General features: G+C 63.5%; 55 protein-coding genes, 1 tRNA gene and 1 other RNA gene (2 of these 57 only partly in view). 23 read left to right on the top strand and 34 right to left on the bottom strand.

Annotated features, from left to right (window positions below; genetic code table 11):
• The 14 genes from ACWGS8_RS23765 to ACWGS8_RS23700 all read right to left on the bottom strand — a co-directional run.
• Positions 1–289 carry the 5' portion of a VOC family protein gene (locus tag ACWGS8_RS23765; RefSeq protein WP_454583198.1) on the bottom strand. The gene continues 182 nt to the left of window position 1, outside the view, so the window shows 289 of its 471 coding nt (coding positions 1–289); its start codon is at positions 287–289; the stop codon falls past the left edge of the window.
• A gap of 16 nt (positions 290–305) precedes the next feature.
• Positions 306–1,382, bottom strand: a complete 1,077-nt coding sequence (locus ACWGS8_RS23760) for a hemolysin family protein (protein ID WP_454583197.1) — start codon at positions 1,380–1,382, stop codon at positions 306–308.
• Between the two features lie 27 nt (positions 1,383–1,409).
• Positions 1,410–1,910, bottom strand: coding sequence for an rRNA maturation RNase YbeY (ybeY, locus tag ACWGS8_RS23755; protein WP_454583196.1), 501 nt, complete (start codon positions 1,908–1,910; stop codon positions 1,410–1,412).
• 18 nt (positions 1,911–1,928) lie between these two features.
• Positions 1,929–2,921 (bottom strand): PhoH family protein, encoded by a 993-nt coding sequence (locus ACWGS8_RS23750; RefSeq protein ID WP_019863063.1) that lies wholly within the window; start codon positions 2,919–2,921, stop codon positions 1,929–1,931.
• A gap of 83 nt (positions 2,922–3,004) precedes the next feature.
• Entirely contained in the window at positions 3,005–4,414 is a 1,410-nt protein-coding gene (miaB, locus tag ACWGS8_RS23745) for a tRNA (N6-isopentenyl adenosine(37)-C2)-methylthiotransferase MiaB (RefSeq protein ID WP_454583195.1), read from the bottom strand.
• A 76-nt stretch (positions 4,415–4,490) separates the two neighbouring features.
• The gene (locus tag ACWGS8_RS23740) at positions 4,491–5,291 is read right to left on the bottom strand and encodes a lysophospholipid acyltransferase family protein (protein WP_454583194.1); all 801 of its coding nucleotides are present in this window, start codon (positions 5,289–5,291) and stop codon (positions 4,491–4,493) included.
• A gap of 130 nt (positions 5,292–5,421) precedes the next feature.
• Positions 5,422–5,916 (bottom strand): ribosomal protein S18-alanine N-acetyltransferase, encoded by a 495-nt coding sequence (gene rimI / locus ACWGS8_RS23735; RefSeq protein ID WP_096453298.1) that lies wholly within the window; start codon positions 5,914–5,916, stop codon positions 5,422–5,424.
• A complete protein-coding gene (gene tsaB, locus ACWGS8_RS23730; RefSeq protein ID WP_454583193.1) occupies positions 5,916–6,593 on the bottom strand; it encodes a tRNA (adenosine(37)-N6)-threonylcarbamoyltransferase complex dimerization subunit type 1 TsaB in 678 nt (225 codons plus the stop codon). The genes rimI and tsaB overlap by 1 nt, the downstream gene beginning before the upstream one ends.
• A gap of 97 nt (positions 6,594–6,690) precedes the next feature.
• On the bottom strand, positions 6,691–7,794 hold the full coding sequence (locus ACWGS8_RS23725; RefSeq protein WP_454583192.1) for a DUF1513 domain-containing protein: 1,104 nt from the start codon (positions 7,792–7,794) through the stop codon (positions 6,691–6,693).
• A gap of 3 nt (positions 7,795–7,797) precedes the next feature.
• Positions 7,798–8,877 carry an imelysin family protein gene (locus ACWGS8_RS23720; protein WP_454583191.1) on the bottom strand — a complete coding sequence of 360 codons (1,080 nt, stop codon included), beginning with the start codon at positions 8,875–8,877 and terminating at the stop codon, positions 7,798–7,800.
• Positions 8,877–10,475: a di-heme oxidoreductase family protein gene (locus ACWGS8_RS23715; protein WP_454583190.1), complete on the bottom strand. Its 1,599-nt coding sequence runs from the start codon at positions 10,473–10,475 to the stop codon at positions 8,877–8,879. Before ACWGS8_RS23715 ends, ACWGS8_RS23720 begins: the two co-directional genes overlap by 1 nt.
• A 12-nt stretch (positions 10,476–10,487) precedes the next feature.
• On the bottom strand, positions 10,488–10,973 hold the full coding sequence (gene bfr / locus ACWGS8_RS23710; protein ID WP_454583189.1) for a bacterioferritin: 486 nt from the start codon (positions 10,971–10,973) through the stop codon (positions 10,488–10,490).
• Complete coding sequence (locus ACWGS8_RS23705) at positions 10,939–11,250, bottom strand: (2Fe-2S)-binding protein (protein ID WP_454583188.1); 312 nt, start codon at positions 11,248–11,250, stop codon at positions 10,939–10,941. Before ACWGS8_RS23705 ends, bfr begins: the two co-directional genes overlap by 35 nt.
• Before the next feature lie 111 nt (positions 11,251–11,361).
• Positions 11,362–12,651, bottom strand: coding sequence for an imelysin family protein (locus ACWGS8_RS23700; protein ID WP_454583187.1), 1,290 nt, complete (start codon positions 12,649–12,651; stop codon positions 11,362–11,364).
• 434 nt (positions 12,652–13,085) lie between these two features.
• On the opposite strand from ACWGS8_RS23700, the gene ACWGS8_RS23695 reads away from it, so the two are divergent.
• Genes ACWGS8_RS23695 through ACWGS8_RS23685 form a run of 3 tightly spaced genes read left to right on the top strand, consistent with a single transcriptional unit; the run spans position 13,086 to position 14,939 of the window.
• On the top strand, positions 13,086–14,339 hold the full coding sequence (locus tag ACWGS8_RS23695) for an NAD(P)/FAD-dependent oxidoreductase (protein ID WP_454583186.1): 1,254 nt from the start codon (positions 13,086–13,088) through the stop codon (positions 14,337–14,339).
• Positions 14,340–14,376: 37 nt separating this feature from the next.
• Positions 14,377–14,607: a type II toxin-antitoxin system ParD family antitoxin gene (locus ACWGS8_RS23690; RefSeq protein ID WP_027061046.1), complete on the top strand. Its 231-nt coding sequence runs from the start codon at positions 14,377–14,379 to the stop codon at positions 14,605–14,607.
• 5 nt (positions 14,608–14,612) lie between these two features.
• On the top strand, positions 14,613–14,939 hold the full coding sequence (locus tag ACWGS8_RS23685) for a type II toxin-antitoxin system RelE/ParE family toxin (protein ID WP_454583185.1): 327 nt from the start codon (positions 14,613–14,615) through the stop codon (positions 14,937–14,939).
• Positions 14,940–15,005: 66 nt separating this feature from the next.
• On the opposite strand, the gene ACWGS8_RS23680 is transcribed toward ACWGS8_RS23685, so the two are convergent.
• Positions 15,006–16,283 (bottom strand): 4-aminobutyrate--2-oxoglutarate transaminase, encoded by a 1,278-nt coding sequence (locus ACWGS8_RS23680; RefSeq protein WP_454583184.1) that lies wholly within the window; start codon positions 16,281–16,283, stop codon positions 15,006–15,008.
• Between the two features lie 238 nt (positions 16,284–16,521).
• On the opposite strand from ACWGS8_RS23680, the gene ACWGS8_RS23675 reads away from it, so the two are divergent.
• The 3 genes from ACWGS8_RS23675 to ACWGS8_RS23665 are packed head-to-tail and all read left to right on the top strand — an operon-like array spanning position 16,522 to position 21,805.
• The gene (locus ACWGS8_RS23675; protein WP_454583183.1) at positions 16,522–17,661 is read left to right on the top strand and encodes an efflux RND transporter periplasmic adaptor subunit; all 1,140 of its coding nucleotides are present in this window, start codon (positions 16,522–16,524) and stop codon (positions 17,659–17,661) included.
• Positions 17,658–18,728 carry an efflux RND transporter periplasmic adaptor subunit gene (locus tag ACWGS8_RS23670; protein ID WP_454583182.1) on the top strand — a complete coding sequence of 357 codons (1,071 nt, stop codon included), beginning with the start codon at positions 17,658–17,660 and terminating at the stop codon, positions 18,726–18,728. The genes ACWGS8_RS23675 and ACWGS8_RS23670 overlap by 4 nt, the downstream gene beginning before the upstream one ends.
• The gene (locus ACWGS8_RS23665) at positions 18,728–21,805 is read left to right on the top strand and encodes an efflux RND transporter permease subunit (protein WP_454583181.1); all 3,078 of its coding nucleotides are present in this window, start codon (positions 18,728–18,730) and stop codon (positions 21,803–21,805) included. Before ACWGS8_RS23670 ends, ACWGS8_RS23665 begins: the two co-directional genes overlap by 1 nt.
• A 38-nt stretch (positions 21,806–21,843) precedes the next feature.
• Here ACWGS8_RS23665 and ACWGS8_RS23660 read toward each other — a convergent pair whose 3' ends face one another.
• From ACWGS8_RS23660 to ffs, 12 genes are all read right to left on the bottom strand, one after another.
• Complete coding sequence (locus ACWGS8_RS23660; RefSeq protein WP_454583180.1) at positions 21,844–22,590, bottom strand: ABC transporter ATP-binding protein; 747 nt, start codon at positions 22,588–22,590, stop codon at positions 21,844–21,846.
• Positions 22,587–23,423 carry an ABC transporter ATP-binding protein gene (locus ACWGS8_RS23655; RefSeq protein WP_454583179.1) on the bottom strand — a complete coding sequence of 279 codons (837 nt, stop codon included), beginning with the start codon at positions 23,421–23,423 and terminating at the stop codon, positions 22,587–22,589. The genes ACWGS8_RS23660 and ACWGS8_RS23655 overlap by 4 nt, the downstream gene beginning before the upstream one ends.
• Positions 23,420–24,346 carry a nickel transporter permease gene (nikC, locus tag ACWGS8_RS23650; protein ID WP_454583178.1) on the bottom strand — a complete coding sequence of 309 codons (927 nt, stop codon included), beginning with the start codon at positions 24,344–24,346 and terminating at the stop codon, positions 23,420–23,422. The genes ACWGS8_RS23655 and nikC overlap by 4 nt, the downstream gene beginning before the upstream one ends.
• Positions 24,347–24,542: 196 nt before the next feature.
• On the bottom strand, positions 24,543–25,604 hold the full coding sequence (locus ACWGS8_RS23645) for an ABC transporter permease (protein ID WP_454583177.1): 1,062 nt from the start codon (positions 25,602–25,604) through the stop codon (positions 24,543–24,545).
• A gap of 18 nt (positions 25,605–25,622) precedes the next feature.
• On the bottom strand, positions 25,623–27,266 hold the full coding sequence (locus ACWGS8_RS23640; protein WP_454583176.1) for an ABC transporter substrate-binding protein: 1,644 nt from the start codon (positions 27,264–27,266) through the stop codon (positions 25,623–25,625).
• Between the two features lie 261 nt (positions 27,267–27,527).
• Entirely contained in the window at positions 27,528–28,775 is a 1,248-nt protein-coding gene (locus tag ACWGS8_RS23635; protein ID WP_454583175.1) for a lytic murein transglycosylase, read from the bottom strand.
• A 20-nt stretch (positions 28,776–28,795) separates the two neighbouring features.
• Positions 28,796–29,401 (bottom strand): recombination mediator RecR, encoded by a 606-nt coding sequence (recR, locus tag ACWGS8_RS23630; protein ID WP_454583174.1) that lies wholly within the window; start codon positions 29,399–29,401, stop codon positions 28,796–28,798.
• A gap of 85 nt (positions 29,402–29,486) precedes the next feature.
• Complete coding sequence (locus ACWGS8_RS23625; RefSeq protein WP_454583173.1) at positions 29,487–30,473, bottom strand: cell wall hydrolase; 987 nt, start codon at positions 30,471–30,473, stop codon at positions 29,487–29,489.
• Positions 30,474–30,702: 229 nt separating this feature from the next.
• Complete coding sequence (locus ACWGS8_RS23620) at positions 30,703–31,110, bottom strand: hypothetical protein (protein WP_454583172.1); 408 nt, start codon at positions 31,108–31,110, stop codon at positions 30,703–30,705.
• A gap of 75 nt (positions 31,111–31,185) precedes the next feature.
• A complete protein-coding gene (locus ACWGS8_RS23615) occupies positions 31,186–31,509 on the bottom strand; it encodes a YbaB/EbfC family nucleoid-associated protein (protein WP_454583171.1) in 324 nt (107 codons plus the stop codon).
• Positions 31,510–31,532: 23 nt separating this feature from the next.
• On the bottom strand, positions 31,533–33,350 hold the full coding sequence (locus tag ACWGS8_RS23610) for a DNA polymerase III subunit gamma/tau (protein WP_454583170.1): 1,818 nt from the start codon (positions 33,348–33,350) through the stop codon (positions 31,533–31,535).
• Positions 33,351–33,453: 103 nt separating this feature from the next.
• Positions 33,454–33,550: signal recognition particle sRNA small type (gene ffs / locus ACWGS8_RS23605), an RNA gene on the bottom strand.
• Positions 33,551–33,695: 145 nt separating this feature from the next.
• Between ffs and ACWGS8_RS23600 the strand changes: the two genes are divergently transcribed.
• The 5 genes from ACWGS8_RS23600 (at position 33,696) to ACWGS8_RS23580 (ending at position 36,305) form a co-directional block, all read left to right on the top strand.
• Positions 33,696–34,115 carry an HIT domain-containing protein gene (locus tag ACWGS8_RS23600; protein ID WP_454583169.1) on the top strand — a complete coding sequence of 140 codons (420 nt, stop codon included), beginning with the start codon at positions 33,696–33,698 and terminating at the stop codon, positions 34,113–34,115.
• Between the two features lie 69 nt (positions 34,116–34,184).
• Entirely contained in the window at positions 34,185–35,129 is a 945-nt protein-coding gene (gene nudC / locus ACWGS8_RS23595; protein ID WP_454583168.1) for an NAD(+) diphosphatase, read from the top strand.
• Between the two features lie 31 nt (positions 35,130–35,160).
• Positions 35,161–35,466, top strand: coding sequence for a Dabb family protein (locus ACWGS8_RS23590; RefSeq protein ID WP_454583167.1), 306 nt, complete (start codon positions 35,161–35,163; stop codon positions 35,464–35,466).
• A 162-nt stretch (positions 35,467–35,628) separates the two neighbouring features.
• Positions 35,629–35,880, top strand: coding sequence for a type II toxin-antitoxin system Phd/YefM family antitoxin (locus ACWGS8_RS23585; RefSeq protein ID WP_454583166.1), 252 nt, complete (start codon positions 35,629–35,631; stop codon positions 35,878–35,880).
• On the top strand, positions 35,880–36,305 hold the full coding sequence (locus tag ACWGS8_RS23580) for a PIN domain-containing protein (protein WP_454583165.1): 426 nt from the start codon (positions 35,880–35,882) through the stop codon (positions 36,303–36,305). Before ACWGS8_RS23585 ends, ACWGS8_RS23580 begins: the two co-directional genes overlap by 1 nt.
• 52 nt (positions 36,306–36,357) lie before the next feature.
• Here the strand turns inward: ACWGS8_RS23580 and ACWGS8_RS23575 are convergent, their stop codons facing one another.
• Together ACWGS8_RS23575 and ACWGS8_RS23570 are read right to left on the bottom strand one after the other, a co-directional pair.
• Positions 36,358–37,221 carry a prephenate dehydratase gene (locus ACWGS8_RS23575; protein ID WP_064984594.1) on the bottom strand — a complete coding sequence of 288 codons (864 nt, stop codon included), beginning with the start codon at positions 37,219–37,221 and terminating at the stop codon, positions 36,358–36,360.
• A 39-nt stretch (positions 37,222–37,260) separates the two neighbouring features.
• A complete protein-coding gene (locus tag ACWGS8_RS23570) occupies positions 37,261–37,989 on the bottom strand; it encodes a 3-deoxy-manno-octulosonate cytidylyltransferase (protein WP_454583164.1) in 729 nt (242 codons plus the stop codon).
• A 193-nt stretch (positions 37,990–38,182) separates the two neighbouring features.
• On the opposite strand from ACWGS8_RS23570, the gene ACWGS8_RS23565 reads away from it, so the two are divergent.
• The 7 genes from ACWGS8_RS23565 (at position 38,183) to ACWGS8_RS23535 (ending at position 47,623) form a co-directional block, all read left to right on the top strand.
• Positions 38,183–38,839, top strand: coding sequence for a c-type cytochrome (locus ACWGS8_RS23565; protein ID WP_454583163.1), 657 nt, complete (start codon positions 38,183–38,185; stop codon positions 38,837–38,839).
• A gap of 171 nt (positions 38,840–39,010) precedes the next feature.
• Positions 39,011–40,888: an extracellular solute-binding protein gene (locus ACWGS8_RS23560; protein WP_454583162.1), complete on the top strand. Its 1,878-nt coding sequence runs from the start codon at positions 39,011–39,013 to the stop codon at positions 40,886–40,888.
• Entirely contained in the window at positions 40,885–42,753 is a 1,869-nt protein-coding gene (locus ACWGS8_RS23555; protein ID WP_454583161.1) for an extracellular solute-binding protein, read from the top strand. Before ACWGS8_RS23560 ends, ACWGS8_RS23555 begins: the two co-directional genes overlap by 4 nt.
• A 30-nt stretch (positions 42,754–42,783) precedes the next feature.
• Positions 42,784–43,878 carry a microcin C ABC transporter permease YejB gene (locus ACWGS8_RS23550; RefSeq protein ID WP_032932863.1) on the top strand — a complete coding sequence of 365 codons (1,095 nt, stop codon included), beginning with the start codon at positions 42,784–42,786 and terminating at the stop codon, positions 43,876–43,878.
• Positions 43,878–45,023: an ABC transporter permease gene (locus ACWGS8_RS23545; RefSeq protein ID WP_454583160.1), complete on the top strand. Its 1,146-nt coding sequence runs from the start codon at positions 43,878–43,880 to the stop codon at positions 45,021–45,023. Before ACWGS8_RS23550 ends, ACWGS8_RS23545 begins: the two co-directional genes overlap by 1 nt.
• A complete protein-coding gene (locus ACWGS8_RS23540; protein WP_454583159.1) occupies positions 45,020–46,651 on the top strand; it encodes an ABC transporter ATP-binding protein in 1,632 nt (543 codons plus the stop codon). Before ACWGS8_RS23545 ends, ACWGS8_RS23540 begins: the two co-directional genes overlap by 4 nt.
• A gap of 30 nt (positions 46,652–46,681) precedes the next feature.
• Positions 46,682–47,623, top strand: a complete 942-nt coding sequence (locus ACWGS8_RS23535; RefSeq protein ID WP_454583158.1) for a 2-hydroxyacid dehydrogenase — start codon at positions 46,682–46,684, stop codon at positions 47,621–47,623.
• 9 nt (positions 47,624–47,632) lie between these two features.
• Here the strand turns inward: ACWGS8_RS23535 and ACWGS8_RS23530 are convergent, their stop codons facing one another.
• The 3 genes from ACWGS8_RS23530 to ACWGS8_RS23520 all read right to left on the bottom strand — a co-directional run bounded on the left by ACWGS8_RS23530 (position 47,633) and on the right by ACWGS8_RS23520 (position 49,620).
• Positions 47,633–48,160 (bottom strand): AAA family ATPase, encoded by a 528-nt coding sequence (locus tag ACWGS8_RS23530; protein WP_454583157.1) that lies wholly within the window; start codon positions 48,158–48,160, stop codon positions 47,633–47,635.
• Between the two features lie 71 nt (positions 48,161–48,231).
• Positions 48,232–48,594 (bottom strand): hypothetical protein, encoded by a 363-nt coding sequence (locus ACWGS8_RS23525; protein ID WP_454583156.1) that lies wholly within the window; start codon positions 48,592–48,594, stop codon positions 48,232–48,234.
• Positions 48,595–48,702: 108 nt separating this feature from the next.
• Positions 48,703–49,620: a methyltransferase domain-containing protein gene (locus tag ACWGS8_RS23520; protein ID WP_454583334.1), complete on the bottom strand. Its 918-nt coding sequence runs from the start codon at positions 49,618–49,620 to the stop codon at positions 48,703–48,705.
• 155 nt (positions 49,621–49,775) lie between these two features.
• Between ACWGS8_RS23520 and ACWGS8_RS23515 the strand changes: the two genes are divergently transcribed.
• Entirely contained in the window at positions 49,776–50,783 is a 1,008-nt protein-coding gene (locus tag ACWGS8_RS23515; RefSeq protein WP_454583155.1) for a ligase-associated DNA damage response exonuclease, read from the top strand.
• A 76-nt stretch (positions 50,784–50,859) separates the two neighbouring features.
• Positions 50,860–52,461 (top strand): cisplatin damage response ATP-dependent DNA ligase, encoded by a 1,602-nt coding sequence (locus ACWGS8_RS23510; RefSeq protein ID WP_454583154.1) that lies wholly within the window; start codon positions 50,860–50,862, stop codon positions 52,459–52,461.
• Positions 52,462–52,477: 16 nt separating this feature from the next.
• Here the strand turns inward: ACWGS8_RS23510 and ACWGS8_RS23505 are convergent, their stop codons facing one another.
• Complete coding sequence (locus tag ACWGS8_RS23505; protein ID WP_454583153.1) at positions 52,478–53,623, bottom strand: hypothetical protein; 1,146 nt, start codon at positions 53,621–53,623, stop codon at positions 52,478–52,480.
• Between the two features lie 289 nt (positions 53,624–53,912).
• Here ACWGS8_RS23505 and ACWGS8_RS23500 point away from each other — a divergent pair.
• From ACWGS8_RS23500 to ACWGS8_RS23490, 3 genes are all read left to right on the top strand, one after another.
• Positions 53,913–53,988 (top strand) — tRNA-Thr (locus tag ACWGS8_RS23500).
• Between the two features lie 84 nt (positions 53,989–54,072).
• A complete protein-coding gene (locus tag ACWGS8_RS23495) occupies positions 54,073–54,672 on the top strand; it encodes a hypothetical protein (protein ID WP_454583152.1) in 600 nt (199 codons plus the stop codon).
• 68 nt (positions 54,673–54,740) lie between these two features.
• A complete protein-coding gene (locus ACWGS8_RS23490) occupies positions 54,741–54,986 on the top strand; it encodes a DNA-binding protein (protein WP_454583151.1) in 246 nt (81 codons plus the stop codon).
• On the opposite strand, the gene ACWGS8_RS23485 is transcribed toward ACWGS8_RS23490, so the two are convergent.
• A protein-coding gene (locus ACWGS8_RS23485; RefSeq protein ID WP_454583150.1) for a DUF2280 domain-containing protein crosses the window boundary here: on the bottom strand, positions 54,983–55,033 show its final stretch. The gene runs 378 nt beyond the window's last position; 51 of the gene's 429 nt are visible here — the last part of the coding sequence; the start codon falls outside the window, past its right edge; it ends in the stop codon at positions 54,983–54,985. The two genes, ACWGS8_RS23490 and ACWGS8_RS23485, sit on opposite strands and share 4 nt — an antisense overlap.

Below are 55,033 nucleotides of genomic sequence, written 5' to 3'. Positions count from 1 at the left end.
GCTCGCAATGCGCATTCAGGCCACCCTTCAGCCTGACATAGACCGACTGCGTGTTCTTGCCCGAGACCGAAGCCGGGCTCGCGACATAGTCGCTCCATTCGGAATCGACGATGATATAGCAATCGCCGAACCGCATTTCGGCGTGGACGAGGTTGCCGTCGGCGTCGCTAAGCAGCATGCTGCGCTCAAAGCCGAAAGCCGCTTCGAGCCACGCCAGCGCGGCGCGCGGATCCCTGTAGAAGACACCGGACCCCAGACTTGAATGCTTGAACGGGTCGTCGATCGTCATCGGGCGAGCGGAAAACTCAGGCCTGTTCGGTGCGCGCGGTGGCGCGCCGGCGGCGTTCGCCCTTCTGGCTTTGCACGATGCGCACGCGCTTGACGCGGCGCGGATCGGCATCGAGGACATGGAACTCGAAGCCTGGGATGGCCTGCACCACCTCGCCCCGCGCCGGCACGCGGCCGAGCGTGTTGAAGATCATGCCGCCGATCGTGTCGACATATTCGCCATGTTCGCCGGCGGCGAAATCCTCGCCGATCATCTTGGCGACCTCGTCGATCTCGGCCTTGCCGTCGACGATGAAGACCCCGTCGCCGGCCTGGGTGATCATCGGCTCGTCGTCGTCATGCTCGTCCTCGATGTCGCCGACGACCATTTCGACAATGTCCTCGAGCGAGACAAGCCCATCGGTGCCGCCATACTCGTCGATGACCAGCGCCATCTGCGTGCGCGTCGTCTGCATGCGGCCCATCAGGTCGGAAGCAAGCATCGAGGGCGGCACGAACAGAACCTGGCGGATCAGATTGAGCTCGCCAATGGTGCGCGCGAGGTCGACCTGGGCAAGATCGAGCTGCGTGGCGACAGGCGTCTTCCTGGTCGTGCGGCCCTTCTTGACGCGCGCGAGCTTGGTGATGTGGGCCAGCACGTCGCGGATATGGACCATGCCGCGCGGGTCATCGAGCGTCTCGGAATAGACCGGCATGCGGGAATGGCCGGATTGTTCGAAGGTGCCCAGGAGGTCGCCGAGCGTCGTGGTGATCTCGACCGCCTCGATATCGGCGCGCGGCACCATGACATCCTCGACGCGCACTTCGCGCAGGCGCAGGATGTTGTTGAGCATGGCGCGTTCGCCAGGCGAGAAGGCGCCGGCATCGCTCGCAGTCTCGGCCAGCGCGCCGGCGATTTCCTCGCGCAGGCTGGTGCCGTTGCGTTGCCTGAAAAGGCCCAAAACACGATCGAACAGGGAGGGTCCGGCAGGCGAAGGCTCGCTGGCTGCGCTGCCGGTACCAGTACTCGGACTTGATCCCTCTTCCGACGTATCGGAAGCCTTGGGCGCACTGCCGGCGTCGGGGGGGGCGGCAGTCTCTGGTTTGTCGTTCATCGTCGTCCGGTCAATTGTCAGATGTAGTTACGCGTAGGGATCGGGAATGGCAAGCCTTGCGAGCGCTGCGCGTTCGATGGCCTCCATCTCCTCGGCCTCCGCGTCGGTCTCGTGATCATGGCCCAGCAAATGCAGCAGGCCGTGGATGACGAGATGGGTGATATGGTTCTGCACGGGCTTGTCTTCCAGTGCCGCCTCGCGGGAAACCGTCTCGGCGGCGAGCACGATATCGCCCAGCATCGGCGGCAGTGGACCGCCTTGTACAAACGGAAAAGCCGGGAAAGACAAGACGTTGGTGGGTTTGTCCTTGCCGCGCCATTCGGCATTGAGGGTCCGGATATGGGCGTCGTCGGAAAAAACGACACTGAGTTCGGAACGGCCCGTCACGCCGGTCTCGGCGAAAGCAGCGCCAACCGCGCGAAGGACCAGCCGCGTCAGGCTTGCCTCATCGGGCCAATCGCCCGCTTCGACCGATATATCGATGTCGACGGGGAGGCCCCCGTCGCCGGATAAATTGTCCTCAGGCATGAAGCCGCATCGTCAAGATCAATTCTCGGCGCCGAGGCCGCGCGCCAATTTGGCGTCGCGGTCATAGGCCCTGACGATTTCCGCCACCAGCGGATGGCGGACGACGTCGACATCGTTGAAGCGCACGGTGACCGCGCCTGCCACGCCGTCGAGGACACGCAAGGCTTCGACCAGGCCCGATTTGGTGCTCGGGGGAAGGTCGATCTGCGTCGGATCGCCGGTGACGATCATGCGCGAATTCTCGCCAAGACGCGTCAGGAACATCTTCATCTGCATCGGCGTGGTGTTCTGCGCCTCGTCGAGGATGACCGCGGCATGCGCCAGCGTGCGGCCACGCATGAAGGCGAGCGGTGCGATTTCAATGACTTCGGCGGCAATGGCGCGCTCGACCTTGTCGGCCGGCATCATGTCGTAGAGCGCGTCATAGAGCGGCCGCAGATAGGGATCGACCTTTTCCTTCATGTCGCCGGGCAGGAAGCCCAGCCGCTCGCCGGCTTCGACGGCCGGCCGCGACAGGATGATGCGCTCGACCATGCCGCGCTCGAGCAGCATCGCCGCATGCGCCACCGCCAGATAGGTCTTGCCGGTGCCGGCCGGACCGATGCCGAACACCAGCTCCGACCGCTCCAGCGCCCGCATATAGGCGTCCTGGTTCAGCGAACGGGCATAGATGGTCTTCTTGCGGGTGGCGATCTGGGCGGCGGAGACCTTGCCCTTGCGCTCCAGTGTCGGGAGCGTCAGCTGGTCGTCGGCGGCGACCGCCATGCGTACGGCGCCATCGACGTCGGACTGGCCGATATCGACGCCCTTCTGCAGGATGCCGTAGAGGTTGTCCAAGGCGCGGCGCGCCTGTTCGGCGGCCGAAGCCGACCCCTTTATGGTCAACTGGTTGCCGCGCGAGCGGATGTCGACGCCGAGCTTCTGCTCGAGCCGGGCGAGGTTTTCGTCGAACTGACCGTAAAGGGCGCTGGCAAGCTTGTTGTTGTCGAAAGTCAGAACGATGTGCGCCATGTCAGAAGCCCCAGATGCCGGTACCGGGGGCAGGTTCTTCAGCTCTGCTGCGCTCAACCGTCTCTCCTCATCTGCCGAGACCATCAGGCCAATTCGGCGAACAGGCTATTGTAGCCCGTCTTCGTGATTCGCACCTGGATAATGTCACCGATTTCGCCGGCCTTTTCATCAACAATAACCGGCTGCAGCCAAGGTGAGCGGCCGACCTTCTGGCCGGCCTGCCGGCCGGGCTTCTCGATCAGCGTGTCGATGGTGCTCCCGACCAGGCTCGAACCGAAGTCCTGCTGCTGCTTCAACAGCAGCGCCTGCAGCCGTTGCAAGCGCTCGTCCTTGACCGTTTCCGGCACATGGTCGGCCATTTCAGCGCCCGGCGTGCCGGGGCGTGGCGAATATTTGAACGAAAAGGCCGAAGCGTAGTTCACCTGGCGCACCAGTTCCATGGTCGCCTCGAAATCGGCCTCCGTCTCGCCGGGGAAGCCAACGATGAAGTCACCGGACAAAGCGATATCGGGCCGCGCAGCGCGGATGCGGTCAAGCAGGGCCAGATAATCCCTGGCGGTATGCCTGCGGTTCATCGCCTTCAAGATGCGGTCGGACCCCGATTGCACCGGCAGATGCAGATAGGGCATCAGCGACCGCAGGTCGCGGTGGGCCGATATCAGTTCGTCGTCCATGTCGCGCGGGTGGCTGGTGGTGTAGCGCAGCCGCGCCAGGCCGGGGATTTCGGCCAGCCGGAACAGCAGGCGGCCAAGGCCCCATTCCTCGCCATTGTCACCCTGGCCATGCCAGGCATTGACGTTCTGGCCAAGCAGCGTCACCTCGCGCACGCCGGCTTCGGCCAGACGTTCGGCCTCGGCGACGATCTGCGCCACCGGCCGCGACACTTCCGAGCCTCTTGTATAGGGCACCACGCAGAAGGTGCAGAACTTGTCGCAGCCTTCCTGCACGGTGAGGAAGGCGGTGACGCCGCGCTTGACGACCTCGGCGCGCTTTGGCTGCGGCAGATGGTCGAACTTGTCTTCGATGGCGTAGTCGGTCTCGACGATCTTCTCGCCGCCGCGCACCCTCGCCAGCACGTCGGGCAGACGGTGATAGGTCTGCGGCCCGATGACCAGATCGACGGCCGGCGAACGGCGAATGATCTCAGCGCCCTCGGCCTGCGCCACGCAGCCGGCGACGCCGATCAGCAGTTCGCGGCCGGCAATGGCGCGCTCCGCCTTCATGTCGCGGATGCGGCCGAGCTCGGAATAGACCTTTTCGGCCGCCTTCTCCCTGATATGGCAGGTGTTGAGCAGCACCAGATCTGCCTCGTCGATGGCCTCGGTCGCGGTGTAGCCGTCGGCGGCCAGCGCATCGCCCATGCGCTGTGAATCATAGACGTTCATCTGACAGCCATAGGTCTTGATGAAGACCTTTTTCGCTGCCGTGCCGCGCACTGCCGGCTCTCCGGCCACGCTGCCGATGTCGTCGCTTTCGATCGTGTTCAAGTCCATCCGGCGGCTTCTAGCGCCTTTCCGTGACAAAAAACAGACGATTCTCGGCGTGTGCCCATAGGCGAACGGCCCGGCTCTAGCGGCTCGGGCGCGGATCGGCGAGTGCCGCCTGCATCATCTCGCGCACCTGGTTTTCCATCAGCCTGGCCGTTTCCTTGCGGTTCGAGCCCTTGGCAAAGGCGATCGGCGCGCCGAAATGCACCTCGACGTCGAGCGCGCCTTCCGCCATCAGCACCTTGAGATGCGGCATCAGGTCCTCGTCGCCGATCCAGGCCGACATCGGCCGGTGGCGGCGGCCGAGCGGCACGCCGTGCAGGCGTGTATAGGCGATCGCCACCGGCTGGATGAATACCTGCTCGGCCGCGCCCTCCGAAATCGCCATCGAGGCGGCGCCGAAGAGCGTGCTCTTGAAGGGCAGGACGGCATTGCCGTCACCGGTCGACCCCTCGGCAAACAGCACCATGGCATCGCCCTTGGCCATGCGATTGGCGATCTCGCTTGCCTGGTCGCCCGCGGAGCGCTTGCGTTCGCGCTCGATGAAGACGGTGCGCTGCAGTTTCGACAGCATGCCGATCAGCGGCCAGCCTTCCATATCGGCCCTGGCGATGAACTTCACATCGGCAAAAGAGCCCAGCACCATGATATCGGTCCAGGAGATGTGATTCGAAGCCACCAGCAAGGGGCGTTTGTCGGACAGCGTTCCCTTGACATGGACGCGCATGCCGAGCGCCCTGAGGATCAGCCTGTGCCAGATCTTGAGAATGACGGTTTCCGGCCACCAGCCGGTCTTCATCGACAGTATCTGCAGTGGCACCAGGACCAGCGAACCGGCGACGACGAGGCCCAGGGCCAGGAAAATCCTGATTTTTCCGATCATGCTGTCCTGGCCCTGCCATTACAGCGCCGCGCGTCCTCTTGGACGCACAAAGGACGCTGTAACACTCTAATTGTGGCGCATGATCCTTTCCGAAAATCGGAACCGATTTTCGGGGTCATGCGGCGCCTGGCTAGCGAAGATCGCGGCGCATGACAAGCGCGCCGGTCGGCCCGCGATCGGGCGACTTGTAGTAATCCGGGCGCTTGCCAACCTCGCGGAACCCCAGCCGGCGGTAGAGGGCGATCGCGGCGACATTGGTCTCGTCGACCTCCAGGAACAGCGCTTCAGCGCGCTGCGCGTGCAGTTCGCGCAGCACCGCATCCATCAGCTGCCAGCCCAGTCCTTGGCGGCGGTGCGAGCGTGCCACCGCGACCGTCAGGATCTCGCCCTCGCCGGCGGCCAGACGGGCCAGCACGAAGCCGACAGGCGGCTTGGCGCCCTGCCCGGTCTCGCGCGCGGCGTAACCGAACACGGTGTCCTGTTCGAGCAGGGCGGCGAACTCGCCATCGGTCCACGGGCGGACAAAATCCTCACGGTGCAGCAACGACACAGCCGGGCTGTCGGTGATCCTGAGCGGCTCGAGAGCATAGTCCCGGCGGCGCGGCTGGAGAAAAGGTATGCGCATTAATTTTGTTGCCTCGAAAGAATAAATCCGGCTTGCGGCTTTGCATCCGCGCCGCGCAGATAAAGCGGTTTCGGCCTTTCGCCCTCGCCTTTGGCGACCCCCAGACGTGCATATGTGGCAATGTCGGCTGTGGCCGTGCGAGGGCCGATGTCGAAGGTGCGCGCGGCCGAGGCCGCGATCTGTGCGGCTGCTGTACCGGCCAGCACCAAAGACTGTTCCGTCGCCATGGCCACGGCGTCTGCAAGTATGGTCACCGCCGGACCGTAAGTTAAAACTAACGCTTTGTCGTATAACGCTGCGTGGATCTCCTCGCGACCGGCATCGAGCGCCACCAGCACGTCGCGGCCGGGAAATGCCACTGCGGCCTCGGCCGCCAGCGCTTCGAGCGTCGTCACGCCGACCGCCGGAATCTTCAGCGCCAGCGCCAGGCCACGCGCCGTGGACACACCGACCCGCAGGCCGGTGAAGGAACCCGGGCCGACGGAAACGGCAATGGCGGCAAGGCCGGAATAGTCGGTTGCGGCGGCGTTCAGCGCCTCGGCGATGACGGCCATCAGGTGCTCGGCATGACCCTTGCCGAGATCGAGCACCGAGCGGCCAAGCTCCCGCCCGGCCGCCGCGTCGTAGACGCAGGCGGCGCAGAGGCTGGCGGCACAGTCGATGGCAAGCACTTTCATGAAACGACCGGTTCCGAAAAACAACTTCCCTGTGCCCGCCAGGGCGCGCCACCGCAAGCATAATTTGTTAAGCGGCTTCGGTTCCGCCGCCGCGCTTTCAGACCTGCTCGATGCGCAGCATGTGGTTGTCCCAGACATAGTCCGGTTCTGACCGCGTCGCACCGCCGCCCTCAATAATCTCCCCGGCGCCCGTGGTGGCCATGAAGCCCGATCCGTCCGGCGCCAGGCCACAGACCTCGACCAGTGCGCTGGACGAGACGATCCGGCCGCTGGCCGCATCGATCACCACAAGCGAATTGCCTTCCGGCGACGAGACGGCGACGGTGGCGGCTGTCGCATTGGCGGCAACCGAGCCGATATAGTTGCGGAAGCCGGACAGCACGTCCTGCGGCATGTCGAGAAGCTGCAACTCCTTGCCGCGCAGGGCGCGGCCGACCAGCAGCGGACGGTCGGTGCCCGGTCCCCGGTACTGGCAGCCAAACCAGACGGTGCCGGACGGGTCGGTATCCATGTGACGGATCGACAGCTGGTGCAGGGAAGCAGGCAATTCATGCTTTTCGATCAGGTCACCGGTGACGCGGTCGATGAGCACATAGGACGGCTTCATGGTGGCGATGTTGAGCTCGGCCCGGCCATAGTCCGGATGGGTCTCGATGCCGCCATTGGCGACCGCGATCGTCCGGCCGTCGCCCATGAGCAGGAGTTCGTGTGGGCCTACGCCATAGGTCGGGAATTCGCCGAGGCGACTGAATTTCGCCCGCGCATCGTAGACGCCGACGACGCCGGCCGCATTGTCGAAATCGTTCTCGGTGGCATAGAGCAGTGCGCCGTCGGGCGAGAACACGCCGTGGCCGAAGAAATGCCGGCCGGTGATGCTGGCGATGGTTTGCGGCGCGTCGCGGCCCGAATGATCGAAAACGACGGCGAAGGTGCCCGGCTGGCGGGCGAAGACCACCGAGCGCTTCGACAGGGGATCGAAAGTGACGTCATGGCCGCGGTCGGGCAGGTCGATCGCATGCAGCACCTTGCCGGCCTCGGAGAGGATGGCGGCACCAAAACCGCCGTCGCGCTTGACGAAAGCGGTGGCGAAGACTGCGTCGGCGGCAAGCGTGTTTGCCCAGGCCGACGGCGCCATCGCGGCAGCGAAACCTATGCCGGCGGCTCTGAGGAAATCCCGACGATCGATCAGCGGCGTCTTCAAGGATCAGTCTCCATCCAGCGAGGAAAAGCCGGCGGTCAGACCGAATTCGGCGGTCAGCCGGGTGCCGATCAGGGTCGACAGGCTGGAGGTGATCAGCGCGAAATGCTCAAGCTTTTCGCGTAGCGCCGGGTCGGCGAGCGTCTTGTCGATCGGACCCTGAATGGATTTCGCGGTGGCGACGGCGTTGACCAGCTGGATATGGATCGATTCCGCCATCCAGCGCGCATCGGGCGGCAGCGCGTCGCCAAGCTTCGAGGCTTGGAACAGCACGTCGATGCCGGCGAGATTTCCTGCCAGCGCATTGGCGGTGTTTTGCGAGCGCCAGTAGATCGCCTGTTTCGGCTTGTCCGCATCCGGCTTGCCGCCAAGGAACCCTTTCAGGCGGACATCCCTCACCATCTCCAGCTCGTTGATGAAGACACCGACCAGTTCCGTCACCGCCTCATTGCCGTCGCGGTAGAGCGCGTTCTGCGGCCCCGGATTGGCCCAAAGCGCGGCAAAGCCGTCAGGCCTGTTCCAGGCCGAGCTGACCTCGCCGGCCATGGTTTCGATATTGCCGGCAACCGCCGCGCCATAGGCGCAGCGATAGGGATCGTCCTTGCCCGCCAGCACATCGGCACCGTCGCCGAAAAGCACGAATTCCAGCGCGCCTAGCCCCTGCATGGCGACGCTCTTGCCGGCCAGTTGCTTCGGATCGGTGGCGGTCGGATCCTTGTCCGCCAACGCCGCCTGCACCTGTTTCAGGCCAATGCTCTTGCGATCCGGCCAGTAGAGCGTGCGCTCCAGCCGGTTGTTCTCCTTGATCGGCCCGAAACCGATGATCTCGGCCGATGACCAGGCATAGACCGTGGCCGAAAACTCGGCCCGCGCCGCATCGAGTTCCCCTTGCGAGGGCGCTTCGCAGAGCTTGCGCATCGCTTGCGTCAAGGTTTCGGCATGCTGGTGCAGGTCGGCATAGGCCGGGCGGACGAAGCCGTCGATCGCCCGCTGGATAATGTCGGAGGCTTTCACCGCCGCCGAGGCCGGGAAAACACCGAGCAGAGCCAGCGGAAGAACGAAAACCAATGCAGAGCGTTTCAGCATCACAGTGACTCCACGAATTTGACCAGCGCGTCACGCTCGGCGGCGTTGGCGGCGGCAAAGCGGTCGCGCGCCTTCTGCGCCTCACCACCATGCCACAAGATCGCCTCGGTCAGGCTGCGCGCGCGGCCATCATGCAGAAAGAAGGAATTGCCGTTGACGGTTTCGGTGAGGCCGATACCCCACAGCGGGGGGGTGCGCCATTCGCTGCCCGTCGCGTCGCCCACCGCCTGGCCGTCGGCCATGTCGGGTCCCATGTCGTGCAGCAGGAAGTCGGAATAGGGCCAGATCAGTTGGAAGGCCTGCGCCTTGTCAGGCGCGTCGCGGCGGGTGACGAATTTCGGTGTGTGGCAGGAAACGCAGCCGATCTCGTAGAAGAGCTTCTTGCCGGCGAGCACGTCAGGCGCGGCGAGATCGCGGCGCGCCGGCACGGCCAGGCTCTGCGAATAGAAGGTGACGAGATCCATCACCGGCGGCGGCGCCTCGACCGGACCGAGGCGTGCCTGCACGCCATTCGGCATGGCCAGGCATTTTGCCTCAGCGGCGGTGCAATCGCCCCAGTGTTTTGGTTCTTCCGGCGTCGAGATGCCAATGTCGCCGGCAAAGGCGTCCGCCGCCTGCTGACGGATCGTCGCGGTCTGCGCCTTCCAGCCGAAACGGCCAAGCGTCAGCTTGCCACTCTGCCCATCACGCACGATGTTCGGCTTGCCAGAGATGCCGTCATTGTCGCGGTCTTCCGGATCGGCATGAGTAAGAATGTCAGCCGGCGCAATCTGCTCGATCAGGCCAAGGCCGATCATTGGCGGCGTCAGACGCGGCGACAGCGTGGTGCGCGAATCAAGCGGCCCATAGGCGAGACCGGTGACGGAATAGCCGGGCTTGCGCAGGGAAACCATCGTGCCGTCCGCCAGCGTCACTTGCCGTTCCTGATAGTCGACGCGCATCCGGCCTTCGCCGAGCAAGCCGGGCACGGCCAGTTCCTGCAACTGCGTTCCATAGACCGGGTCGGGGAAGTTGAGCAGTTCGCGGTCGGCGAGGGCTGCCTTTTCCTCGGCGTTGCTAGCGTCGCGCGCCAGCCGCAGGAACATCGAGGTGGTGCCGGTATCGCCTTGCGGCGGGCGACCGCGGCCGTCCTTCAGATGGCAGTTCTGGCAGGCGCGTTCGTTGAACAGCGGACCAAGCCCATCCGATGCCTGCGTCGAAGATGGCGACGACACCCAGTTCTTGCGGAACAAAGCGTTGCCGAGGCTGAAAGTGCCCTCTTCCTCAAAGGTGATGTTGGCCGACGATTGCGAGAAGGAATCGCGGCTGACGTCCTTCCGGGTGCCGGCGCCGCCTTGCATCAACTCGAACGGCTCGGGTTTGGAGAAATCCGTGGTCGGCCTGGTGACGGCGGTAACGCGCGCCTGGTCTTTCTGGTCGAGGTCGCTGCGCGTGGTGGCGAGCCCGGCCGGCTGAAGCTCACCGGCAAGCGCGGACGACGTCAGCGTCAACAAGATTATGGCGCAGCGCCGACGGGCCAGTCCGGCGGGTTTTTTCTGGCGAAACGGCGAGCCGACGGCCCGCCGCGAGCGGCGCAAGAATTCTAGCAGGCGCCGCATTCCCGCATGCCTTTACTCCGCCTCGTTGGCCGGGTCGGCGTTGAGCTGGCCGTACTTCTCCTCGCCGATCGAGGCGAGCAGGTCGAGCTGCGTCTCAAGGAAGTCTATATGACCTTCCTCGTCAGCCAGCAGATCCTCAAACAGTTTCATCGTCACGTAGTCGCCTATCTCATGGCAGATTTCGCGCGAACGCTTGTAGGCAGTGCGCGCGTCATATTCGCCGGCAAGGTCGGATTCGAGCACTTCCTTGACGTTCTGCCCGATGCGCAGCGGCGCCACGGACTGCAGGTTCGGATGGCCTTCAAGGAAGATGATCCGGGCGATGAGCCTGTCGGCGTGGTGCATCTCCTCGATCGATTCGGCCCGCTCCTTCTTGGCCAGCTTCGTGTACCCCCAATCCTCCAACAGACGGAAATGCACCCAATATTGATTGACGGCTCCAAGCTCCAGGAAAAGAGCCTCGTTAAGCCGCTCGATGATCAGACTTTCGCCTTTCATGGGTTCTGCTCCCGTATTGGACGCGCAGGCCTCTGACGCGATCCAGATGTGAAACGATATCCACGCTGCTTGCCTCCGAGCGGGCGTGGTAATTTTCGGTAACCCGAATGATCGTTTCGACCACATTTGGGAAACAGCCGCAACAGCGGCCACGCTTTTGCATCGCGTGATAGACCTTGGCCGGCACGATGAGTTGCCAGGGGTCCAGGTCCAGCAGCCCGACGATCGTCTGTTCGATCTCCTTCTCGGTGATGATGTTGCAGTGGCAGATCAGCATTTACAGTGCTCGGATGGCTGACGGCGTCTCCCGCGCCGTGTGGCTTGTTCTGGTCCCGGAACCCATTCCGAAGCCGATTATCAGCTTCGGACCGGGCTCCAGTTTCGGCGCTTACTTGAACACCTTGTCGGGTGCGTCGAGGCTGTCGGAGCCCTCGAAGGCGATGGCGTTGAGTTTCAGCGAGCCGACGGCGCGTTCGATCGATTTGGTCTGATCGATCAGCGCGTCGATCGCCGCCTGCACGGTGGCGTTGCCCGCCGCGTTGCCCTCGGCGATCTGCTGGTCATAGGCCTCGCCAGCTTCCGCCCGCGCCTTGATCGCCTCCATCCTGGCGACGGTGACGTCGAGCTTGTCGGACAGCTCCTTGTCGATCGCCGGATCGGCCGCCTTGACCATGTCGTGCACCGAAGGTCCGGAAACGACGGTGCTGTCTAGGCGCGTGTAGCTGGCCAGGTAGGCGGCGCGGATGCCGATCGCGTCATAGAGATGCGAATTGTAGGTGTTGTCGGAGAAGCAGTCCTGCTCCTCCTCCGGATCATGTAGCAGCAAGCCGAGTTTCATGCGTTCACCTGCCAGTTCGCCGTAGGATAGCGAGCCCATGCCGGTAAAGATGACCGAGATCGCCGTGTTCGGCTCGCCATCGACGAGGTTCTTGCGCGCGGCCCCGTCTTCCTTCCAGTCGTTGACCATCTTCTGCAGGTCTGAAACCAGAAGGGCGGTGGCGGACTTCAGATATTCGGCACGGCGGTCGCAATTGCCGCCGGTGCAGTTCTTGAGGTCGTAGTCGGTGTAAGGGCGCTCGCCAGCACCCGGGCCGGTGCCATGCAGATCCTGGCCCCAAAGCAGGAATTCTATGGCGTGATAGCCGGTGGCGACATTGGCCTCGACGCCGCCGGCTTGCTGCAACGTGCCGGAGAGGAATTCAGGCGAAAGCTTCGAAGCGTCGACCTTCTTGCCGTTGATCCCGATTTCCTTGTTGGCGATCACATTTGCCGTATAGAGCGAATTCGTGTCCGATTCCGTGCCGTAGCTCTTGGCGACATAGTCGATCAGGCCCTCGTCCAGTGGCCAGGAATTCACCTCGCCTTCCCAGTCGTCGACGATCTTGTTGCCGAAGCGATAGACCTCGGTCTGCTGGTAGGGCACGCGCGCGGCCTTCCAGGCGTCGCGGGCGACATTGAGCGTTTCCGCCGACGGCTTGGCCAGCAGCGCATCGACGGCCTTGTCGAGAGCCTGCGCCGTGGTCAGCGAATCCTCATATTTGGCAAGCGCGATATCGGAATAGGTCTTGATGACCACTTTCGCGTCCGTTTCCGCCTTGGCAGGCAGCACGAACACCGCCGCCGTCAGCAGCGCCGTGGCACCAATCGCCGCCAGCCTGCCGCCATATCGTGCTGTCATTATCACTCTCCAGTTTCTGGGAAATTCCAAAAGCGGCGCGCGCGGCGACCGGCGCAGGGCCACGTCGTTGCCAAAAGCGCCGAGATTTGCCGCGCTATTGCGCGGTTGGGGGAAGAAAGACACCAAAATGCCTCCAATCGAACGGGTTCAAGGCCCAGACATCAAAGGGATGCGCCAATACGCAGGCTGCCATAAAGCTTCGGCGCCGATGGAAGTCAACGAAAATCTACGGGAAAAGCCAATTGAAACAATAGTTTAGAATTATTCTAAACTACAGCAGTCAACTTTACGTCTCGGCTGCACCGGCTTTGCCGTCGAACTGTACGATTGACAGCCGCCGTTCCGGGTGCGACCCGCAAACGCTCTCTTGTGGCGGCGCCAGACAATTGCCACCTGCCGAGAGATCCTAGGATCGAATCAGGATTTGGGACGCGATGAAGAACGGCGTGGTCATTGTCGGTGCGGGTCATGCGGGCGTGCAAGCGGCCGCCAGTCTGCGCGAGGACGGCTATGACGGACCGGTGATCCTCATCGGTGACGAGAACGAACTGCCCTACCACAAGCCACCGCTGTCGAAGACCTTCATCAAGGACGCCGAGGCCAAACCGCAGCCGCTTCGGGGTGAGGCCTTCTATACCGGCAGCGCCATCGACTACCGGCCGGGCGTGCGGATCGAGCGCATCGATGCGGGCCGCCGCAGCCTGGAGATATCAGGCGGTGGCGCGCTTGCCTTCGACCATCTGATCCTGGCGACCGGATCGCGCCCGCGTCTCCTGCCGCTGCCTGGCTCGGATCTGTCCGGCGTTTTGTCGTTGCGTTCGCTGGCCGATGCCCGGCAAATCCGCGACCTGAGCACACGGAGCGAAGATGTCGTCATCCTCGGTGGCGGCTTCATCGGGCTGGAGATCGCCGCGACGCTGCGCGCGGCCGGCCGCACGGTGACGGTTGTGGAAGCGGTCGACCGGCTGCTCGGCCGCGCCGTTGCCCCTGTGGTGGCGAGCCATGTCCGTCAGCGGCTGGAGGCGACAGGCGTGCGCATCCTCACCGGCACCTCGATTTCAAGGCTCGAAGGCGAAAACGGCCATGTCACGGCCGCGATCACCTCGTCGGGCGAAATCCTGCCGGCGCGCATGGTCATCGTCGGCATCGGCGCCGTGCCCAATGTCGAACTGGCGCAGGACGCCGGCCTCACCATCGCCAACGGCATCCGTGTCGATCACCAGATGCGCAGTTCGGTGCCCGACATTCTCGCCATCGGTGACGCCGCCTCCTACCGGCACTGGCTCACCGGCGGTGACGTGCGGCTGGAATCGGTGCAGAACGCCACGGATCAGGCGCGGCTCGCGGCGCGCACGATCACCGGTCACGCGGATGCCTATTCGGCGGTGCCATGGTTCTGGTCCGACATTGGCGACATGAAATTGCAGATGGTCGGGCTGACCGCCGGCGGCGACAGCCATGTCGTGCTGGGCGACCTGCCCGACAACAAGTTCTCGATCTACCACTATGCCGGCGACCGGTTGCTCGGCATCGAATCCGTCAACCGCCCCGGCGACCACATGCTTGGCCGCAAGATGCTCGGCGCCGGCTTCTCGCCGGCGCCGGAGACGGTGGCCATGGGTCCCGAAGGGCTGAAAGCGGCTCTCGCTGCCTTTCAGAGCATGGAGCCAGCCAAGGCCAGAGCATAGGGTTGCCAATTTTTGCCATAGCCCATAAAATGGCTGAATGAGCACTATGAATATCTCACTGCCCGACAGCTTGAAGCACTTTGTCGATCAGCAAGTGACGGATCGCGGCTATGGCACGAGCAGCGAGTATGTGCGTGAATTAATCCGCCACGATCAGGACCGTCAACTTCTGCGCGGTCTCCTCCTTGAGGGCGCGTCATCGGCGCCAGGTGCTCCCGTTGATGATGACTATTTTGCCGCGCTGCGAAAACGGGCGCAGGGCCAATAATTTAAGTGGCTACAAAGGCGATTATTCCTCGAAACCTTGCTCTGCGGGATATCGAGGATGCTGTTGACTTCTATGTGCGTGAAGTTGGTTCGCACGTGGCATTGGGCTACGTCGAGGAGCTTCAAAACGCCTACAGATTGATAGCGAGCCATCCGGGATCTGGCTCTCTTAGGTTTGCCTACGACATTGGATTGCCTGGTCTGCGCACTATGCAACTCAAGCGCTATCCATATCTGATCTTCTATCTTGAGCAGCCCGACCATATCGATGTGTGGCGGGTGCTGCATGCCAAGCGGGACATTCCCGCCTGGCTACAGAATCCAAGCTCCTGACGGCACGTATTACCCTCCCCCTTGGGGGGAGGGTCGCTGCAAAGCAGCGGGGTGGGGGGTCGAACGCTAGGCAGCGCAGACTTCGCGGATCGAGCTTTCCAGAATGTCGAGCGCCTCGTTCATGACCTCGTCCTGGATGGTGATCGGTGCGAGGAAGCGGATGACGTTGCCGTAGACGCCGCAGGTCAGCAGGATCAGACCCTTGTCGAGCGCCTTCAGCCGGATGGCGTTGGCGATCTCGGCCGAGGGCAGGCCCTTCTTGACGTCGTTGAACTCGACCGCGTTCATGAAGCCGAGGCCCCTGATATCGACGATCTCGGGCACGTCGTCGCGGATCGACTGCAGGCGCTGCTTCAGCCGCGCGCCCAGCGTGTTGGCGCGGTCGCAGAGCTTTTCGTCCGCGATCACGTCGAGAACCGCGTGTGCCGCGGCGACGCCGATCGGGCTGCCGCCATAGGTGCCGCCGAGGCCGCCGGGGCCAGGCGCATCCATGATCTCGGCGCGGCCGGTAACGGCCGACAACGGGAAGCCCCCGGCCAGGCTCTTGGCCATGGTGGTGATGTCGGCCGCGACTTCGTGGTGATCCATCGCGAACATCTTGCCAGTCCGGGCAAAGCCGGTCTGCACCTCGTCAGCGATGAGCAGCATGCCGTGCTGGTCGCAGAGCTTGCGCAGCGCGGTCAAGAATTCGCGCGGCGCCTCGTAGAAACCGCCCTCGCCCTGAACCGGCTCGACGATGATGGCGGCGACGCGGGCCGGATCGACATCGGCCTTGAACAGCCGGTCGAGTGCGGCCAGCGAATCGGCAACCGACACGCCATGCAGCGGCACCGGGAACGGCGCGTGATAGACGTCGCCGGGCATGGCGCCAAAGCCGACCTTGTAGGGCACGACCTTGCCGGTCAGCGCCATGCCCATGAAGGTGCGGCCATGGAAGCCGCCGGCGAAGGCGATGACGGCCGGGCGTCCGGTGGCGTTGCGGGCGATCTTGATGGCGTTCTCGACCGCCTCGGCGCCCGTGGTGACGAAGATGGTCTTCTTCTCGAACTTGCCGGGCAGCATGGCGTTCAGCCGTTCGGCCAGCCGCACATAGCTCTCATAGGGGACAACCTGGTGGCAGGTGTGGGTGAAACGGTCGAGCTGCGCCTTGACCGCTTCGATCACCCTGGGATGGCGGTGGCCGGTGTTGACGACGGCGATGCCCGAGGAAAAGTCGATGTAGCGGCGGCCTTCGACATCCCAGATTTCCGAATTTTCGGCCCGGTCGGCATAGATTTGCGTGGTCATGCCGACGCCGCGCGAGATCGACTGGTTTTTGCGTTCGGAAATGGCTGAATTCTTCATGATATCCTTCATCGGGCCGGCGCCCGTCCTCGTTGATCAGATGTCTTCTGACCTTATTTCATGTTTTCCTCAAGTCGGCACCACCGGCGGCCGATTGGGCCTGCGACGGGAAGATCCCGCCCTCAACCAGTCGGGCGATACGCGTACGAGACCGGTTTCCTTTTTTCGGGGATCGATTATCCTCCTGACAGCCGCGAGGCATCGCGATCAGCGAGCGACCCGCGGCTTGGGGGAGCCCATGAGCAGGAACGCGACATCGTCCGTCTCGCCGCCATCCGTCAGAACCTCCAGCCTTTTGTCATTTCCAATCGCCTCGGCAATGTGCGCCTGCGCAACCGCATTGCTGCTGGCCGGCTGCCAGAAGCAGGAAGCGGCAGACAAGAGACTGCCGATCATGGTGCGCACCGAAACGGTGGCGATGGCCGACTATGCGCCGAGAACCTCGCTGACAGGCGTGATCGCGGCGCGCACGCTGAACAATCTGTCGTTCCGGGTCGGCGGCCGCATTGCCGAGCGGCTTGTCGATGTCGGCCAGCATGTCGACCAGGGCGCGGTGCTTGCACGCATCGATCCGCAGGAGCAGCAATCCGACCTGCGTTCCGCACAGGCCGATCTCGATGCGGCACAAGCGCAGCTGACCCAGTCCGCCGCCGCCTTCGAGCGGCAGAAGACGCTGCTTGCCCAGGGCTTCACCACCAGGCGCGACTATGACGCCGCCGACCAGGCGATGAAAGTGGCGCAAGGCAGCGTCGATGCCGCGCGGAGCGCATTCGCCAATGCCCAGCAGAACCTGTCCTTCACCGAGCTCAAGGCGGGCGCACCCGGCGTCATCACCGCCCGCCAGGTCGAAACCGGCCAGGTGGTGCAGGCGGCGCAAACCGTCTTCACCGTCGCCGAGGACGGCGACCGCGACGCCGTCTTCAACGTGCAGGAGACGCTGGTCGCCAGGACGCCGGCCTCGCCGGCGGTGACGATCACGCTGTTGTCCGATCCCCAGGTCAGGGCGACAGGCAAAGTGCGCGAAATCTCGCCGGTGGTCGACCAGGCCTCCGGTTCGATCCGGGTCAAGGTCGGCATTGCCGACACGCCCGCCGGCATGCCGCTGGGGGCGGCCGTCATCGGCTCGGTCGGCGCCAAGCCGGCGAAGGCGATCCTGCTGCCCTGGCAGGCGCTGACATCCAGCGCCGGCAAACCGGCGGTCTGGATCGTCGACCCCTCCACCAAGGCGGTGACGACGACGCCGGTCGAGGTGCTGGCTTTCGATTCAGGCACGGTCGTCATCGCCAACGGGCTGAACGAAGGCCAAAGCGTCGTGACCGCAGGCGGGCAGTTGCTCAGTCCCGGCCAGACGGTCGAGATATCGGGGGCGGCCCAATGAACCGGTCCATCATGCTTGGCCTGTTCGCGCTTGGCGCGCTTGCCGGCTGCTCGAAGTCGGAGGAAAAGCCGCCGGAGATCATCCGGCCGGTGCTGTCGGTCGTGGTCGAGCCGCGCACGACGCAAACCTTCGGCTTTGCCGGCTCGGTCGAGCCGCAGATCAGCGCCGACCTTGCCTTCCGCCTGCTTGGCCGGGTCGTCTCGCGCGACGTCAAGGTCGGCGACATCGTCAGCAAGGGCACCACGATCGCAGCACTCGACCCGACCGCGCTGGAGCTGGCGGTGCAAGCGGCCAGGGCCGAGCTCTCCAATGCCGAGGCCCAGTTCGCAAATGCTGCCGCCAGCGAGGAGCGCCAGCGCCAGCTGCTTGCCTCGGCCAACGCCTCGCAGGCCGTCTTCGATGCCGCGCAGCAGGCACGCAAGGCGGCGGAAGCCAATGTCGAGCGAGCCAAGGCTTCGCTTGCCAAATCGCAGGAGCAGCTTGGCTATGCCAGGCTGTTCTCTGATTTCGACGGCGTCGTCACCGCGGTCGGCGCCGAGGTCGGACAGACCGTCTCGGCCGGCCACACGGTCGTCACCGTGGCGCGCTCGGATCTGCGCGAAGCCGTGGTCGACATTCCCGATCAGTTGACCGGGGATCTGACGGTTGGCACGCCATTCCAGGTCATCCTGCAATCGCTGCCGACGATCGAGACCCAGGCCAAGCTGCGCGAGATCGCGCCGCAGGCCGAGGGCTCGACCCGCACCCGGCGCGTCAAGCTGACGCTCACCGATCCGCCACAGGCCTTTCGGCTCGGCTCGACGGTTACGGCGACCCGCGTGACCGAGGTGGCGCCGACGATCGAACTGCCCATGTCGGCGCTGCTGGAAAAGAACGGTTCCGACAAGGTTTGGATCGTCGATCCGCAGACATCGAGCGTGAGCACGCGCGACATCAAGGTCGCGTCGAAGAATGGTGGCACTTTTACGGTGGCTGAAGGGCTTGACGCCGGCATGCGCGTCGTCACCGCGGGCGTCCACAGCCTGATCGAAGGCCAGAAGGTCAAAGTGCCGGAGGGTGGCGTCTGATGAAGGGCTTCAATCTCTCCGACTGGGCGCTCAGCCACCGCTCCATGGTCTGGTATTTCATGCTGGTCTTCGTCGTGGCCGGCATCTTCTCCTACCTCAATCTCGGCCGTGAGGAAGACCCCAACTTCACCATCAAGACGATGATCATCCAGGCCAACTGGCCGGGCGCGTCGGTCAAGGAGACCTTGCAGCAGGTCACCGACCGCATCGAGAAGAAGCTCGAAGAGCTCGATAGCCTCGACTTCACCAGATCCATCACCACCGCCGGTCAGACCGTCATCTTCGTCAACCTGAAGGACACCACCAGGGCGCGCGATGTCGTGCCGAACTGGCTTCAGGTGCGCAACATGGTCAACGACATCAAGGCGCAGTTTCCGCAAGGTGTGCAGGGGCCGTTCTTCAACGACCGCTTCGGCGATGTCTACGGCAACATCTACGCCTTCACTTCTGACGGGCTGACGCCGCGCCAATTGCGCGACTATGTCGAGGATGTCCGCACCAAGATCCTGACCGTGCCGAATGCCGGCAAGGTCGATCTCGTCGGCGCGCAGGACGAAGCCATCTATCTCGAATTCTCCACCCGCCAGATCGCCGCTCTCGGCCTCAACCAGCAGGCGATCGTGGCAAGCCTGCAGGCGCAGAACGCGATCACGCCGTCCGGCGTCATCCAGTCCGGACCGGAGCGCATCAGCGTGCGCGTCGGCGGCCAGTTCACCTCCGAGGACAGCCTGCGTGCCATCAATCTGCGCGTCAACGACCGCTTCTTCCGGCTGAGCGATGTGGCGACGATCACCCGCGGCTATACCGATCCGCCGACGGCGCTGTTCCGCTTCAACGGTCAGGACGCGATCGCGCTGGCCATCGGCATGAGGCCCAACGCCAATCTGCTGCAGTTCGGCGAGGCGCTGCACAAGGAGATGAACAAGGTGCTGGCGGACCTGCCGATCGGTGTCGGCGTGCACCTGGTGGCCGACCAGCCCGTCATCGTCGAGGAGGCGGTTTCGGGCTTTACACGCGCGCTGTTCGAAGCGGTGGCCATCGTGCTCGCGGTATCGTTCATCAGCCTGGGCATGCGCGCCGGCTTTGTCGTGGCACTGTCGATCCCGCTGGTGCTGGCCATCACCTTCACGGTCATGGCCTATCTCGGCATATCGCTGCAGCGCATTTCACTCGGCGCGCTGATCATCGCGCTCGGCCTTTTGGTCGACGACGCCATGATCGCCGTCGAGATGATGGTGGCGCGGCTGGAGGTCGGCGACAATCTGCGCAAGGCGGCAACCTATGTCTACACGTCGACCGCCTTTCCGATGCTGACCGGTACGCTGGTGACCGTCGCCGGCTTCATCCCGATCGGCCTCAACTCGAGTGCGGCCGGCGAATACACCTTCACGCTGTTCGTCGTCATCGCCGTATCGCTTCTGGTGTCATGGATCGTGGCGGTGCTGTTCGCGCCGCTGCTCGGCGTCACCATCTTGCCGGCGACGATGAAGACGAAGCACCACGACCAGCCTGGGCGCCTCACTTCGCTGTTCCGGAGCGTGCTTGTCGGCTCGGTGCGCCACCACTGGCTGACCATCATCGCCACGGTGCTGTTGTTTGCCGCCTCGATCGCCGGCTTCGGTCTCGTCCAGCAGCAGTTCTTCCCGCCCTCCGACCGGCCCGAGCTGATCGTTGACTGGAACCTGCCGCAGAATTCCTCGATCGCCGAGACGCGCGACCAGATGGAGCGCTTCGAGCAGCGGGCGCTGGTCGGCAATCCCGACATCGACCATTTCTCATCCTATATCGGCGAGGGCGCGGTGCGCTTCGTGCTGGCCTACGACGTGCAGCCGGCCAACCCTTATTTCGGCCAAACCGTGATCGTCACCAAGAGCCTCGAAGCCCGCAACCGGGTCAAGCCGGCGCTGGAGAAGCTGCTGCGCGAGGAGTTCGTCGGCACCGACGCCTTCGTCAAATTGCTCGAACTCGGGCCGCCCGTCGGCCGTCCGGTGCAGTATCGCGTCGGCGGTCCCGACATCCAGACGGTGCGCGAGCTGGCACAGCAGTTCGCAGGCCTCATCTCGGCCAATCCGAGGTTGGCAGCACCCACTTTCGACTGGAACGAGCCGCAGCGCGTGCTGAGGGTCGACGTGCTGCAGGACAAGGCGCGCCAGCTCGGCATCACCTCCTCCGACATCGCCAGCGCGCTCAACAGCACGGTCGGCGGCGCCACCATCACGCAGGTGCGCGACGCCACCTATCTGATCAATGTCGTGGCGCGCTCACGCGATGCCGAACGCGGCTCGATCGGGACGCTGCAGAACTTGCAGCTGCCGACCAGCACCGGCGAGGCGATCCCTCTCGCTGCGGTGGCCAACTTCCGCTACGAGCTGGAGCAGCCGACGGTATGGCGGCGTGACCGCATTCCCACGATCACCGTGCGCGCCGGACTGGTCGGCGATACGCTGCCGGCGACCGTGGTCAACGAGTTGAAGCCGTCGGTCGATGCCTTCATCGCCAAGCTGCCGCCGCGCTATTCGGTCGAGACCGCCGGCTCGGTCGAGGAAAGCGCCAAGAGCCAGGGGCCGATCGCGGCGGTGGTGCCGCTGATGCTGTTCGTCATGGCCACCATCCTGATGATCCAGTTGCAGAGCTTCCAGCGCCTGTTCCTAGTGGTGGCGGTGGCGCCTCTCGGGCTGATCGGCGTGGTCGCGGCCCTGGTGCCGAGCGGGGCGCCGCTCGGGTTCGTCGCCATTCTCGGCGTGCTGGCGCTGATCGGCATCCTCATCCGCAACTCGGTCATCCTGATCGTGCAGATCGAGGACCTCGTCGCCGAGGGCAAGGACCGCTGGGCGGCCGTTATCGAGGCCACCGAACACCGCATGCGGCCGATCGCGCTGACGGCCGCCGCCGCCAGCCTGGCGCTCATCCCGATCGCGCGCGAAGTGTTCTGGGGCCCGATGGCCTATGCGATGATGGGCGGCATCATCGCGGGTACCGCCATCACGCTGCTGTTCCTGCCGGCGCTTTATGTGACGTGGTTCCGGATCAAGGAGCCGAAGCAGGGGCAGGACAAGGCGGCTGCTGCAGAGACGTGAGGTAAGGTCGGTTCCAGGACTCGACGTCGAACGTCCAGCTAAGCTCGCACAAACCCCTCACTCGCCCTGAGCAGATTGCGCGTATAATCCTCTGTCACGCGGTGCGCGACAAGTTGGGCCGCCGTGAGGTTCTCGACCGCCTCGCCGCTTTGCATCACCATCAGCCGCTCGCACATATGGGTGATGATGGCGAGGTCGTGGCTGACCATCAGGAAGGTCAGCTTGCGCCGTCGGCGGACCTCTTCCAGCAGATTGAGCACTTCGGCCTGCACCGAGGCATCGAGCGCCGAGGTCGGCTCGTCGAGCAGCAGGATGGATGGCTCGAGGATCAGCGCACGTGCGATCGCCACGCGCTGGCGCTGGCCGCCCGACAATTGATGCGCGTAGCGGAAACGAAAGCCGTCGCCAAGGCCGACCTCGTCGAGCGCCCGCTCGATGCGCTTTTCGCCATCGGCAAAGCCATGGATGGCAAGCGGCTCCTGCAGCAGGCGGTCGACGGTCTGGCGCGGGTGCAGCGAGCCATAAGGATCCTGGAAGACCATCTGCACTTCGCGATAAAAGGCCTTGTCGCGGCGCGCGCCGAGCGTCTTGCCGTTGACCGTGATACTACCTGCAGCGACCGGCGCAAGGCCGGCGATTGCCCTGAGCAGCGTCGATTTGCCGGAACCGCTCTCGCCGACCAGGCCGAAGGATTCGCCCGACCTGACTTCGAGGCTGACGCCTTTCAGCGCGCGAAACCGGTCGAAGATCACTTCCAGCCCGTCGACGGCGATCGCTGCTGTCATGCCGCCCACTCCGGCTTGCGGTCGAGTACCGGCAGCGGGTGGCGCTCGAAGCCGATTCTGGGCATGCAGTTGAGCAGGCCGCGCGTGTAAGGATGCTGGGCCTGGCCGAGTTCGGAGGCCTTGAGCTGCTCGACCACCTTGCCGGCATACATGACGATGACGCGATCGCAGAAGGACGAGACCAGGCGCAGGTCATGCGAAATGAAGATCAGGCCCATGCCGCGATCGCTGACCAATTTATCGAGGATGCCGAGCACGTCGAGTTGCACGGTGACGTCGAGCGCCGAGGTCGGCTCGTCGGCGATCATCATTTCCGGCCCGGCGATGAGCATCATGGCGATCATGGCGCGCTGGCCCATGCCACCTGACACTTCGTGCGGGTGCAGGTCGAAGACGCGTTTGGGATCGCGGATCTGCACCGCTTCCAGCATGGCCAGCGCGCGTTCACGCGCCTCGGGTTTGGACACCTTCTCATGCGTGCGCAGCGTCTCGACGATCTGCCTGCCGATGCTCATCACCGGGTCGAGCGAATATTTCGGATCCTGCAGGATCATGGCGATGCGGTTGCCCCGCAATGCGCGGCGCTGGCGCGCCGAAATGCCGAGCAGGTCAATGCCGTCGAAGGCCAGTTTCCTCGCGGATATCCGGGCCTGCGGCGGCGTCAGGCCCATGATGGCGCGGCCGGTCTGCGACTTGCCGGATCCGCTTTCGCCGACAATGCCCAACCGCTCGCGGCCGAGCGTGAAGGAAACGCCACGCACGGCCTGGACCAGGCCGGTGCGGGTCGGAAAATCGACCCGAAGATCATCGACCTCAAGCAGCGTGCCGCTCATTGGTCACCGCTCCGGGGATCGAGGGCATCGCGCAAGCCGTCGCCAAGCAGGTTGAAGCCGAGGCTGACGACGAGGATGGCGAAGCCGGGCGCGCCGGCCACCCACCACTGGTCAAGGATGAAGCGGCGGCCCGACGCAATCATGGTGCCCCATTCGGGCAGCGGCGGCTGGGCGCCGAGGCCGAGGAAGCCAAGTCCGGCGGCAGTCAGGATGATGCCGGCCATGTCGAGCGTCACGCGCACGATCAGCGAGGAGATGCAAAGCGGCATGATGTGGCGCAGTACGATGCGGAAGGGTGAGGCGCCCATCAATTGCACCGCCTTGATGTAATCGGAATTGCGCACCGTCAGCGTCTCCGCGCGGGCAATTCGCGCGTAAGGCGGCCAGGAGGTGATGGCTATAGCCAGCACCGCGTTCTCGATGCCGGGGCCGAGGGCAGCGACAAAGGCCAGCGCCAGAACCAGCTTGGGGAAGGCGAGGAAGATGTCGGTGATGCGCATCAGGATGGCATCGGTCCAGCCGCCGGCGTAACCAGCGACGGTGCCGACCAGCAGGCCGATGGGGGCGGCGATAATGGCGACCAGGATGACGACATAGAGCGTCCAGCGCGAGCCGTAGAGGATGCGCGAAAGGATATCGCGGCCGAGGTCGTCGGTGCCGAACCAGTGCCCGGCGCTGGGCGCCAGCAGCCGGGAATTCTTGAGATCACCGAAGGTCGGCGAATAGGGCGCCAGCACGCCGGCAAGGGCGGCGATGACCAGCAAGGCGATGATGATCAGCAGGCCGACGAACGCCAGCCGGTTGGCGGAGAAACGCCGCCACGCGACATAGGCGCGGCCAAGCCTTGCCTGCATGCGCGAAGCCGGGCGCTCACTGAGCAACCAGTCGCGACGAGAGAAGGGGCGGATGTCGGAGGCGGTCATGATGATGCCTCTTGAAGCTGTCGACCCCCACTCCGGTCTGCTCCGCAGACCACCTCTCCCCCGTTCGACCGGGGAGAGGAAAGGCGCCAAGCGTGCGACAGGGCTTTCCTGTCCCCCGGGCAGGGGGAGAGGTGGCCCGAAGGGCCGGAGTGGGGGTGATTGGCCGCAGCCGAGCCCGAAGGTGGGATAGCTCTGCTCATCCTGTCTTCGTCCTCGGGTCGAGCACGCGGTAAAGAAGATCCGACAGGAGGTTGATGCCGATGAACACCGAACCGATGACGATGGTGCCGCCGAGCACGGCGTTCATGTCGGCGTTCTGCAGCGAGTTGGTGATGTAGAGGCCGATGCCTGGCCAGGAGAAGACGGTCTCGGTCAGCACCGAGCCTTCGAGAAGGCCGGCATAGGAGAGCGCGATCACCGTCACCATCGGCACCGCTGCGTTGCGCAGCGCGTGGCCCCAGATGATGCGGGTTTCCGACAGGCCCTTGGCGCGCGCGGCGACGATGTATTCCTGGGCGAGTTCGTTGAGCATGAACGAGCGCGTCATGCGGCTGATATAGGCGAGCGAGAAATAGCCCAGCAGCGAGGCCGGCAGGATGATGTGGCGGAAGGCATCCCAGAAGACATCCCACTGACCCTGCATCGCCGAATCGAGAAGGTAGAAACCGGTGATCGGCGTGAAGGTGTATTCGTAGACGACATCGAGCCGGGCCGGAAAGGCCACCCATTGCAATTTGGCGTAGAACAGCACCAAGCCCAGAAGGCCGAGCCAGAAGATCGGCACCGAATAGCCGATCAGGCCAATGACGCGCACGATCTGGTCGATAATGCTGCCGCGCCTGACCGCGGCCAGCACGCCGAGCGGTACGCCGAACAGCGCGCCAATCAGTGTCCCCAGCGTGGCCAGTTCCGTCGTTGCCGGCAGCGCACGGCGAATATCGGTCATGACCGGATTGGTGGTCAGCACCGATGTGCCGAAATCGCCGTTCAGGGCATTTTTCACATAGATGTAGAACTGTTCGATCAGCGGCAGGTCGAGGCCCATCTCGCGGCGCGTGCGCTCCACGACATTGAGAGGCGCCCGATCCCCGAGCACCGCCAGCACCGGATCGATCGGGATGACACGGCCGATAAAGAACGTCACCGCGAGCAGACCCAGATAGGTCGTGACCGCGATGACCAGGAAGCGGCCGATCGCCGACGCGATGGCGACCGCGCGGGCGCTGCCGCGCCCGCTCTCGTTTTCAATCGCGCTCATGCGGCGCGTCCGTCGGCTTTATTCTTTCGAGACCGGGCCGACGAAGTTGCTGTCGAAGCTCGGACCGAGTGCGAAGCCCTTGAGGTTCTTGCGCAGCCCGGCCACTTCCAATTGCTGATGGATGATGACGAAGGGGCTCGTGTCGAGGATCTTCTGCTGCAAATCCTTGTACATATCAGCCCGCTTGCCCGCATCCTTCTCCAGCAGTGCCGCTTCGGTTTCCTTGGTCAGGTCCGGAATATCCCAGGAATTGCGCCAGGCGAGCGTGTGCGACTTGCCGGCATCCGAATTGTCGGGATTCGAGGCAAAGGTCTGGGCGTTGGAGTTCGGATCGAAATAGTCCTGGCCCCACTGGCCGATGTAGATGTCGTGGTTGCGGGCGCGGTATTTGGTCAGCGTCTGCTTGCCGTCACCTGGAATGATCTCCAGCTTGATGCCGGCCTGGCCGAGCGTCTGCTGGATCGATTCCGCCATGCCGGTGATCGGCTGGCCCGTGCGTACATCCATGGTGACGCTGAAGCCGTCGGCCAGGCCGGCCTTGGCCAGCAATTCCTTGGCCTTGGCGACATCGAGCTTGAAGGGATTGGTGTCGATGGCGCCGAGATCGCCCTTGGGCAGGAATGACTGGTGGATTTCGCCGATACCCTTGAGGATGGTCGAGCTCAGCGCATCGTAGTCGACCAGGTATTTGAAGGCCTGGCGAACCTCGGGCTTGGCGAGGTTCGGGTTCTTCTGGTTGAGGCTGATGTAGTAGACCGTGCCCTTCGGCGCGCTGGTGGTGGTGAGATCGGCGTTCTTGGCGATGGCGTCGAGGTCGTTCGGCTCAAGGTTGCGGGCAACGTCGATGTCACCGGCTTCGAGCGCCAGGCGCTGGGCCGAGCTTTCCTTCATGTTGCGGTAGATGACGCGGGCGAGCTTGGCCTTTTCACCGTGATAATTGTCGTTGCGCTCCATGACGACGGCTTCGTTGGCGCGCCATTCGCGCAGCTTGTAGGCGCCGGAGCCGGCATAGCCGGTCTTCAGCCAGGCATTGCCGAAGTCGTTGTCCCATTTGTAGTCGGCGCTCGGCGTCACTGCGGCGACATGCTCCTTGACCAGCTTGGCGTCAACAACGGAAGCGACCGTGGCCGACAGGCAGTTCAGCACGAAGCTCGGCGCATAGGCCTTGTCGACGGTGAACTGGAAGGTGGTGTCGTCGATTGCCTTGGCCTTTTCGGTGACGTTGTCGCCGCTGATGCCGAACTGATCGATGATGAAGGCCGGGCTCTTGTCCAGCTTGACGGCGCGTTCGAACGAATAGGCGACGTCGGCCGCGGTGATCGGGTTGCCCGAGGCGAATTTGAGGCCTGGCTTGAGTTTGAACGTATAGGTCAGGCCGTCGTCGGAGACGGTCCAGCTCTCTGCGAGATCCGGCTTGACCTTGGAGGTGTCGCCGAGGTCGAGGCGGACCAGCAGATCATAGGTGTTGCCGGTGACTTCGGCGGTCGACAGTTCGAACGCCTCGCCCGGATCCATGGAGATGATGTCGTCGATGGCGAAGCCCTCGACCAGCGTGTCGGCGGGTGTGACCGCGAAGGCGGGCGCTGCGCCAACGAGCAGCGCGGACATCGCCGCGCCCGCTAGCAAGGCGCGCGAGCGAAGAGCAAACTTTTCCATCATCATAGTGATTGTTCCCTGTTTTGTTGGTTGTTGACCTGAGTTCCCGGCTCAGGGTTGCAGAATTCTTGTCAGGGCCAAACGGCAGCCCTTTAGCCCCTTACCGTCGTGGTTTTTGTCCAATTGGTCAACAGCATATCCAGTGGTCTCGTGCCGGGCAACGAGCATTTATTCGGCAGCCGATTGGAGCAGAATGGCGGCTGGCGCGTCGACGCACGGGCTGGCCGATCAAGGCAGCCAAACGAGAAAAATCTGCTAATTTTTCAGCTATTTCAGCGCGGCGACCAGGCCGGCATCGGGAAAGCAGGTCGCGGCCTGGCCGTTCTTGGCCTGCCACTTGCCGATCGAGCGGCGGGTCTTGAAGCCGGGCAGGCCGTCGGCGCTGCCGACATCATAGCCCTTGGCTTCCAGCGCGCGTTGCAGGGCGGCGATGTCGGAGCGGTGGAGATCGCCGACCGGACCCCAACTGCCGGAAAAATTCTGGTCGCCATGCACAATGCGGTCGGCGCCATGGCCGATGAACAGCGCATAGAGGTCGCTGGTGTTGTATTCCTTCAGCACATAGAAATTGGGAGTGGCGATGAAAGCCGGCCCGCTGCGGCCGGCCGGCATCAGCAGGAAGCCTTCCGCCTTCAGCTCGCTCGCCGGAAACGGCTTGCCGCCGACGCGCTTGATGCCCATAGCAGCCCACTCAGAGATCTTCTTGCCCTGATCGGGACCTTCCAGCGAGCAGGAGACGCTTTCGGGCACGGTCACCTCGAACCCCCAGCCGCGTCCCCTCACCCAGCCATAGTGGACGAGATAATTGGCGATCGAGGCGAGCACGTCGGGCGTCGAGTTCCAGATGTCGACGCGTCCATCGCCGTCGAAATCCACGGCATGCTTGAGAAAGGAGGTCGGCATGAATTGCGGCTGGCCAAGCGCACCAGCCCAGGACGATTTCATCGCGCCGACCGGGGCGAGGCCGCGTTGGACGATTTCCAGCGCGGCCAAAAGCTCGGTGCGGAAGAAATCCTGCTTCGTCGACATGAACGCCTTGGTGCCCAGCACCTCGAAGGCATCGTAAGGCATCTTTGCCGCGCCGAAGCCGGTCTCGCGGCCCCAGATCGCCATAAGGATCTCGCCGGGCACACCATAGCGCTTTTCGATGGCGGCGAGCGTTTTGGCGTTCGTGGCTTCGCGCGCGCGGCCGCCTGACGTCACCGCACGAACCGTTTTCTCGGCGAAATAGGCGCCGGGCGAGCCGAATTCGGCCTGATGCTGCTTCTGCGGCGTCTTCGGCTGCTCGCCGGGCATGACAAGGTCGGGCAGCTTCAGATTGGGCTTTATGCCGTCGAAGGCGGCATCGAAGGTCGGCTTGGATATGCCTTTGGTTTTGGCCTGCGGCCAGAGGTCGTTCTGCAGCCAGGCGCGGAACTGGTCGTCGATCTTGGCGGCAGAGGCGGGGGCAGCGAGGAGGACGGCGAAAAGCGTCGCGATAAGGGCGAAGGTGATTGTGCGAAGGAATGCGGTCATCTCGGCCCCCGCCAATTGCGTCAAAACGCCGTCCGCGAGCGCAGTGCGGCGGCGAGCGTGCCCTCGTCGAGATAGTCGAGTTCACCGCCGACCGGCACGCCATGCGCCAGCCTTGTCACCTTGATATCGAAGCCGGACAGCTGGTCGGTGAGGTAGTGCGCGGTGGTCTGGCCCTCGACCGTTGCGTTGACCGCCAGGATGATCTCCTTGACCTCGCCGCCGGCGACGCGGTCTATCAACGAGCGGATGTTGAGCTGGTCGGGGCCGACACCGTCGAGCGGCGACAGCGTGCCACCCAGCACATGGTAGCGCACATTCATCGCCGCTGCCCGCTCCAGCGCCCAGAGATCCGAGACGTCCTCGACCACGATCAGCGTGGCGGCGTCGCGGCGCGGATCGGTGCAGATCATGCAAGGGTCCGATGTGTCGACATTGCCGCAAGTGGAACAGATGCGCACCTTGTCGGCCGCCTCGGCCATGGCAGCGGCAAGCGGCGACAACAGCTGTTCCTTCTTCTTGATCAGATGCAGCGCCGCGCGCCTGGCCGAACGGGGCCCGAGCCCCGGCACCTTGGCCAGGAGCTGGATCAGGCGTTCGATCTCGGGACCGGCGATTCGCTTGGACATTGCTCTGATCTAGGATTTTTCAGAGCGCTTTGGAACATCCTGCGTTCGCGCATGGTCGCCATGCTGCCAAGCGAAGCCGTGGCAATCAGTTGATCTCGAGCGGTCGAGACTGGCTGGCGATCATCGCGCCAATGGCGTCGGTATTCTCGGGCGTCGACTGGAACCCCATCGCCGCCTCTTGCGGCGCACCCTGAACCGAGGAGATGACGCGGGTGTTCAAGGTTCCGCCGAAACGGGAAGCATCCGGTTCTTCCATCGGCTCCTGCATCGCGACCATTGTCGGCTTCACGGTTACGCGCGCCGACTTTGCCGTGGGGGCCACGGCAGCGGTCACATAGATATCTTGAGCCGGGGCGGTCTTGGTTTTGGGTTGACGGGCCGGTTCCGCGGCGGCGGTCATATAGACCTGCTGCGCCGGAGCGGTGCGGGACGTTTTGGCCGGGCGCACCGGTTCGGCCGAGGCAACCATCGTCACCGGCGCGGCCGGCTTCACGGTTTCCGGCGCCACGGAGGCAACCATCGGCTCATCCGGCAGCGGCTGCCAGTTGCGGCCACGCTTCTCGTAGAAGGCATTGCCGCCGGCGACCATGGTGTAGTGCATGTTCTTGTAGGGGAAGCGCAGGCCGGCGGTGTGGAAATACATCGTGTTCTTCAGCTTGGCCTTGCGCTCACCCTTGAGCACGGCGTCGGCCGCTTCCTCGACATCGGGCATTGCGCGCGAATTCATCGGCCTGGTCATGACGCCCGGCGCGAACTGTCCCGGCTCGCCCACCACCTGGCAGATGGTGCTGCCATGGTTGCCGGAGCGCAGCCGGTTCATCACCACCGTGCCGACGGCGATCATGCCGTCGCGGCTCGACCGGTTGGATTCAAAGAACATTGCCCGTTCCAGGCACTCCCTGTCCTTCGGCGAGTGGCTGGAGGCGCGCGACGTCAGGAAACTTGGCGTAATGGCATCGGTCAGGCCTGCAACGGACATGCCGTGCGAAGTGGTCTGGCTGCAGGCGGCCAAAAACAGGGGAGACGTGATGACGCCGAGCAACAGCGGCGTCTTCCATCGCGTGACGATCAACAGGCTACCCTCTCACTTCAATGCCCGCCCCCAGGCTGCGGCAAGAATGAGACACTTTCGGGCAAAATGATGGCCAAAACGTTATTAACAACGAACTGTTGCTGAAAAGGCACAATTTCGAGGCTTTCCAGATAGATCGGGCCGTCATTTCACAAAAGCGATGACCGCTCTCTCTTGGTTTCGCCGCAATTGCCGAGGGCAAATCTTCGTCCCGTTTTTCCGGGAATCGCTACCGCCCAGCCGAAATCGCCGCCGCCTGGCCAGGCTCAAGCTCCTCGACCTTCTCCGAAAACAGGCCGCGCCTGAGGAACAGTGCCCGCGCGTCCCTGGCCGCCGGCGCGATCTTTCCCGGCCAGTCGCTGTCGATGAATTCGGCCTTGGTGAAATCGGGATTTGTTTCGGAGGCCGCCTCGAGGAATTCGGCGATCTCCAGCACGACAGAGCGCTCGTCCTTCGAAAGCGCCGACGTGCCGGCCTCGATCGAGGGGCGGTGCACGAAATCCTCGAACAGGTAGAAGTAGCCCTTGATGCCGACAATATCGACGCCGGCATCGCAATCGGCGAGAACTTCCAGAATCTCGTAGATCCTGTTGCGGATACGCTGCTCGATCAGTCTTTCGGACGGCTCTTCGGTCATGGGCGCATCGCCGCTGAGGTCTACTTTCACGCATGTCGTTACCCAAAACCGCCGCACGGCCTTGGGCGAGACGTATCAGAACGGCAGCTTCATTCCCGGCGGGATCGGCAGGCCTGATGTCAGCGCCTTGGTCTTTTCCTGCATGATCTGCTCGACCTTGGCCTTTGCGTCATTGTGGGCGGCGAGAATCAGGTCCTCGAGGATCTCGACCTCATCCTCTTTGAACAGAGAAGGGTCGATCTTCAGCACCTTCATCTCAAACTTGCCGCTCAAGGTAACGCTGACCAGGCCACCGCCAGCCTGGCCGACGGATTCGACCGTGGCGATCTCATCCTGCATGGCCTGGAACTTGGCCTGCATTTCCTTCGCCTTGCCCATCAGGCCGAGAAGATCTTTCATGGTCCGATCCTTGTCTTGGTTTATCAGGTCTCGTCGTCATCCGCCGGCGGCTCGACCGGCACTTCGGCTTCGGTCGCGTCTGCCTCCGGCGCGTCGGGAATGCGCACGTCGATGATCTTGGCGCCGGGAAAGCGCGCCAGTATGGCGGCGACCGTCGGATCGCTCTTGGCATCGAGGAAGGCGTTTTCGCGCTTGGTCGATTCCATTTCGGCCAGTGTCTGGCCGCCCTCTTCCTTCGATAGCGACACCAACCAGTTGCGGCCGGTCCAGGCGCGCAGTTTCGTCGTCAAATCGTTGAGCAGCAGCTTGGGCGCATCGTCGGTCAGGCTGACGTCGATGCGGCCGGGCTCGAAGCGGACGGGACGAATGCAGCGCTTGACCAGCACCTTGAAGGCGATGTCGCGCTGCGCGTCGGCAAGGGCAACAATGTCGGCCAGCGACCTGACCGGCACTTGCTGCGGCTCGGACACCGGCGCGGGCGGCGCGACGAAGGCGGCCGGCGCGGGCGTGGCCTCGACCAGCCGCATGGTCTGCGCCCCACCGGACCCGGATGGCATGCGCGCCTGCGCCACCGCACTGGCTCCGCCGCCATTGCCGGGGCTAGCGGGTGCCCCGTTCGGACGCGATGCGCCATTTTGAACTGTTGTTGCCCCGTCCAGGGATCGCAGCGCCTCGTCCAGCGTCGGCAGGTCGGCGGCATGCGCCAGCCGGATCAGCACCATTTCGGCGGCACTGACCGGCCGGTTGGAGGACTGCACCTCGGGAATGCCCTTGAGCAGCATCTGCCAGGTCCGCGACAGCACGCGGACCGACAGCGCTTTGGCGAAATCGGCGCCGCGTTGGCGCTCGTCCTGCGACAGCGATGCATCGTCCATGGCGGTCGGCACGAAACGCAACCGGGTGACGAGATGGTTGAACTCGGCAAGATCGGTCAGCACGGCGGCCGGATCGGCGCCGGTGTCGTATTGCGCGCGGAATTCGGCGAGTGCCGCCGCGACGTCGCCCTTCATCACATGTTCGAACAGGTCGACGATGCGGGCGCGGTCGGCCAGCCCCAGCATGGCCCGCACCGCCTCGGCGCCGACGGCGCCGGCGCCATGCGCGATCGCCTGGTCGAGGATGGAGAGCGAATCGCGAGCCGACCCTTCGGCCGCGCGCGCGATCATCGCCAGCGCGTCGTCGTCGACCGAAATGCCTTCCTTGGCGGCGATCGAAGAGAGATGCGCGACGAGCGCGCCGGCGTCGATGCGCCTGAGGTCAAAGCGCTGGCAGCGCGACAGGACCGTGATTGGAACCTTGCGGATTTCGGTGGTGGCGAAGATGAATTTGACGTGTGGCGGCGGCTCTTCCAGCGTTTTCAGCAGGCCGTTGAAGGCCGGCGTCGACAGCATGTGCACCTCGTCGATGATGTAGACCTTGTAGCGGGCCGACACCGGCGCGTAGCGCACGCGCTCGATGATGTCCCTGATATCGTCGATGCCGGTGTGCGAGGCGGCGTCCATCTCGATGACGTCGACATGACGGCCTTCCATGATCGCCTGGCAATGCTCGCCGAGCACGGCGAGGTCGACGGAGGGCTGGTCGATGGCCGCGGTGTTGTAGTTCAGCGCCCGCGCCAGGATGCGCGCCGTGGTGGTCTTGCCGACACCGCGCACGCCGGTCAGCATCCAGGCCTGGGCAATGCGGCCGGTGGCGAAGGCGTTGGTGAGGGTGCGCACCATCGGCTCCTGGCCGACCAGCTCGGAAAAATTCGACGGACGGTATTTGCGCGCCAGCACGCGGTAGGCGGCGGCCTTTCCATTCTCCGGGTTTTTTGGCCCCGAATTTCCGGCTTCGCTCATTCGCCCGTTAAGCTCCAAAAGGCCGCGCCCCAGGGCGCCATTCCTGCGCATAGTCTCGCCCGCGCTGCAATGCGTCGTCAATGTCGCGAGGTGGCCCGATGAGGTGGGAGGCTGGAACAATGACCCGTTCCGGGCTCGTTAGGGCTGCTTCCTTCCGGACCTGACCCGGTTGGCGAGTGGATCGTCCACCACCAACCTCCCGCTGTCCATATCGGCAATTGCGCGACGAAATGCAAGTGCGCAGGCAAATCGGCGCCATCACACAAGAGATTCGCTTGCAGCCCCGATGCAGCCGCTCTAGCGTTCATGGTTCGAGGAAACCAAGAAAAGCAAGGGGAAACGCCGATGCTGCCGGGCCTAAAGGCCGGATTCACGCTGGATGCCCGGCTGGAGGCGGACAGCGAGCAGTTGATGTGGCTTGGGCTGTGCGAATTGCGCGTAATGAATGACCGCCGCTGGCCGTGGCTGGTCTTGGTGCCGCAGCGGCCGGGCGCGGAAGAAATCCACGACATGACGCCGCTCGACCAGGCGATGCTGACCTTCGAGACCAATATGGTGGCGCAGGCGCTGAAGAAAGTCAGCGGCTGCGCCAAGATCAACACCGGCGCGCTCGGCAATATCGTGCGCCAACTGCATATCCATATCGTCGCACGGTCCGAAGGCGATCCCGGCTGGCCCGGCCCGGTCTGGGGGTATGGCCTGCGCGAGCCCTATCAACATTCCGACCTGCGCCGGTTTGCCGAAACGATAAGGGCGGCGCTATAAGCCTTCCCCGGTGTTTAGTCCAAACACGCGCATTTCAAAACATGTCCATCCCAAAGCATCAGAGTCCGCATGAGCTTCCGCCTGTTTGACGCGCCTTTGCGCGAGCCGAGCCAGTTCGTCGGCTTTGCCGGCAACACGATCGACCGGCAATCCGAGAATCGAGCCGACGATTCGGTCGACAAGGCGCTGGCGGATCCGACGACGCGGCTGCTTTTGATGAATGGCGGCCGGCTCCACCTGAAGCTTGGAACAAGCGGCAGTCTCGATCCCTGGTTCGACGCCGCCGGGAGCGAGCCCTTCAAGCCGTCCTTCGCCGGGGCTGTGCTGCTCGGCTTTTCCGAACAGGGGCCGGTGCTGGCGCTGCCTGTCGCAATCGAGGCCGAACAGCTGCCCGAGACCGTCAAGGCGATCGACTACCGCTCGGTCTACATGCAAGGACTGATCGACGAAGCGGCCGCCGGCGCGATGGCGCAAGGGGCTGCCCTGCTCGCCTGGCACGCCAGCCATCGTTTCTGCAGCAAGTGCGGCACGCAATCCGAAATGCGGGCCGGCGGCTACAAGCGCCATTGCCCGAATTGCGGTACCGAGCATTTTCCGCGCACCGACCCGGTGGCGATCATGTTGACGGCGACGCGGGAAAAATGCCTGCTCGGGCGCGGCCGGCATTTCGCGCCAGGCATGTATTCGGCGCTGGCCGGCTTCATCGAACCGGGCGAGACGATCGAGGCCGCGGTGCGCCGCGAAACGCTGGAGGAGGCCGGCATCCGGCTCGGCCGCGTCGTCTACCACGCCAGCCAGCCCTGGCCGTTTCCCTATTCGCTGATGATCGGCTGCTTCGGCGAGCCGCTCAATGAGGACATCCAGGCCGATCTCAACGAGTTGGAGGACTGCCGCTGGTTCGGCCGCGACGAGGTGCGCCTGATGCTGGCCAGGGAGCATGCCGACAATCTGGTCACACCGCCGAAAGGGGCGATCGCGCACCACCTCATCCGCGCATGGGTCGACAGCGAATAGCCAATACCGAAAGTCATTGCAGGAGAGACAAATGATCCGTCACACCGTCGTCTTCACGCTGAAGCACGCACCGCACTCGCTCGAGGAAAAGCGGTTCCTGGTCGACGCCAAGAAGATCCTCTCGGCGATCCGGGGCGTCACGCATTTCGAACAGTTGCGGCAGATCAGCCCCAAGAACGACTATCATTTCGGCTTCTCGATGGAGTTCGCCGACCAGGCCGCCTACACCAGATACAACGACCACCCCGACCATGTCGCCTTCGTGCGCGACCGCTGGATCCCGGAGGTCGAGAAATTTCTCGAGATCGACTATGTGCCGCTGGGCGCGGTGATTTAAGCGCAAGCCGTCGTCGAACAACAGCAAGCGCCATGGCGTTCCCAGCAAGGCGGGCGCAACCCTATCGGAGACTTGCGATGGATAGCCTTTCGCACGCTCAACCTTGCAATTCCTGCTCGAACAGACTAAATGTGGTTACGTAACCACATTTGTGAAATTGATATGATCACCACGCTTTCAGGTCGCGAACTCAACCAGGATCTTGGCCGCGCAAAACGTGCTGCCAAGGACGGCCCCGTTATCATCACCGACAGAGGGCGGCCAGTGCATGTCCTCTTGTCGTTCGATGAATATAAACGGCTCACTGGTAAAACGCGGTCGCTCGGTGACATGCTGGCCACACCGGAAGCAGGTGACCTTGACTTGCCGCTCCCGCCCCGCACGGAACATGCCCGACCAGTAGACCTGTCCTGATGCTGTTGCTCGATACCAATGTCGTGTCCGAATTGCGAAAGGTATCGAGTGGCAGGGCGCATCCCAATGTCGTGCTCTGGAACGAAACCGTCGACCCTGCCGAAACCTTCATTTCGTCCGTAGTCCTGCACGAACTGGAGATTGGCGTAAGACTGGTGGAACACCATGATGCCGTTGCTGGCAAAGTGCTGCGCAATTGGTTGGAAAATGCGGTTGTCACAACATTTTCCGGTCGAATCTTGCCGCTGGACGACGCAGCGGCCGTTCAGGCGGCACAATGGCATGTGCCCAATCCCAAACCGATCAATGACGCCTATAACGCAGCCACGGCCTTTACCCGGCGGATGACGCTGGTGACGCGCAACATTGGCGATTTCGAGGGAATGGGGGTAGCCCTGGTAAATCCGTGGGACATCCAGGCGTAGGTTTTTAAGTCATCGTTTCATGCATGTCCTCGTCCCCAACGGGCTACATGCACTAATCCGCCACTTTCCACTGCTCACGCGACTCGCTGGCCGGGTAGACGCCCAGTATCCGCACCTCGCGGGAGAAGAAGCGAAGCTCGTCCAGCGCCAGCTTGACCAGCGGGTCGTCGGGATGGCCCTCGATGTCGGCGTAGAACAGCGTCGCCGTGAATGCGCCAAGCTGGTAGCTCTCCAGCTTGGTCATGTTGATGCCGTTGGTGGCGAAACCGCCCATGGCCTTATAGAGCGCGGCCGGCACGTTGCGGACGCGGAAGATGAAGGTGGTCATCATCTTGGTGTCGGCAGACGGCCGCTCGGCCCATTGCTTGCTCTTGGTCAGGACGACGAAGCGGGTGACGTTGGAATCGGTGTCTTCGACATTTTCCTCGATGATATCGAGCCCGTAGAGCGTCGCGGCCAGCGCCGGCGACAGCGCGGCCATGGTGCGGTCCTTGACCTCGGAGATCATCTTGGCCGCACCCGCCGTATCGCCGGCGACGACCGCCTTCCAGCCGTTCTTGCGGATGTATTTGCGGCACTGGCCAAGCGCGTGGATGTGGCTGTGCACGGTCTTGATCTCGTCGCGCTTGACGCCGGGCAGCACCATCAACTGGAAATGGATTGGCAGGAAATATTCGCCGACGATGTGCATCCGCGATTCCGGCAGCAGATGGTGAATGTCTGCGACGCGACCGGCGATGGTGTTTTCGATCGGGATCATGGCGAGGTCGGCCTTGCCGGTCTCGACCGCGTTGAAGGCATCCTCGAAGGTCGGGCACGGCAACGGTTCCATCGAGGGATAGACGTTGCGGCAGGCGGTGTCGGAATTGGCGCCCGGCTCGCCCTGGAAGGATATTCTGTTGGTCTTTTCAGGCATGGGCCAGATCTCGATTCACGGGTGTCGAAGAGGGAGTTCTCAGTTGGAAAGGATGGTTCGGGCGCGCTCAAGGTCTTGCGGCGTGTCGACGCCGAGCGGCAGCGACCGGACGATCTCGGCATCGATGCGCATGCCGGCTTCCAGCGCCCGCAACTGCTCCAGCCGCTCGCGGCGCTCCAGCGGCGACGGTTTCAGCGCGACGAAGCGTTCGAGCGCCGAGCGCCGATAGGCGTAGAGACCGACATGGTGATAGAGCGGCCCGTCGCCCCAAGGTGCGGTGGCGCGGGTGAAATAGAGCGCCCTCAGCCGCGTGGCTGACAGCGGCGAACCGACGATTTTGACGACGTTCGGGTTGGTCTTTTCCTCTTCGCGGACGATCTCGACGCCAAGCGTGGCGATATCCACCGCCGCGTCCTCGAACGGCCTGAGCGAGGCGGCGATGATGCCGGGATCGATGGTCGGCAGGTCGCCCTGGACATTGACGATCGTTTCGACCTTGCGTCCTGGATCAAGCGCGGCCAGCGCCTCGTGAATGCGGTCGGAGCCGGATTCGTGCTTGATGCGCGTCATCACCGCCTCGAAACCATGCGCGCGCACCGCTTCGGCGACGCTTTGCGTGTCGGTCGCCACCACCACCCGGCCGAGGCCTGCTTCGGCCGCGCGGCGGGCGACATGGACGATCATCGGGGCGCCGGATATGTCGGCCAGCGGCTTGCCCGGCAGGCGGGTGGAGGCCATGCGGGCCGGTATCAGGATCAGGGTGGACATCGCTATGGCAAGGCGTTCGAAAAGAGGAGGGGAAAAGTGGCAAAAGGTCTCACTGGCAGCGCCCTTATAGGTGTTGCAACGCCCGAGCAAAAGACCTAGTTTCCGCCCGATTTGACCGGCTCTGGAGGGCAGGTCTCGATACCGACGGACGGAGTGGACGGTTCGGTCCGCCGGAAAAGGGAGCAAGGGGCGTATGGATTCCAACGAAGTCAACAAACTGCTCGCCGGATTGCTCGGAACCGTTTTCGTCGTTTTCTCGGTCGGCCTGGTATCTGACGCGCTGTTTGCCTCGCCGGCTCCTGAAAAGCCCGGTTTTGCCATCGAGGCCGCGGAGCCCGCCGAAGGCGGCCCGGCCGCGCCGGCCGCCGCAGCCAAGCCGATCGCCGATCTGCTGCAGACCGCCAATGTCGAGGCGGGCGCTGCCGTCTTCAAGAAATGCCAGGCCTGCCATTCCGGTGAAAAGGGCGGCCCCAACAAGGTCGGCCCCGATCTGTGGGACCTCGTCGACCGTCCTGTCGCCGAACATGAAGGCTTCGCCTATTCGGCCGGCATGAAGGAATTTTCCAAGGGCGGCACCGAGAAGTGGACCTACGACAACATCAACCACTTCATCACCTCGCCGAAGAAATTCGTGAAGGGCACGGCGATGGGCTTCGCCGGCCTGCCCAAGGACGAGGACCGCGCCAACGTCATCGCCTATCTGCGCACGCTGTCGGACAATCCCAAGCCGCTGCCGGCACCGGGCGCCGCCGCCGACGCCAGCGCGCCCGCCAAGCCTGCCGACGGCGCCGCACCGGCCAAGCCTGCCGCGCCCGCGGCTCCGGCAGCACCAGCCGCGCCGGCCAAATAACCAAATTGTCATGGAAGCGTTCATAGAAAAGCCGGGTTCTGCCCGGCTTTTTCGTTAGGAAAAACGCATATGCGGCGACAAAGCCGCGCATGGCGGTTTTCAGGAGCGCCAAATCATCTAGATTGCCCTTTCTGGATGGTCCGGAGAGAGGCATCACGAAGAGGATAGTGCATGACGGTTGGCCGAACGCTTCTCAAGTCGTTGCTGGCGGCAGCCCTTCTCGTGGCCGGATTACATGCGACTCAGGCCGACGAGTGGCGGACCACCTCATCGCTGATCGGCGATTCCAAGTATGGCGACAATTTTCAGCATTACGACTACGTCAACCCGAACGCGCCCAAGGGCGGCACGTTGAATTCGGTGCTGCTCGGCACCTATGACAGCTTCAATCCGTACATCGTTCAGGGATCGCCGGCGGCGGGGCTCGTCGGCTTCGGCGGCGGCCTGCTTTACGACACGCTGATGGAGCAGGCGACGGATGAGGGCAGCACCAGCCACCCGCTGATCGCCGACGCTTACAAATATCCGGCCGACTATTCCTCGGCCACCTACCGGCTCGACCCGCGCGCGAAATGGCATGACGGCCAGCCGATCACCGTCGACGACGTGATCTGGTCGTTCCAGGTGCTGAAGGCCAACAGCCCGCAATACAGCCGCTATTTCGAGAACGTCACCGACGCGGTCGCGATCTCCGACCGCGAGGTCGAGTTCCATTTCAACCAGAAGGGCAATCGGGAACTGCCGAAGATCATCGGCGACCTCGCCGTGCTGCCTAAACACTGGTGGGAAGGCACCGATGCCAGCGGCAAGAAGCGCGACGTCACCAAGCCGACGCTGGAAATCCCGCTGGGATCGGCGGCCTACAAGATCGCCAGCTTCAAGCCGGGCTCGGAAATCGTCTGGCAGCGCGTGCCGGACTATTGGGCGGCCAAGCTGCCGGTGAAGATCGGCCGCGAGAATTTCGACACACGCCGATACACCTATATCCTCGACGACAATGCCGCCTGGCTGGCCTTCACCAAGGGCGGATTGGAAGACATCAACCGCGAGTACAGCTCCCGCAAATGGGCAACCGCCTATAATTTCCCAGCCATCCAGGCCGGTGACGTCATCAAAAAGGACTTCCAGACCCAGTCGCCACAGGCGATGCAGGGCTTTGTCCTCAACCAGCGAAGGCCGCTGTTCCAAGACCGGCTGGTCCGCGAGGCGCTGACCATCCCATTCGATTTCGAGAGCATGAATCGCACCTTGTTCTTCGGCTTCAACACCCGCACGTCGAGCTATTTTCAGGGTACCGAGCTAGCGTCAAGCGGGCTGCCGCAAGGCAGGGAACTGGAAATCCTGGAAAAATACCGCGACAAGCTGCCGCCAGAACTCTTCACCCAGGAGTTCAAGCTGCCGGTCTACGATTCACCGCAAGCCGAGCGAAAGTACCTGAAACAGGCGGTCGACCTCTTCGCCAAGGCAGGCTGGGTGATCAAGGGCGGCAAGATGGTCAACGCCAAGACAGGCGCTCCGTTCAAGTTCGAGATCCTGGGCTGGAATGACACCGACCAGGTGATCGCCAGTCCCTACATCGCCAATTTGCGCAAGATCGGTGTCGACGCCACGTTGCGCATCATCGACCAGACGCAGTACATCAACCGCGTCAACAATTTCGATTTCGATGTCGTCACGGGGATTCTCCAGCAGTCGGATTCCCCAGGCAACGAGCAACGCGACTTCTGGACTTCAAAAGCCGCCGACGCGCCCGGTTCGCGCAATCTGATGGGCATCAAGGACCCGATCGTCGACGCGCTGGTCGACCGAATTATCTTCGCCACCGATCGCGACGACCTTGTCGCCGCCACTCACGCGCTTGACCGTATCCTGCTGTGGAACTTCAACGTCGTACCGCAATATCACCGGTCCGCGGTCTGGCTGGCCTATTGGGACAAGTTCGGCTTTCCAGACAAGCAGCCCGCCTATGTTGGTGCCGACATCGATTCCTGGTGGATCGACCTCGACAAGGAGAAGGCGCTGGCGGCCAAGTACAAGGGCGGCAATTGATGGTCCTCGCCCGTCGCGATTTTCTCGTTCTCGGCGCGGCGGCCGCTGCCACCGCGCTGCTGCCGGGCAAAGCCTTTGCCGACATTGCGACCGGCGTGAAATTGCACGGCCTGTCGGCCTTCGGCGATCTCAAATACAGACCGGATTTTGCGCATTTCGACTATGTCAATCCGGACGCGCCCAAGGGCGGCCAGATGAATTTTGCGCCGCCCAACGCAACCCTCAATCAGAGCTTCCTGACTTTTAACACGCTGAATTTCCTGGTGTTGAAGGGAGAGGCGCCGCCGCGTGCCGAACTCTGTTTCGATTCCCTGATGGCAAGCGCGGCCGATGAGCCGGATACGGTCTACGGCCTGCTTGCCAAGTCCGTCACCTTGTCGGCGGATCGCAACGGTTTCCGCTTCGTGCTTCGTCCGCAGGCGCGCTTCCACGACGGCTCGCCGCTGACCGCTGAAGACGTCGCCTTCGCGTTGAAGCTCTACAAAGACAAGGGTCACCCGAACCTTTCCAAGGCGTTGCGGTACATGACCGATGCGGTCGCGGTCGATCCCGTCACCCTTGACCTGACCTTCAATGGCGAACAGTCGGCGCAAAACATCCTGGCGGTCGTGGGCATGCCGATCGTGTCCAAGGCCTATTACACGGCCAATGAGTTCGATGCCTCGACCATGACACCGCCGCTTGGCTCGGGCCCCTACAAGATTGGACGCGTGGTCGCCGGACAGACCGTCGAATATGAGCGCGTCGCCGATTATTGGGGCCGCGATCTTGCGGTGAACCGCGGCCAGTACAATTTCGACCGCATCCGCATCGACTTCTATCTCGACCGGCAGGCGGCATTCGAGGCCTTCAAGAAAGGCGACACGCATTTTCGCGAGGAATTCACCTCGCGTGTTTGGGCGACCGGATACGATTTTCCGGTGTTGAACGAGGGCAAGGTCATCAAACGGGAATTTCCCGGCGAGAAGACGCCGGACATGCAGGGCGTCGCGCTGAACCAACGCCGTCCGCAATTCCGCGATGAGCGTGTGCGGCGGGCGATCGCCAACTGCTTCGATTTCGAATGGATGAAGCGCGCGCTGTTTTACGGCTCTTACGAGCGATCGCAATCGAATTTCGAACGGTCGGACTACAAGGCCGAGGGCCTGCCCTCACCAGGGGAATTGGCCCTGCTGGAGCCACTACGGGCCGAGTTGCCGCCAGAGGTCTTCGGTGAAGCGGTAACGCAGCCTCTCTCGGACGGTTCAGGTCATGACCGCAAGCTGCTGAGCGCGGCTTCGAAACTGCTTGCCGAAGCCGGCTGGAAACGCACGGGCAGTTTCGTCGTCAACGACAAGGGCGAACGGCTGCGGGTGGAAATGCTGGCGGAGGACGATGGCATCGTTCGCATTTTCACCCCGTGGTCCGAGAACATGAAGGCGATCGGGATCGATGCTTCGATCCGGCAGGTCGATTCGGCGCAATATGAACAGCGGCAGAGTGATTTCGATTTCGACCTCAACCTCCTCCATTGGTCGATCGGAGCAACGCCCACGGCCGACAGCCTGGAGATGCTCTACGATTCCCGCATGGCGAACACGCCGGGGCAGCGCAATTATCCGGGTACTGAAAGCAAGGCCATCGACGCGCTGATCGTGGCGGCCGGCAAGGCCCGCAGCCGAACAGACCTCGTCACCGCGCTCAGAGCGCTCGACCGGGTCTTGCGCGCGCGGCTAGACTGGATTCCAACATACTATCTGGCGAATCACCGCGTCGCCTATTGGGACATGTTCGGCTTTGTCGAGCAGAAGCCCGATTTCGGCTTTCCGGTCGAGACGCTGTGGTGGTTCGATAAGGGCAAGGCGGCAAAAATTGGCAAAGGCTGAGATATCGGTCCGCAGAGGGCAGGAAGCCTGATGGGCGCCTATATACTGCGCCGCATCCTTTTGATGATCCCGACCCTGTTCGGCATCATGGCGATCTCCTTCGCCGTCATCCAGTTCGCGCCGGGTGGCCCGGTCGAGCAGGTCATCGCCAAGCTGACCAATCAGGGCGGCAGCGACCGCCTCGGCGGTGGCGGCGGTGATGCGGGCGGTACCAATTTCGACGTCGCCGGCGACGTCAGCTCGAAATATCGCGGCGCGCAGGGGCTCGATCCGGAATTCATCAAGAAGCTGGAGAAGCAGTTCGGCTTCGACAAGCCGCCGCTCGAGCGCTTCGGCATGATGCTGTGGAACTATATCCGGTTCGATTTCGGCAACAGCTACTTCCGCGACATCTCGGTGCTCGACCTGATCCTCGAAAAGATGCCGGTGTCGATTTCGATCGGGCTCTGGATCACGCTCTTGTCCTATCTGATTTCCATCCCGCTCGGCATCCGCAAGGCGGTCAAGGACGGCACGCCTTTCGACGTCTGGACCAGCGGCGTCGTCATCGTCGGCTATGCCATTCCGGGCTTCCTGTTCGGTATCATGTTGATGGTGCTGTTCGCCGGCGGATCCTTCTGGGACTGGTTCCCGTTGCGCGGCATCGTCTCGGACAATTGGGATCAGTTGTCCTGGCCAGGCAAGATCGCCGACTATTTCTGGCACATGACCCTGCCGCTGACGGCGCTGGTGTTGTCGGCCTTCGCCACGACGACGCTTTTGACCAAGAACTCGTTCCTGGAGGAAATCCGCAAGCAGTATGTGGTGACGGCGCGGGCCAAGGGCCTGTCGGAGCGACAAGTGCTCTACGGCCATGTCTTCCGCAATGCCATGCTGATCGTCATTGCCGGCTTTCCCGGCGCCTTCATCTCGGCCTTCTTCACCGGCTCGCTGCTGATCGAGAACATCTTTTCGCTCGATGGCCTCGGCCTGCTCGGCTTCCGCTCGGTGGTGGAGCGCGACTATCCGGTGGTGTTCGCCAACCTCTATATCTTCTCGCTTCTCGGCCTGTTCGTCGGACTGCTGTCCGACCTCATCTACACCTGGGTCGATCCGCGAATCGATTTCGAGCGGAGAGACGTCTGATGTCGGAGGCAAGCGTCACTGCCGGCGTGGTGCCGGAGCGGATGCCACGGCCGTTCCTGTCGCCGCTCAACAAGCGCCGCCTGCAGAATTTCAAAGCCAACCGGCGCGGCTACTGGTCGTTGTGGATTTTCCTCGTCCTGTTCGTGCTGTCGCTGTTTGCCGAATTCATCGCCAACGACAAGCCGATCATCGCTTCCTACAAGGGCGAGATCCTGTTTCCGGTGCTGGTCGCCTATCCCGAGGAAAAGTTCGGCGGCTTCTATGCCGTCACCGATTATCGCGATCCGGTGATCCAGGACGAGATCAACGCCAATGGCTGGATGATCTGGCCGCCGATCCGCTATTCCTACCAGACCGTCAACAACGCCATTCCGGAAGCAGCACCGGCCAGGCCGTCCTGGCAGTATGACGCCACGAAGCGCTGCAACCAGTATCCGCAAGGGGCTGCCGACCCCGCCTGCATCGTCGGCAACTGGAACTGGCTCGGCACCGACGACCAGGCGCGCGACGTCTTGGCGCGCGTCATCTACGGCTTCCGCATCTCCGTCCTGTTCGGGCTGATCCTGACCGCCGGCTCGGCCCTGATCGGCGTCGGCGCCGGCGCCTTGCAAGGCTATTTCGGTGGCTGGACGGACCTGCTGTTCCAGCGCTTCATCGAAATCTGGTCGGCGATCCCGGTGCTCTATCTCTTGCTCATCGTCGCCGCCATCCTGCCGCCGGGCTTCTTCATCCTGCTTGGGCTGATGCTGTTGTTCTCCTGGGTGGCGCTGGTCGGCGTCGTGCGGGCCGAGTTCCTGCGGGCCCGCAACTTCGAATATGTCAACGCCGCGCGTGCGCTCGGCGTGCCCAACCGCACCATCATGTTCCGGCATCTGTTGCCCAATGCCATGGTGGCGACATTGACCTTCCTGCCCTTCCTGCTCTCGGGCTCGATCTCGACGCTGACCTCGCTCGACTATCTCGGCTTCGGCCTGCCGCCGGGGTCCGCCTCGCTCGGCGAATTGCTGAAGCAGGCGCAGCGCAACCTCAATGCGCCGTGGCTCGGCATTTCCGGCTTCGTCGTCATCTCGCTGATGCTGTCGCTGCTGGTCTTTGTCGGCGAGGCGACGCGCGACGCCTTCGATCCGCGCAAGACGTTCAAATGAGCAAAGCGCCTCTGCTCAGCGTCCAGGACCTCAGCGTCGCCTTCAGCCAGGGCGGCGGCCAGTCTGTCGCCGTCGACCACATTTCCTTCGACATCGCCAAGGGCGAGACGGTGGCGCTGGTCGGCGAATCCGGCTCTGGCAAGTCGGTGTCGGCACTGTCGGTGCTGAAGCTGCTGCCCTACCCCAGCGCCAGTCACCCCTCGGGAAAGATCCTGTTCCAGGGCGCCGACCTGCTGGCGATGAGCGAAAAGCAGTTGCGGCAGGTGCGCGGCAACAAGATCACCATGATCTTCCAGGAGCCGATGACCTCGCTCAATCCGCTGCACACGATCGAGCAGCAGATCGTCGAGATCCTGAAACTGCATCAGGGCATGGCCGACCGCCTGGCCAAGGCGCGCACGCTGGCGCTGCTCAACGAGGTCGGCATCCGCGATCCGCAGAAACGGCTCGATGCCTATCCGCACCAGCTGTCCGGCGGCCAGCGCCAGCGCGTCATGATCGCCATGGCGCTGGCCAACGAACCGGAACTGCTGATCGCCGACGAGCCGACGACGGCGCTCGACGTCACCGTGCAGGCGCAGATCCTCGAACTGCTGGCGGGCCTCAAAAGCCGCAAAGGCATGTCGATGCTGTTCATCACCCACGATCTCGGCATCGTGCGCAAGATCGCCGACCGGGTCTGCGTGATGACCAAGGGCAAGATCGTCGAGACTGGACCGACCAAGGACATCTTCGCCAACCCGCAGCACCCCTATACGCGCCACCTGCTGGCAGCCGAGCCGAAAGGCAAGCCGCCGGCCGCCAACGCCGGCGCCAAGCCAGTGATGACCGGCAAGGACATCAAGGTCTGGTTTCCGATCAAGCAGGGCTTCTTCCGCCGCACGGTCGACCATGTGAAGGCGGTCGACGGCATCGATGTCACCGTGCGCGCCGGCCAGACGCTGGGCGTGGTCGGCGAATCCGGCTCCGGCAAGACGACACTCGGCCTGGCGCTGGCACGCATGATCTCGTCGACTGGGACCATCCGGTTCAACGGCCGCGACATCAACCAGCTCACCTTCAACGCCATGCGGCCGCTCAGGCGCGAATTGCAGATCGTCTTCCAGGATCCGTTCGGTTCGCTCAGCCCGCGCATGTCGATCGCCGAGATCATCGAGGAAGGCTTGAAGATCCACGAGCCGAAACTGTCGCCCGATGAACGCGACGACAAGGTCGCGGACGTGCTGAAAGAGGTCGGCCTCGATCCGGCGACCCGCAACCGCTATCCGCACGAGTTCTCCGGCGGCCAGCGCCAGCGTGTGGCGATCGCGCGCGCCATGGTGCTCAACCCGCGCTTCGTCATGCTGGACGAGCCGACATCGGCACTCGACATGAGCGTGCAGGCGCAGGTCGTCGACCTCCTGCGCAATCTGCAGGCCAAGCACGACCTCGCCTATCTATTCATCAGCCACGACCTCAAGGTCATCCGGGCGCTCGCCAACGACGTTATCGTCATGCGCAATGGCCAGATCGTCGAAGCCGGCCCTTCCCAGCAGATTTTTGAAAATCCGCAAACCGACTATACTCGGGCACTGATCTCGGCCGCCTTCAAGATAGAGACGGCGCCGGTCGGCATCGTCAGCGAGTAATAAGCGTAAAGAGGGACTAGACGAACCGCGATGGAAAAAGGCCGCATCCTGCTTGCCGTCACCGGCTTTCACCCGCAGCGCTGGCGCGAGCTTCTGTCGGCCGAGCGCGAGGTGGTGCTGGAGCCGGACGGGGCCAAGGATCCGTCGATCACCTATGCGGTGGTGTGGAAGCAGAAGCCCAATTTGTTGTCTTCACTGCCCAACCTGCGCGCCATCTTCTCCATCGGCGCCGGCGTCGACCATATTTTCGCCGATCCCGGCCTGCCCGACGTGCCGATCATCAAGGTCGTCGCCGACAACCTCACGCAATACATGACCGAATATGTCGTCTGGCGGGTGCTCGATCATCATCGCCAGGGCCTGCTCTACCGGCAGCAGCAGCAAAAGAAGATCTGGCACGAGCCGCCGCAGCGGCCGGCCGGCGACATATCCGTCGGCATTATGGGGCTCGGCAATCTCGGTCGCGCCGCGGCCTCGGTGCTGCTGTCGCTCGGCTTCGCGGTCAATGGCTGGTCACGCACCGAGCGGCCGATGCAAGGGGTGGCGACCTATTCCGGCGAGGCCGGGTTGATCCCCTTCCTCAAGGCCACCGATATCCTTGTCGTGCTTTTGCCGCTGACGCCAGACACGCAAGGCATCATCAACTACGGCGTGCTGAAGGAATTGCGCAAACGCAACGGCCTCGGCGGTTCGGTGCTGATCAACGCCGGGCGTGGCCGCCTGCAGAAGGATGCCGACATCGTGCGGGCACTGGATGACGGCACGCTGAAGGAGGCGAGCCTCGACGTGTTCGAGGTCGAGCCGTTGCCGAAGACCAGCCCGCTGTGGAACCATCCGAAAGTGTTCGTGACGCCGCACGCCGCGGCGACCTCCGATCCCATGCATCTGGCGCCAACCATGCTGCGCCAGATGGACGCCTTCGAGCGCGGCGAGAAGCTCGAAAACCTGGTCGACCGAAAGGCCGGATATTAGCCAGGATCCCTACATAGCCAGGTCCCAGTGCCTGAAGCACTGCTTGATTGCTCGCACCGAGGACAGCTGCAGTTTTGGCAGGTCGAGCTCGTCGAACATCGCCTGGTATCTCCGGCGGTTTTTCGGCGTGGTCACGGCAATATGGTGGATCATGTCCCATTTGACGCTGTCGCGTCCGCCCTCCAGGGCACCGCGCCTGTTCTTCTCAAACCAGCTTCGCCTAAAATAACGCAGCAGGCTTGCCGGCGTGGAGATCTCCAAGAGGATCAGTCCAGTCGCCCGCCGGAAACGCTGCGGCATGCAGATCGAGTAATTTCCGTCCATCACCCAGCGCTCGCCGGCGATCGCGGCATCATGCAAGGCGATGAATTCGGCTTTTGGACGCGGCTTCCAGTCGGTGTTCGGCAGATGATGCAGCAAATCGAGGTGAACGGGCTCCAGGCCACGCTTGCGGGCAATCGCGTCGGCCAGGGTCGACTTGCCGCTGTTGGACGGCCCCAGAATGCAGATGCGGACGCCGAGGTCCGAGAGTTTCATCGATCGTCCCCTACGCGGACGCAAGCATGCTGCCGGCGGTCGCTCTCGTCGGATAGCTGCCGCTTCTATCTTCAGCTAGGCAAAGCGAACTTCTTCTTCTGATTGTCCGGCTTGCCGCAGTCGCGGCGCTCGATCGACCGGTTCATGGCATCGATCTCGCCCGACGCCTTGTCGCTGTCGCGCTTGGCCTTGGAGCGCATGTCGGGCGTGAACGGACCGAAACCCATGGCCGGATTGGAGAAGGTCGGCTTCACGGTCACCGGAAGGTTGTATTGCTGCGCCAGGCCATTGCGCTGTGCCAGCAACTGGTCGCACGGGACGGTGTCATATTGCAGGGAGGATTCTATGTTGGCGTCCTGCCGCTCGGACATCGAATTGCCGACGCAACCGGCTGTTGCCAGGCAAGATGCCAAGATCATCATGTTCCAGCGCATCCGATATGCTCCTCCCGATATCCTGCCCTGATGCGACCAGATCGCAAATATCAGTCGCGCACGCAAATCGGACTTTTTCGCAGCAGAAAGATGATGGTCATGCGCAGTTCAAACGGCATGAGGCTTCCACGCCACAACGCCCAGCCCTTTGACGGGCTCGCGGCGATCCTGCCGGATGGTGGTTGGCTCCAGCGCCATCACCGCAAGCCCTTTGGCCTCGAGTGTCCGCCTGACATAGCCTTCCGAATGGGCGTAGCGCCGCGAGGTCTGCAGCGCGAAATCGCCGTCGTCTGCCAGGGTCTCGACGGAGAAGGCAAACAGGCCGCCTTCGGCCAGCAGGCTGGCAACGGTGCCCACCAGACCATCGAGCGCGCCGATGTAGATCAGGACATCGGCCGATGTCACCAGATCGGGCTTCTCGCCTGAATGGGAAAACCCCTGCAGATCCGCTTTTGTCAGCGTGTCGTAGATGCCTTTTGCCCGCGCCTTCTTCAGCATCCCGGCCGAGATATCGACCCCTTCCAGCCGCTCGACGATCGGCCTCAGCTTCTCGCCCATCAGCCCGGTTCCGCAACCCAGGTCGAGCGCCAGGCGGAAACGACCCGGCCTTGCCTTGCGAATCATCTGCTCGAGGAATTCGGGCAAGCGGTAGTCGAGCTTGCCGACCAGCATCTCCTCGAATGTCTCGGCATAGTGGTCGAACAGCGTTTCGACAAAAGCGCTGGGCGGCGCGGCGGCAACCGGGGCCTTGCCGATCAGCTGCAGTTTGAGGGCCGCGCCCTGCCGATCCGCCGGATCCAGTTTCAGCGACATCGTCCAGGCCTGCGCCGCCAGGTCGAGCCTGCCTGATGCCTCCTGCATCTCGCCGAGGCGGAACCAGCCCATTGCCCATTGCGGCGCCAGCTCCAATGCGCCGAGCAGCAGCTCGGCCGCGGCTGTGCGGTCGCCGGAGGCAAAGAGCATCTCGGCATAGTCGGCACGGCGATCGGCGTTCAAATCGAAGGACGAGGTCTGAAGCGGTTTTATGATGACGGTTCCGCCGGCGGGTGGCAGCCGGGCCGCCATCTCTGTAGAGCAAAGGATGCGGAAGCTGAACCGAATTGAGCGCCCTTTGCCCAGGAGAGTCAGCAGTCTGCGACGACAGGCTTCCCGCCGCGGAATTATATCCTATCTTGGGGGCCATGCGCGCCAGCGACCTGCTTCATCCCCGGCCCGAAGGCCTTTACTGCCCGCCGGGCGATTTCTTCATCGACCCGGTGCGGCCGGTGGACCGGGCGCTGATCACGCACGGCCATTCCGACCATGCACGCTCCGGCCACCGCTCGGTGCTGGCGACGCAGCAGACGCTCGATATTATGGGCCTGCGCTACGGCGAGGACTTTGCCGGAACGACGCAAGCCGCACGGGTCGGCGAGACGATCGCTCTGAACGACGTCAGCGTCAGCTTCCATCCGGCCGGCCATGTTCTGGGTTCGGCGCAGATATCCGTCGAGCATCAGGGCACGCGCATCGTCGCCTCCGGCGATTACAAACGGCAAAGGGATGCGACTTGCGCGCCGTTCGAACCGATCCGCTGCGACGTCTTCATCACCGAGGCCACCTTCGGCCTGCCGGTGTTTCGCCATCCACCCGACACGGAAGAGATCGCCCGCCTGCTGAAGTCGGCGGCGCAGTTTCCGGAGCGCTCGCATCTGGTCGGCGCCTACGCGCTGGGCAAGGCGCAGAGGGTGATGCGGCTGTTGCGCGATGCCGGCTACGACAGGCCGCTCTACATCCATGGCGCGCTGGCCAGGCTCAGCGAATACTATCAGGGCCAGGGTATCGACCTGGGTGTCCTCGAGCCGGCAACGGTCGAGAGCGGCAAGGATGACTTTGCCGGCGCCATTGTCGTCGGCCCGCCATCGGCCTTCGCCGACCGCTGGGCGCGGCGCTTTCCCGATCCGATCTCGTGCTTCGCGTCGGGCTGGATGCGCATCCGCCAGCGCGCCAAGCAAGGCGGCGTCGAACTGCCGCTGATCATCTCGGACCATGCCGACTGGGACGAACTCACCGCCACCATCAAGGAGACCGGCGCCGAGGAAATCTGGGTGACGCATGGCCGCGAGGAAGCGCTGGTGCGCTGGTGCGAACTGGAAGGCATCGCCGCCCGACCGCTGCATCTGGTGGGCTATGAGGACGAGGGCGATTGATGCAGTATTGCCCGCCAATCACCACCTCCGAGCCCGTAGAGCGCGAACCTCCATCCTTGGCGTGGTTTATACCATCATGAACCGCTTCGCCGAACTTCTCGACCGCCTGGTGCTGACGCCATCGCGCAACGGCAAGCTGACGCTGCTGGTCGACTACTTCCGGACCGTCGAGGACCCGGATCGCGGGCTAGCGCTGGCCGCCATCACCGGCGATCTCAAAATAGCCGCGGTCAAGCCGGCTATGCTGCGCATGCTGGTCACCGAACGCATGGATCCCGTGCTGTTCGGCTATTCCTACGACTATGTCGGCGATCTCGCCGAAACGGTGTCGCTGGTCTGGCCGCAGATGCCGGGCAAGATCCCCAACCGCGAACCGACACTCGGCGAGGTCGTGGCAAAGCTGCAGGCGGCCAGCCGCTCCGATGGACCGAAAGTGCTGGCCAGCTTGCTCGACAGCGCCGGCATCTCGGCACGGTTCGCCATCATCAAGCTGGTCACCGGTGGCCTGCGCATCGGCGTCTCGGCGCGGCTCGCCAAACAGGCGCTGGCGGATTTCGGCAAGGTCGACGTCGCCGAAATCGAGGAGCTTTGGCACGGGTTGTCGCCGCCCTATACGGCGTTGTTCGCCTGGCTGGAAGGCAAAGCCGAAAAACCCCGCAACACGGCGATGGCTTTGTTCCGCCCGGTGATGCTGTCCAATCCGGTTGGCGACGGCGATCTCGAAAAGCTCGATCCGGCGGATTACGCCGCCGAATGGAAATGGGACGGCATCCGCGTCCAGGCGGTGGCGGAAGGAGGCGTCCGCCGGCTCTATTCGCGCACCGGCGACGATGTCTCCGGCGCTTTTCCCGACCTCGCCGACGCCATGCACTTTTCCGCGACGCTGGACGGCGAATTGCTGGTCGGCGATCCGCGGGAGGCGACGGGAACATTCTCGGACCTGCAGCAGCGGCTGAACCGCAAGACGGTGACGCCGAAGATGCAGCAGCAATATCCGGCCTTCATGCGTTGCTACGACCTCCTCCAGCTCGGCGACGAAGACCTTCGCGCATTGCCGTTCCGCGAGCGGCGTGGCCGCCTCGAAGCCTTCGTGAAAACGCTCGACCCCGGCCGTTTCGACCTGTCGCCCTTCGTCGCCTTCGCGGACTGGCAGGCGCTGGAGGATTTGCGCCGCGCGCCGCCGCACCCCATCATCGAGGGCGTGATGCTGAAACGCTGGGATTCGCCCTATGTCGCCGGCCGGCCGAAAGGCCCGTGGTTCAAGTGGAAGCGCGATCCGCACACAGTGGACGCGGTGCTGATGTATGCCCAGCGCGGTCATGGCAAGCGCTCGAGTTTCTACTCCGACTACACGTTCGGCGTCTGGTCCGGAGCCGAGGGCGAGGAGGAACTCGTGCCGGTCGGCAAGGCCTATTTCGGCTTCACCGACGAGGAGCTGAAGCAGATCGACAAATATGTCCGGGACAACACGGTCGAGCGTTTCGGGCCGGTGCGTTCGGTGCGGGCGGACCGCGACAACGGGCTGGTGCTGGAGGTTGCCTTCGAGGGGCTCAACCGCTCGACCCGGCACAAATCCGGCGTCGCCATGCGCTTTCCACGCATTTCACGGTTGCGCTGGGACAAGCCGGCCAACGAAGCCGACCGCATCGAGACACTGCAAGCGCTGCTCGATCGCTAGACCGCGGCCGATATTCTTACGGCTCGATCGAGACGCGGATCTCGTAGATGTCGACCGCCTTGCCTTGCTTGTCGAAATCGGAGTTGACGGCGATGGTTCCGGCCGAGCCCGGATGCTTGTTGGGGAACTGCACGTCGAACAGATATTCGTTGCGCTGCTGGCCGACCGCGTAGCGCTTGCGGCCGCAATCGCCGAGCTCGCCGAAATTGCAGTCGACGGAAATCTGCGTGTCCTTGCCGTCCTCGGCACGCGCGATGATGTCGAACACGGCGTGCTTGCCGGCGAGCTTCTCCAGCACGCCCTGCCCGACATCGAAAGCGATCGCCGAACCGGAGGGGCCGGACTGGATGCGCAGGAACGGACCGGTGTCGTCTTTCATCACCGAGGCCTTGGCGTCCGACGGGGCGGCGACATGCGTCGGGTCTGCCGGCGAGAACACATTGATCCAGCTGCGCGACTGGTCCGCGGCGCCAGGCTTGGCCGGCGCGTTGGCGCCGTCGGCGGGGGTGAAATCGTCGCCTTCGACGGTTGGCGGCGCCTCGGGCGGCGCAGTATCGAGCTGCGCCGCCGTCTTGAACACGCCGGTCTGGATAGCGAAGAACACGCCGATGCCGATCGCCGCAAGCAAGGTCACGGTGAAGAAAATGGCGGTCAGCGGCAGGCGCCGTCCGCGAATGCGCCGCTCATCGCGATCGGGCGCCACTTCCGTGGCGGCACCGGGCGCGGCGGGAGCGGACATGTCGATGGCCGGCACGCCGGGAAGCGTCGCGTCCGGCATGATGTCGGGAACGACCGGCAGCACGCGCGAGCGCGGTGCGTCGGACGCCGGCTGCGCGGGACTGTCGACGGTGACGGCGGGCGATGGCGCCTTGTCGCCGATCTCGATGGCGGGCGCCGCGGTGGCCGCGGGCTCGGCCGCCGGGGCTTCGACCTCCAGGCCGACATCGGGCACGGCCGGAAGGAATTCGGATTCGATTTCGGTGATTGTCGCCTGAATCGCCTTGCGGCGCTTGATGGCGACTTCCACGGTCACGCCGGGATTGGCCTGGAGCGCACGGTCAAGCGCGGCAAAGGCCGACCGATAGACCCTCTCGCGGAACGCGCGGTCCTCGGCATTGCCCTTTTCCAAGGCGTTCCGGATCGCTTTTTCGATCGCGTCCAAGCGGGATCCCTCTGCAAATTGCCCAAACTTCCGTGATGGTTAGCCGTAGGCGACCAATCAATCAACGGGCGGACGGCCGCATTCTGCCTCGACGAGCCGTCCAAAGTCCATCTTGGCGACATTCCGGCAAACAAAATCGGAACATGCCGGCAATTCTCGCGCGCGGGGAGACGCGAACCCCTGGTTTCGACCGTGGCGGGCGCTCTTGCATGATTTGCCAAGTCGCATCTTGAATTCGCGGCCGGTTGAGTCTATCACCCAGCCCATCTTGGAGGCTTTGGCCTCCTGGGCCGCTTTAGCTCAGTTGGTAGAGCACATCATTCGTAATGATGGGGTCAGGTGTTCGAGTCACCTAAGCGGCACCAAGCTTCCCAAGGATTTCAGAGCGCTGCCCTCCTCGTTTTCACCTTGCGAATCGCTAAGCGAGACACATTTCGGGACACAAATGCATGTTGGCGAAGCGTCGTGAGCGGGACGTCAATTACGAGTTCGCCATGAATGCCAACCCTCACAGTTGGTTGCTCGCGGCCGATAGCCTGCATCACCAGGCGATCGCGCTCGCCAGCAAGGAGCCAAAGGGCTTGCTCATTCAGCGCGATGGCGAGGGTCGGGTAATCGGGCAGTGGGACGAATCCAACAAGGCGGTGTTTTTACTCGGAGGATTTGCGCTTGAGAACGCGATCAAAGCTTTCCTGGTCTACGAACATCCGCACTGGATTTCGAACGGCAAGCTCGCGAAGAATCTTCGATCGCATTCATTGACAGGGCTTCATGCCCAGTCGGCTCTCATTCCATACAAGACGCGGCACCGCGGGGCGCTGGCGGCGTTCGAGCAAGGACTCGAATCGTGGGCGCGATATCCCTGCGCACTCTCGGTTGAGGAATCTGAGCCCGAGCCGGCGATGTCGGCTGCAATTTGGGCTGGCTACCAGTTCTTGATGCAGGCTTATGGGCGCCGACTACAGCGGCTTTTATCGCAAAGCCTTTGGAAAGGCCCACACGGCTTCCATGGCCGCTGGACATTCGGCGGGGAATTCCTATCACTCTAAAGCCGCGTCGGCCTTCCAAAACCGTTCCGCACGGTTGGCCTTTTCTCCGGCGCCATGGAGCCGGCTCGATGGCAAGTTGGGTCACGAAACCGAGGCGCGAGCTCGATACCGGCGCGGTGTGCAGGCGATATCGGATTTCCGACACCACTCTCGACCGCCGGCTCGACGACCGGAGGAGCGGCTTTCCTCAGCCGCACTGGCGCGGCCGTCGCCGGTTCTGGCTGGAGAGCGAACTCGACGCTTTCGACACGGCCAGGATAAAAGCGCTCACCGGGGACGTCGCCAGTCACGAGCGGCGCGAGTTGGCCCTCTAAGCTTTCGGCAAGATCGCGACAACGGCCGGCGTCAACCCGGTATACTC

The sequence above is a fragment of the Mesorhizobium sp. 43Arga genome (assembly GCF_053714255.1).
This window is presented reverse-complemented; position numbering and strand designations above follow the sequence as displayed.

What these genes read in the sequence shown, in the direction of transcription:
- ACWGS8_RS23535 (WP_454583158.1), top strand. Translation starts at nt 46,682, where the DNA reads ATGGAAAAAGGCCGCATCCTGCTTGCCGTCACCGGCTTTCACCCGCAG.
- ybeY (WP_454583196.1), bottom strand. Translation starts at nt 1,910, where the DNA reads ATGCCTGAGGACAATTTATCCGGCGACGGGGGCCTCCCCGTCGACATC.
- ACWGS8_RS23565 (WP_454583163.1), top strand. Translation starts at nt 38,183, where the DNA reads ATGGATTCCAACGAAGTCAACAAACTGCTCGCCGGATTGCTCGGAACC.
- ACWGS8_RS23525 (WP_454583156.1), bottom strand. Translation starts at nt 48,594, where the DNA reads ATGCGCTGGAACATGATGATCTTGGCATCTTGCCTGGCAACAGCCGGT.
- ACWGS8_RS23510 (WP_454583154.1), top strand. Translation starts at nt 50,860, where the DNA reads ATGAACCGCTTCGCCGAACTTCTCGACCGCCTGGTGCTGACGCCATCG.
- ACWGS8_RS23690 (WP_027061046.1), top strand. Translation starts at nt 14,377, where the DNA reads ATGAGCACTATGAATATCTCACTGCCCGACAGCTTGAAGCACTTTGTC.
- rimI (WP_096453298.1), bottom strand. Translation starts at nt 5,916, where the DNA reads ATGCGCATACCTTTTCTCCAGCCGCGCCGCCGGGACTATGCTCTCGAG.
- ACWGS8_RS23580 (WP_454583165.1), top strand. Translation starts at nt 35,880, where the DNA reads ATGCTGTTGCTCGATACCAATGTCGTGTCCGAATTGCGAAAGGTATCG.
- ACWGS8_RS23680 (WP_454583184.1), bottom strand. Translation starts at nt 16,283, where the DNA reads ATGAAGAATTCAGCCATTTCCGAACGCAAAAACCAGTCGATCTCGCGC.
- ACWGS8_RS23750 (WP_019863063.1), bottom strand. Translation starts at nt 2,921, where the DNA reads ATGGCGCACATCGTTCTGACTTTCGACAACAACAAGCTTGCCAGCGCC.
- ACWGS8_RS23675 (WP_454583183.1), top strand. Translation starts at nt 16,522, where the DNA reads ATGAGCAGGAACGCGACATCGTCCGTCTCGCCGCCATCCGTCAGAACC.
- nikC (WP_454583178.1), bottom strand. Translation starts at nt 24,346, where the DNA reads ATGACCGCCTCCGACATCCGCCCCTTCTCTCGTCGCGACTGGTTGCTC.
- nudC (WP_454583168.1), top strand. Translation starts at nt 34,185, where the DNA reads ATGAGCTTCCGCCTGTTTGACGCGCCTTTGCGCGAGCCGAGCCAGTTC.
- tsaB (WP_454583193.1), bottom strand. Translation starts at nt 6,593, where the DNA reads ATGAAAGTGCTTGCCATCGACTGTGCCGCCAGCCTCTGCGCCGCCTGC.
- ACWGS8_RS23545 (WP_454583160.1), top strand. Translation starts at nt 43,878, where the DNA reads ATGTCGGAGGCAAGCGTCACTGCCGGCGTGGTGCCGGAGCGGATGCCA.
- ACWGS8_RS23590 (WP_454583167.1), top strand. Translation starts at nt 35,161, where the DNA reads ATGATCCGTCACACCGTCGTCTTCACGCTGAAGCACGCACCGCACTCG.
- ACWGS8_RS23615 (WP_454583171.1), bottom strand. Translation starts at nt 31,509, where the DNA reads ATGAAAGATCTTCTCGGCCTGATGGGCAAGGCGAAGGAAATGCAGGCC.
- ACWGS8_RS23620 (WP_454583172.1), bottom strand. Translation starts at nt 31,110, where the DNA reads ATGACCGAAGAGCCGTCCGAAAGACTGATCGAGCAGCGTATCCGCAAC.
- ACWGS8_RS23740 (WP_454583194.1), bottom strand. Translation starts at nt 5,291, where the DNA reads ATGATCGGAAAAATCAGGATTTTCCTGGCCCTGGGCCTCGTCGTCGCC.
- ACWGS8_RS23570 (WP_454583164.1), bottom strand. Translation starts at nt 37,989, where the DNA reads ATGTCCACCCTGATCCTGATACCGGCCCGCATGGCCTCCACCCGCCTG.
- ACWGS8_RS23540 (WP_454583159.1), top strand. Translation starts at nt 45,020, where the DNA reads ATGAGCAAAGCGCCTCTGCTCAGCGTCCAGGACCTCAGCGTCGCCTTC.
- ACWGS8_RS23515 (WP_454583155.1), top strand. Translation starts at nt 49,776, where the DNA reads ATGCGCGCCAGCGACCTGCTTCATCCCCGGCCCGAAGGCCTTTACTGC.
- ACWGS8_RS23495 (WP_454583152.1), top strand. Translation starts at nt 54,073, where the DNA reads ATGTTGGCGAAGCGTCGTGAGCGGGACGTCAATTACGAGTTCGCCATG.
- bfr (WP_454583189.1), bottom strand. Translation starts at nt 10,973, where the DNA reads ATGAAAGGCGAAAGTCTGATCATCGAGCGGCTTAACGAGGCTCTTTTC.
- ACWGS8_RS23660 (WP_454583180.1), bottom strand. Translation starts at nt 22,590, where the DNA reads ATGACAGCAGCGATCGCCGTCGACGGGCTGGAAGTGATCTTCGACCGG.
- ACWGS8_RS23645 (WP_454583177.1), bottom strand. Translation starts at nt 25,604, where the DNA reads ATGAGCGCGATTGAAAACGAGAGCGGGCGCGGCAGCGCCCGCGCGGTC.
- ACWGS8_RS23600 (WP_454583169.1), top strand. Translation starts at nt 33,696, where the DNA reads ATGCTGCCGGGCCTAAAGGCCGGATTCACGCTGGATGCCCGGCTGGAG.
- miaB (WP_454583195.1), bottom strand. Translation starts at nt 4,414, where the DNA reads ATGGACTTGAACACGATCGAAAGCGACGACATCGGCAGCGTGGCCGGA.
- ACWGS8_RS23610 (WP_454583170.1), bottom strand. Translation starts at nt 33,350, where the DNA reads ATGAGCGAAGCCGGAAATTCGGGGCCAAAAAACCCGGAGAATGGAAAG.
- ACWGS8_RS23670 (WP_454583182.1), top strand. Translation starts at nt 17,658, where the DNA reads ATGAACCGGTCCATCATGCTTGGCCTGTTCGCGCTTGGCGCGCTTGCC.
- ACWGS8_RS23585 (WP_454583166.1), top strand. Translation starts at nt 35,629, where the DNA reads ATGATCACCACGCTTTCAGGTCGCGAACTCAACCAGGATCTTGGCCGC.
- ACWGS8_RS23760 (WP_454583197.1), bottom strand. Translation starts at nt 1,382, where the DNA reads ATGAACGACAAACCAGAGACTGCCGCCCCCCCCGACGCCGGCAGTGCG.
- ACWGS8_RS23695 (WP_454583186.1), top strand. Translation starts at nt 13,086, where the DNA reads ATGAAGAACGGCGTGGTCATTGTCGGTGCGGGTCATGCGGGCGTGCAA.
- ACWGS8_RS23530 (WP_454583157.1), bottom strand. Translation starts at nt 48,160, where the DNA reads ATGAAACTCTCGGACCTCGGCGTCCGCATCTGCATTCTGGGGCCGTCC.
- ACWGS8_RS23640 (WP_454583176.1), bottom strand. Translation starts at nt 27,266, where the DNA reads ATGATGATGGAAAAGTTTGCTCTTCGCTCGCGCGCCTTGCTAGCGGGC.
- ACWGS8_RS23715 (WP_454583190.1), bottom strand. Translation starts at nt 10,475, where the DNA reads ATGCGGCGCCTGCTAGAATTCTTGCGCCGCTCGCGGCGGGCCGTCGGC.
- ACWGS8_RS23550 (WP_032932863.1), top strand. Translation starts at nt 42,784, where the DNA reads ATGGGCGCCTATATACTGCGCCGCATCCTTTTGATGATCCCGACCCTG.
- recR (WP_454583174.1), bottom strand. Translation starts at nt 29,401, where the DNA reads ATGTCCAAGCGAATCGCCGGTCCCGAGATCGAACGCCTGATCCAGCTC.
- ACWGS8_RS23720 (WP_454583191.1), bottom strand. Translation starts at nt 8,877, where the DNA reads ATGCTGAAACGCTCTGCATTGGTTTTCGTTCTTCCGCTGGCTCTGCTC.
- ACWGS8_RS23490 (WP_454583151.1), top strand. Translation starts at nt 54,741, where the DNA reads ATGGCAAGTTGGGTCACGAAACCGAGGCGCGAGCTCGATACCGGCGCG.
- ACWGS8_RS23635 (WP_454583175.1), bottom strand. Translation starts at nt 28,775, where the DNA reads ATGACCGCATTCCTTCGCACAATCACCTTCGCCCTTATCGCGACGCTT.
- ACWGS8_RS23700 (WP_454583187.1), bottom strand. Translation starts at nt 12,651, where the DNA reads ATGACAGCACGATATGGCGGCAGGCTGGCGGCGATTGGTGCCACGGCG.
- ACWGS8_RS23560 (WP_454583162.1), top strand. Translation starts at nt 39,011, where the DNA reads ATGACGGTTGGCCGAACGCTTCTCAAGTCGTTGCTGGCGGCAGCCCTT.
- ACWGS8_RS23665 (WP_454583181.1), top strand. Translation starts at nt 18,728, where the DNA reads ATGAAGGGCTTCAATCTCTCCGACTGGGCGCTCAGCCACCGCTCCATG.
- ACWGS8_RS23655 (WP_454583179.1), bottom strand. Translation starts at nt 23,423, where the DNA reads ATGAGCGGCACGCTGCTTGAGGTCGATGATCTTCGGGTCGATTTTCCG.
- ACWGS8_RS23575 (WP_064984594.1), bottom strand. Translation starts at nt 37,221, where the DNA reads ATGCCTGAAAAGACCAACAGAATATCCTTCCAGGGCGAGCCGGGCGCC.
- ACWGS8_RS23705 (WP_454583188.1), bottom strand. Translation starts at nt 11,250, where the DNA reads ATGCTGATCTGCCACTGCAACATCATCACCGAGAAGGAGATCGAACAG.